Origin of the sequence: Bartonella sp. AA2SXKL (assembly GCF_042197205.1) — a bacterium.
Lineage (GTDB): Bacteria > Pseudomonadota > Alphaproteobacteria > Rhizobiales > Rhizobiaceae > Bartonella.
In genome coordinates this window covers 230685-282865 of record NZ_JBHIRN010000003.1, presented here as the reverse complement: position 1 = coordinate 282865, position 52181 = coordinate 230685, and the positions used below count along the sequence as shown (strand labels likewise).

General features: G+C 37.0%; 42 protein-coding genes, 3 tRNA genes and 2 pseudogenes. 6 read left to right on the top strand and 41 right to left on the bottom strand.

Annotated elements, in window-relative coordinates:
• The 3 genes and pseudogenes from ACFINS_RS03825 to ACFINS_RS03815 all read right to left on the bottom strand — a co-directional run.
• A pseudogene (locus ACFINS_RS03825) lies at positions 1-76 on the bottom strand (elongation factor Tu); the annotation flags it as partial.
• Positions 77-257: 181 nt separating this feature from the next.
• Positions 258-331: transfer RNA gene (locus tag ACFINS_RS03820), tRNA-Gly, on the bottom strand.
• 31 nt (positions 332-362) lie between these two features.
• Positions 363-446, bottom strand: a tRNA-Tyr gene (locus ACFINS_RS03815).
• 205 nt (positions 447-651) lie between these two features.
• On the opposite strand from ACFINS_RS03815, the gene ACFINS_RS03810 reads away from it, so the two are divergent.
• Positions 652-1482: a TrmH family RNA methyltransferase gene (locus ACFINS_RS03810; protein WP_375649657.1), complete on the top strand. Its 831-nt coding sequence runs from the start codon at positions 652-654 to the stop codon at positions 1480-1482.
• Here ACFINS_RS03810 and ACFINS_RS03805 read toward each other — a convergent pair.
• From ACFINS_RS03805 to ACFINS_RS03780, 6 genes are all read right to left on the bottom strand, one after another.
• Positions 1479-2210: a rhomboid family intramembrane serine protease gene (locus ACFINS_RS03805; RefSeq protein ID WP_375649652.1), complete on the bottom strand. Its 732-nt coding sequence runs from the start codon at positions 2208-2210 to the stop codon at positions 1479-1481. The genes ACFINS_RS03810 and ACFINS_RS03805 overlap by 4 nt on opposite strands.
• Before the next feature lie 875 nt (positions 2211-3085).
• Positions 3086-3511: a DUF2155 domain-containing protein gene (locus ACFINS_RS03800; RefSeq protein ID WP_375611302.1), complete on the bottom strand. Its 426-nt coding sequence runs from the start codon at positions 3509-3511 to the stop codon at positions 3086-3088.
• Between the two features lie 89 nt (positions 3512-3600).
• On the bottom strand, positions 3601-3999 hold the full coding sequence (locus tag ACFINS_RS03795) for an NADH:ubiquinone oxidoreductase subunit NDUFA12 (protein WP_375705912.1): 399 nt from the start codon (positions 3997-3999) through the stop codon (positions 3601-3603).
• A gap of 181 nt (positions 4000-4180) precedes the next feature.
• Positions 4181-5680, bottom strand: a complete 1500-nt coding sequence (gene gatB, locus ACFINS_RS03790) for an Asp-tRNA(Asn)/Glu-tRNA(Gln) amidotransferase subunit GatB (protein ID WP_375620773.1) — start codon at positions 5678-5680, stop codon at positions 4181-4183.
• A 130-nt stretch (positions 5681-5810) separates the two neighbouring features.
• Positions 5811-7238 carry a trigger factor gene (tig, locus tag ACFINS_RS03785; protein ID WP_375705911.1) on the bottom strand — a complete coding sequence of 476 codons (1428 nt, stop codon included), beginning with the start codon at positions 7236-7238 and terminating at the stop codon, positions 5811-5813.
• A 135-nt stretch (positions 7239-7373) separates the two neighbouring features.
• Positions 7374-7456 (bottom strand) — tRNA-Leu (locus ACFINS_RS03780).
• 134 nt (positions 7457-7590) lie between these two features.
• Here ACFINS_RS03780 and trmFO point away from each other — a divergent pair.
• Complete coding sequence (trmFO, locus tag ACFINS_RS03775; RefSeq protein ID WP_375649634.1) at positions 7591-9003, top strand: methylenetetrahydrofolate--tRNA-(uracil(54)-C(5))-methyltransferase (FADH(2)-oxidizing) TrmFO; 1413 nt, start codon at positions 7591-7593, stop codon at positions 9001-9003.
• A gap of 1056 nt (positions 9004-10059) precedes the next feature.
• Here trmFO and ACFINS_RS03770 read toward each other — a convergent pair.
• The 8 genes and pseudogenes from ACFINS_RS03770 to ACFINS_RS03735 form a co-directional block, all read right to left on the bottom strand.
• The gene (locus ACFINS_RS03770) at positions 10060-10338 is read right to left on the bottom strand and encodes an HU family DNA-binding protein (RefSeq protein ID WP_375611283.1); all 279 of its coding nucleotides are present in this window, start codon (positions 10336-10338) and stop codon (positions 10060-10062) included.
• 229 nt (positions 10339-10567) lie between these two features.
• Entirely contained in the window at positions 10568-12994 is a 2427-nt protein-coding gene (lon, locus tag ACFINS_RS03765; protein WP_375611282.1) for an endopeptidase La, read from the bottom strand.
• Between the two features lie 183 nt (positions 12995-13177).
• Positions 13178-14452, bottom strand: a complete 1275-nt coding sequence (clpX, locus tag ACFINS_RS03760) for an ATP-dependent Clp protease ATP-binding subunit ClpX (protein ID WP_273723371.1) — start codon at positions 14450-14452, stop codon at positions 13178-13180.
• A 182-nt stretch (positions 14453-14634) separates the two neighbouring features.
• A complete protein-coding gene (gene clpP / locus ACFINS_RS03755) occupies positions 14635-15267 on the bottom strand; it encodes an ATP-dependent Clp endopeptidase proteolytic subunit ClpP (RefSeq protein ID WP_375611281.1) in 633 nt (210 codons plus the stop codon).
• A gap of 147 nt (positions 15268-15414) precedes the next feature.
• Positions 15415-16223, bottom strand: a pseudogene (locus ACFINS_RS03750) (hypothetical protein).
• Between the two features lie 10 nt (positions 16224-16233).
• The gene (trkA, locus tag ACFINS_RS03745; RefSeq protein WP_375611279.1) at positions 16234-17610 is read right to left on the bottom strand and encodes a Trk system potassium transporter TrkA; all 1377 of its coding nucleotides are present in this window, start codon (positions 17608-17610) and stop codon (positions 16234-16236) included.
• Between the two features lie 4 nt (positions 17611-17614).
• Entirely contained in the window at positions 17615-18973 is a 1359-nt protein-coding gene (locus tag ACFINS_RS03740; protein ID WP_375611278.1) for a sigma-54-dependent transcriptional regulator, read from the bottom strand.
• Between the two features lies 1 nt (position 18974).
• Positions 18975-21242: an ATP-binding protein gene (locus ACFINS_RS03735; protein ID WP_375611277.1), complete on the bottom strand. Its 2268-nt coding sequence runs from the start codon at positions 21240-21242 to the stop codon at positions 18975-18977.
• Between the two features lie 172 nt (positions 21243-21414).
• Between ACFINS_RS03735 and rirA the strand changes: the two genes are divergently transcribed.
• From rirA to ACFINS_RS03720, 3 genes are read left to right on the top strand one after another with little or no spacing between them, the layout of a single operon-like run.
• The gene (gene rirA / locus ACFINS_RS03730; protein WP_375611276.1) at positions 21415-21858 is read left to right on the top strand and encodes an iron-responsive transcriptional regulator RirA; all 444 of its coding nucleotides are present in this window, start codon (positions 21415-21417) and stop codon (positions 21856-21858) included.
• Between the two features lie 24 nt (positions 21859-21882).
• Positions 21883-23073 carry a bifunctional 2-C-methyl-D-erythritol 4-phosphate cytidylyltransferase/2-C-methyl-D-erythritol 2,4-cyclodiphosphate synthase gene (locus ACFINS_RS03725; protein ID WP_375613044.1) on the top strand — a complete coding sequence of 397 codons (1191 nt, stop codon included), beginning with the start codon at positions 21883-21885 and terminating at the stop codon, positions 23071-23073.
• Positions 23070-23558 (top strand): CinA family protein, encoded by a 489-nt coding sequence (locus ACFINS_RS03720; RefSeq protein ID WP_375628982.1) that lies wholly within the window; start codon positions 23070-23072, stop codon positions 23556-23558. The genes ACFINS_RS03725 and ACFINS_RS03720 overlap by 4 nt, the downstream gene beginning before the upstream one ends.
• A gap of 599 nt (positions 23559-24157) precedes the next feature.
• Here ACFINS_RS03720 and ACFINS_RS03715 read toward each other — a convergent pair.
• From ACFINS_RS03715 to tpiA, 15 genes are all read right to left on the bottom strand, one after another.
• Positions 24158-24619, bottom strand: coding sequence for a type II toxin-antitoxin system RatA family toxin (locus ACFINS_RS03715; RefSeq protein WP_273791149.1), 462 nt, complete (start codon positions 24617-24619; stop codon positions 24158-24160).
• 2 nt (positions 24620-24621) lie between these two features.
• Positions 24622-25584, bottom strand: coding sequence for a lipoyl synthase (gene lipA, locus ACFINS_RS03710; RefSeq protein ID WP_375611273.1), 963 nt, complete (start codon positions 25582-25584; stop codon positions 24622-24624).
• A gap of 67 nt (positions 25585-25651) precedes the next feature.
• Positions 25652-27112: a dihydrolipoyl dehydrogenase gene (gene lpdA, locus ACFINS_RS03705; RefSeq protein WP_375630197.1), complete on the bottom strand. Its 1461-nt coding sequence runs from the start codon at positions 27110-27112 to the stop codon at positions 25652-25654.
• 220 nt (positions 27113-27332) lie between these two features.
• On the bottom strand, positions 27333-28676 hold the full coding sequence (locus ACFINS_RS03700; RefSeq protein ID WP_375705910.1) for a pyruvate dehydrogenase complex dihydrolipoamide acetyltransferase: 1344 nt from the start codon (positions 28674-28676) through the stop codon (positions 27333-27335).
• A gap of 14 nt (positions 28677-28690) precedes the next feature.
• The gene (locus ACFINS_RS03695; protein ID WP_375705909.1) at positions 28691-30058 is read right to left on the bottom strand and encodes a pyruvate dehydrogenase complex E1 component subunit beta; all 1368 of its coding nucleotides are present in this window, start codon (positions 30056-30058) and stop codon (positions 28691-28693) included.
• A 16-nt stretch (positions 30059-30074) separates the two neighbouring features.
• Positions 30075-31115, bottom strand: a complete 1041-nt coding sequence (pdhA, locus tag ACFINS_RS03690) for a pyruvate dehydrogenase (acetyl-transferring) E1 component subunit alpha (protein WP_375612901.1) — start codon at positions 31113-31115, stop codon at positions 30075-30077.
• A gap of 135 nt (positions 31116-31250) precedes the next feature.
• Complete coding sequence (locus tag ACFINS_RS03685) at positions 31251-31562, bottom strand: septum formation initiator family protein (protein WP_012754998.1); 312 nt, start codon at positions 31560-31562, stop codon at positions 31251-31253.
• A gap of 182 nt (positions 31563-31744) precedes the next feature.
• Positions 31745-32176 (bottom strand): hypothetical protein, encoded by a 432-nt coding sequence (locus ACFINS_RS03680; RefSeq protein WP_375622161.1) that lies wholly within the window; start codon positions 32174-32176, stop codon positions 31745-31747.
• Between the two features lie 369 nt (positions 32177-32545).
• The gene (locus ACFINS_RS03675) at positions 32546-32956 is read right to left on the bottom strand and encodes a TM2 domain-containing protein (RefSeq protein ID WP_375620764.1); all 411 of its coding nucleotides are present in this window, start codon (positions 32954-32956) and stop codon (positions 32546-32548) included.
• 368 nt (positions 32957-33324) lie between these two features.
• Complete coding sequence (locus ACFINS_RS03670; RefSeq protein ID WP_375638115.1) at positions 33325-33732, bottom strand: TM2 domain-containing protein; 408 nt, start codon at positions 33730-33732, stop codon at positions 33325-33327.
• A gap of 111 nt (positions 33733-33843) precedes the next feature.
• Positions 33844-35115: a phosphopyruvate hydratase gene (gene eno, locus ACFINS_RS03665; RefSeq protein ID WP_375705908.1), complete on the bottom strand. Its 1272-nt coding sequence runs from the start codon at positions 35113-35115 to the stop codon at positions 33844-33846.
• 71 nt (positions 35116-35186) lie between these two features.
• The gene (kdsA, locus tag ACFINS_RS03660; RefSeq protein WP_375668185.1) at positions 35187-36023 is read right to left on the bottom strand and encodes a 3-deoxy-8-phosphooctulonate synthase; all 837 of its coding nucleotides are present in this window, start codon (positions 36021-36023) and stop codon (positions 35187-35189) included.
• Between the two features lie 36 nt (positions 36024-36059).
• Positions 36060-37688 carry a CTP synthase gene (locus ACFINS_RS03655; protein ID WP_375611264.1) on the bottom strand — a complete coding sequence of 543 codons (1629 nt, stop codon included), beginning with the start codon at positions 37686-37688 and terminating at the stop codon, positions 36060-36062.
• 129 nt (positions 37689-37817) lie between these two features.
• Positions 37818-38270: a preprotein translocase subunit SecG gene (gene secG, locus ACFINS_RS03650; RefSeq protein WP_375638112.1), complete on the bottom strand. Its 453-nt coding sequence runs from the start codon at positions 38268-38270 to the stop codon at positions 37818-37820.
• 82 nt (positions 38271-38352) lie between these two features.
• Positions 38353-39117, bottom strand: coding sequence for a triose-phosphate isomerase (gene tpiA, locus ACFINS_RS03645; RefSeq protein ID WP_375611262.1), 765 nt, complete (start codon positions 39115-39117; stop codon positions 38353-38355).
• 154 nt (positions 39118-39271) lie between these two features.
• Here tpiA and ACFINS_RS03640 point away from each other — a divergent pair, with 154 nt between their 5' ends.
• A complete protein-coding gene (locus ACFINS_RS03640; RefSeq protein ID WP_375705907.1) occupies positions 39272-41161 on the top strand; it encodes a peptidyl-prolyl cis-trans isomerase in 1890 nt (629 codons plus the stop codon).
• 911 nt (positions 41162-42072) lie between these two features.
• On the opposite strand, the gene ACFINS_RS03635 is transcribed toward ACFINS_RS03640, so the two are convergent.
• The 9 genes from ACFINS_RS03635 to tatA form a co-directional block, all read right to left on the bottom strand.
• Positions 42073-42933 carry a phytoene/squalene synthase family protein gene (locus ACFINS_RS03635; protein WP_375611260.1) on the bottom strand — a complete coding sequence of 287 codons (861 nt, stop codon included), beginning with the start codon at positions 42931-42933 and terminating at the stop codon, positions 42073-42075.
• A gap of 878 nt (positions 42934-43811) precedes the next feature.
• On the bottom strand, positions 43812-44198 hold the full coding sequence (locus ACFINS_RS03630; protein ID WP_375611259.1) for an Mth938-like domain-containing protein: 387 nt from the start codon (positions 44196-44198) through the stop codon (positions 43812-43814).
• Between the two features lie 462 nt (positions 44199-44660).
• Positions 44661-45113 (bottom strand): preprotein translocase subunit YajC, encoded by a 453-nt coding sequence (yajC, locus tag ACFINS_RS03625; protein ID WP_375705906.1) that lies wholly within the window; start codon positions 45111-45113, stop codon positions 44661-44663.
• Between the two features lie 685 nt (positions 45114-45798).
• A complete protein-coding gene (locus ACFINS_RS03620) occupies positions 45799-46980 on the bottom strand; it encodes a peptidoglycan DD-metalloendopeptidase family protein (protein WP_375611257.1) in 1182 nt (393 codons plus the stop codon).
• A 155-nt stretch (positions 46981-47135) separates the two neighbouring features.
• Complete coding sequence (locus ACFINS_RS03615; protein ID WP_273791164.1) at positions 47136-47795, bottom strand: protein-L-isoaspartate(D-aspartate) O-methyltransferase; 660 nt, start codon at positions 47793-47795, stop codon at positions 47136-47138.
• A gap of 133 nt (positions 47796-47928) precedes the next feature.
• Entirely contained in the window at positions 47929-49206 is a 1278-nt protein-coding gene (gene serS / locus ACFINS_RS03610) for a serine--tRNA ligase (RefSeq protein WP_375649592.1), read from the bottom strand.
• A 61-nt stretch (positions 49207-49267) separates the two neighbouring features.
• The gene (tatC, locus tag ACFINS_RS03605; RefSeq protein WP_375611255.1) at positions 49268-50050 is read right to left on the bottom strand and encodes a twin-arginine translocase subunit TatC; all 783 of its coding nucleotides are present in this window, start codon (positions 50048-50050) and stop codon (positions 49268-49270) included.
• Positions 50047-50487, bottom strand: a complete 441-nt coding sequence (locus ACFINS_RS03600; protein WP_375611254.1) for a twin-arginine translocase subunit TatB — start codon at positions 50485-50487, stop codon at positions 50047-50049. The genes tatC and ACFINS_RS03600 overlap by 4 nt, the downstream gene beginning before the upstream one ends.
• 55 nt (positions 50488-50542) lie before the next feature.
• Positions 50543-50845 carry a twin-arginine translocase TatA/TatE family subunit gene (gene tatA / locus ACFINS_RS03595; protein WP_375611300.1) on the bottom strand — a complete coding sequence of 101 codons (303 nt, stop codon included), beginning with the start codon at positions 50843-50845 and terminating at the stop codon, positions 50543-50545.
• Positions 50846-52181 lie beyond the last annotated feature (1336 nt).

Genomic DNA, 52181 nt, shown 5'->3' with positions numbered 1-52181 from the left:
TCTTCCCATGATCAACGTGACCAATCGTACCAATATTAACATGCGGTTTTGTTCGTTCAAACTTGCTCTTCGCCATTGCTATTAATCTCTTGTTTTATTCCCTATTTTTATTAGCACCTAGGGACAGTTCTGCAAAATTTAAGTCTGACCAGACTGTAAACAGCCCAATCACCACAACTCTTAGACGGAAAACCCCACCAAATCTATAAATGGAATATCCTCCATCATACCTATTTGCCCAATCATCAACAACCATTTGGAGCGGGTAGCGGGAATCGAACCCGCATATTCAGCTTGGAAGGCTGCTGCTCTACCATTGAGCTATACCCGCATGACCCACGTACTAACTCTCCTTCGATGAATGGTGGAGGGGGTTGGATTCGAACCAACGTAGCATACGCAACGGATTTACAGTCCGCCCCCTTTAACCACTCGGGCACCCCTCCATTACACCGATAAAGTCGCGTAATGAGACATCACGACAACCACCTTGAATACCCATTCAATTCAATCTGATTGCGAAGTGGTTATGACGATTACTATTGTATCTGTCAACAGAATAAATACAATTCTGTACAAATTTCCTGCTCATAATTTTAAATCATAGATTTTTTCTCTCTATTTTTCTTATTAATACGTTATAAAGAAGCTATGAAAGAAAAAACATCACAAAATTCTCATTATGCTCGTTTGCGTCGCCGATATCGCGATATAAAAGGCTCTCCTTCTCGATCTTTTACACACCCAAAGAAGAAAGCTGCTTCTTTACAGCAAGAGATCATCCATCTTTATGGCATTCATTCTGTTCAGGCTGCTTTAGAAAACCCAAAAAGAATTTTAAAATGTCTTTACGTTACACAAAATGCCTTAAAACGATTAAATATATCCGAATCAGATTATCCTTGCTCTGTTACATTATGCACCCCCAAATATCTTGATTCGCTTGTTGGAAGTGAGGCTGTTCATCAAGGTATTGTTTTGGAAACTCTCCCCCTCAAACCATGCAAACTGTCGGAACTAACCAATACTGATCTGGTCATTGTCATGGATCAAATTACCGATCCACATAATGTTGGCGCTATTATGCGCTCTGCAGTTGCATTGAAAGCTAAAGCACTTATTACAACTTGCCGTCACTCTCCCCACGAAAGCGGTGTTCTTGCGAAAGCGGCATCTGGAGCTCTGGAAATGATTCATTATATTACCGTACGAAACCTTGCTGAAGCTCTTCAAGAACTTCATCAAACAGGTTTTACAAGCTTTGGTCTCGATTCAGAAGGTGACCAACCTCTAGAAACAGCATTAACAGGGAATAAAATTGCTCTTGTTTTAGGAGCAGAAGGTAAAGGTTTACGTAAAAAAACACGCGAAACCGTTTGCGCTTTAACACGCCTTGACATGCCTGGAAATATTAAATCATTAAATGTTTCAAATGCAGCAACAATAGCTCTTTATGTGGCACATCAATATCTTAGATTCTAGTTTTTAATTTTTTGTGAAACATCAAAAAAACCAACCAACAAAAAACCCGCAAAAAACCCGCCAATATGAGCTTCCCATGCTATTGAGATGCCATTTTCTTCAAACAAAATAGAAGAAATACCTATGATCAAATCAGTCGTCAGCCATACACTCATATAAACAAGAACCCCCTTAGAACACAGAGCTTTTTTGACAGATAATAAAGGTCCTAAAAGTTTTTCGTTCTGCGCATTGACAGCTAGATTACCACTAGGAAAACCGTAACGTGCAATAGCACCCATCATTCCAGATACGGCACCTGACGCCCCAATAAGTGATATGGTACTTTCTTGATGAAATGTAAAATAAGTCAAAACAGAAATAACTGCCGTTAACACCCAAAAAATTAAAAAACGTAAAACACCAAAATGCCTTGCTAAAGGAGAACCGAAAACCAAAAGCCAAACCATATTAAGAGCAACATGTTTAAAACTACTATGCATAAATGAATAACTCACCATGGTATAACAAAATGCTACAGGATCCCTCTTAAACAATGCTGGTATAAATGAAAAAAGCTCAAGACTTTCAACATAAACATGATGAGAAAAAAAATACTGAGAAATGCAATAAAGACAAAAACAAAATGCTATCAAAACAACTATAATAAATGGAACATTCAATAAGGGTTCTTTAGGTTGTTTTGGCAATCGGGAAACATCATTATGGTGGTGACTAGAAACTTTCATTGTATAAAATCTCGTATTTTTTAGAAAATGGGTTATTCTTTTATACAAAATAAATATACCATTCCCAGTGATGCAGAATCTTTTCAACGCCTCTTCGAAGCCCCTTTTTAAATTTTCAATAGCTCTATATGAAAACACGTGTATTTTATACAAAAGATTTTAAAAAGCATGGATATCAAGAATATGATTTACAAACTTAGTGGTATCCTACTTACTTAAATGTGAAGTTACCATGCAATATACAAGAACTTACGAATAGACGAACTCACTTATGAGGTGGTGTATAATAAAAATATATAAACATTATTTTCTTACTAGAAATATATTGATTATTGCATTTTTTAACCAAGCTATACTTCGATTGATAAACTTTAAAGAATCTTAAATCTCAATTTTCCATTAATATGGCCTGCATTGCTTCTATGCTTTGAACGAAAAACGATATCTCTATGAGAAAAATACCAATACAGTGTTCTCTAGATATAATAATTAGTGTTTCATGATGAATTACTTACTTGATAATCTGTTTCCCACATACATGCAAAAGCGTCAGTTCATCTCTTTAACAAATATAAACAAGCCTTTCATTTCAACCTTTAACAGATATAATTCAAGAACTGTCTCTTATGAAACACTTAAAAAATATGTTGATTCTAATGATGCATCTTTGAATTTAAACAGTTCATGACGGAATTTTTTATTCCTTTTTTAGACAGTGTTATTGACACATCCGCCACTTGTAACGCGCAAGAGAATAGTTTGGATTATTCAATATAAAAAAAATTAAATGAGGTAATCATAGGAATTTGCTATTAAGTTGTAAAATGATAAAGGACCATTATAAATCAATGTATTATAAATAGATAACACACTAATTATTGAAGAGGAAGATCTTGAGCATTCTGCTTGCAATCCTTTAACCACACATCATAAATAGGATGCTCAACAGCGTTCAAACCAGGACTATCTGCAAACATCCATCCTGTAAAAATACGCCGTATTTTTTTATCTAATGTTACTTCATTGACTTCAACAAAACCAGTTGTACGCGTGGGTTCATCTTTAGAGCTCGTATAACACGCACGTGGTGTTACCTGTAATGCGCCGTACTGATAAATTTTACCAAGAGTAACTTCAAAACGTGTGGTCCGTCCCGTGATTTTGTCAAGACCTGCAAAAACAGCAATTCCATTGCTAATACGCTCAGCCCGCACCCCATTATTTAAGGATAAAAACACTAAAATTTCCATAAAAAAAATATAAAAAAAATGCCTCGCCCCTAACAATAAAAAAAATCTCATCATATCAAAATCAATCGCACCTTAAAAAATAATTCTTTTCATAACATAGAGTCAAATAAGACAAAAATACACACGCACATTAAAACATGTTATTTTTTAGGTGACCACGCATCATAATCTTCATGCACACAAGAACGCTCTCCATTGGAGGTTATAGCTCCCTTTGGTCGATAGCCCTCACTTGTTCCTGTCATATTTGCAACATGAGGCTTTTCCCATTCATAAGGATGATAATCCTCTTGTGTTGGTGGACACTCACAGCGATGATGAATCCAGCCATGCCAACCTGGTGGAATAGTAGAGGCCTCAGAATAGTCTTTATAGATAACCCAACGGTGCGGATAACCATCCTTATGAAGTCCTCCTTCATAATATATATTTCCAAATTGATCTTCCCCTATCTGCTTACCTTTGCGCCATGTGAAAAAACGCGTACCAATGGTATTGCCATTCCACCATGTGAAGATTTGCTTAAAAAAACGAGCCATCTGCTATTCCATTCATTTAGTGCGTTCATGAAATTAATCGTTGGAATAAAATTATTAACGATTGAAATTATCGAAAAAGTTACTAGTAAATTCAACTACAATTCCAATTGATAGGTTAACGTGCTATCCTTTAATTTCAAGAAGATATCATATGTATGGCTTCTTCTCCACCCCATAAAATTTAATCTATGCCAAGTTTCATCTTAACCAATTCATTAACAGCTTGGGGATTTGCCTTACCACCTGTTACTTTCATTACCTGTCCAACAAACCAACCAGCTAAAGCAGGTTTGTGCTTTGCTTGCGCAACTTTATCAGAATTATTGGCAACGATCTCATCAACAGCTCTTTCAATAGCCTTTGTATCCGTTACCTGCTTCATATTTCGTTCTTCTACAATTTGGCGTGCATCTCCCCCCTCATTCCAAATAATCTCAAAAAGATCTTTGGCAATTTTTCCAGAAATAACTCCTTCTTTTATAAGATCAATAATGCTTCCCAATTGATTTGGCGATACTGGTGACTCTTCAATCTCACGATTATCTTTATTTAAAGCCCCTAAAAGGTCGTTAATCACCCAATTGGCAACTATTTTTCCATCACGCCCACGCGCTACCTCTTCAAAATAATCAGCAATAGCCTTTTCTGTCACAAGAATGGAAGCATCATACACTGTCAATCCCATTTCCTTAACAAAACGTGCTTTTATAGCGTCAGGCAACTCTGGTAAGTCTGCTGCCAAAGCATCCACAAATGCTTGATCAAATTCTAACGGTAAAAGATCAGGATCAGGAAAATAACGATAGTCATGCGCTTCTTCCTTTGAGCGCATAGAGCGCGTTTCACCTTTAGCGGCATCAAAAAGCCGAGTCTCTTGATCTATGACGCCTCCATCTTCTAAAATTGCGATCTGACGACGCGCTTCATATTCAATTGCTTGACCAATAAAGCGAATAGAATTAACGTTTTTAATTTCACAGCGCGTTCCAAAACCTTCACCAGGACGACGAACAGATACATTGACATCTGCACGCATAGAACCTTCATCCATATTGCCATCGCAAGTGCCCAAATAACGAACAATCGTACGCAATTTTGTCATATAGGCTTTAGCTTCATCTGATGAGCGCATATCAGGCTTGGAAACAATTTCCATAAGAGCAACACCAGAACGATTAAGATCTACAAAAGACATCGTTGGATGTTGATCGTGCATCGATTTTCCAGCATCCTGTTCAAGGTGCAACCTCTCAATTCCCACTTCAATATCCTCAAATTGGCCATTTGAATCTGGACCAACAGATATAATAATCTTTCCCTCTCCTACAATGGGATAGCGAAATTGAGAAATCTGATACCCCTGCGGTAAATCTGGATAAAAATAGTTTTTGCGATCAAAAACAGATTTTAAATTAATATGCGCCTTTAATCCTAAACCCGTTCGAACCGCTTGACGAACACATTCTTGATTAAGAACAGGCAACATACCTGGCATGGCTGCATCAATAAGTGATACATGATTGTTCGGCTCTGCACCAAATTTGGTTGATGCTCCTGAAAAAAGTTTCGAATTTGATATGATTTGCGCATGAACTTCCATGCCAATGATGACTTCCCAATCACCTGTAACTCCAGAAATAAAACGCTTAGAATCAGGAGTACGCGTATCAATGATGCTCATTGCCAATCCACTACCAATATTTTAAAATTCACTCATGGCTTATCTAAAACCATTCTCTCAGTGCAATCCTAGGATATAAATCTTACAACACAAGCCCGATTTTATCGGGCTTGTGTTGTTTGCATAAATATTAAGTTTTTTTAGGAGCCTTTTTCTTAGCTGGTTTTTTCTCTGTAGACGTTTCTTTCACTTCAGACTTTTTCTTTGCCGGCTTTTCTTCAGGGATATCTGATTCGTCATATTCTTTCATCAACTCTTCAACCGTCACTTCTTTGTCTGTGACTTTTATCTGTGCTAATAAATGATCAATGACCTTTTCTTCAAAAATCGGAGCACGTAGATTTTCAACAGCTTCCGGAGTCTTACGGAAAAAATCCATAATCTCTTTCTCTTGTCCTGGATATTGGCGAACCTGATCAAAAACTGCTGCTTTTAGCTCATCCTCACTAACTTTAACACCAACCTTCATTCCAATTTCAGAAAGCACCAAACCAAGACGAACACGACGCTGCGCAAGGACACGATATTCCTCACGTGCCTTTTCTTCTGTAATACCTTCATCTTCAAAACTGCGCCCAGCCTTTTTCAAATCATCATTAACCTGAGCCCATATATTGTTAAACTCAACCTCTAAAAGTTCTTCAGGAATCTCAAAATTATAATCAGCATCTAAAGCATCAAGAATTTGACGCTTAACTTTTTGACGTGTCACTGAACCATATTGGCTTTCAATCTGCCCACGAACGACCTCACGTAAGCGATCTAGAGACTCTAAACCAACTTTTTGCGCTGCTTCATCATCAATTTTTAATTCATCTGGTTTAAAGACAGCTTTGACAGTAATGTCAAACTCTGCTTCCCGTCCCGCCAAATGTGCCGCACTGTAATTATCAGAAAATTTAACAAAAATCGTTTTTACATCCCCAGCTTTCACACCAACCAATTGCTCTTCAAAACCAGGAATAAATTGTTTTGACCCAAGAATCAGTTGTGCATCACTATCTGCCCCACCTTCAAATGGAACGCCTTCAAGCTTACCTTGATAATCTATGGTAATGCGATCACCTTCTTCAGAATTCCCCTCTTTTAGAGAATAATTACGCGTAGAAGAAAGGACGCGATTGACTTGATCATCAATATCCTGTTCAGGAATAATTGCAATTTCACGGATAACCTTAATATGTTCAAAATCTTTAATGTCAATTTTTGGTAAAACTTCATACTTTAAACTAAAAGTAAAATCAGCTTTGCCATCTAGAATTTTTTCATCTTCATCTATATCAATTTTTGGCTGCATCGCTGCACGTTCATTGCGGTCCGCTAAAATAGAACGAGGTGCATCACTGAGTATCTCATTGAGAATCTCCGCCATAAAGGATTTACCATACATTTTTCGCAAATGCCCACTAGGCACTTTACCGGGACGAAAACCATTAAGCTTGATTTTTCCCTTGGTATCATCCAATCGTTCATTCAACTTTTCTTCTAAATCTTTCGCTGGAACCACGATCTTAATTTCGCGCTTCAGTCCTTCATTAAGCGTCTCGGTAACCTGCATTAAACACCTTCATTTTTCTAAGGAGAGGGATCAACCCACTCTAATAATCATTACATTCTAACACTTCGAGTGTTACATTTACCATGAAGCGGAATTTCAGACACGTAGAAATCCGTAGCACTTAAGGGATTGCTTTGGTGCGGATGGAGGGACTCGAACCCCCACGGTCTCCCGCCAGAACCTAAATCTGGTGCGTCTACCAATTTCGCCACATCCGCTCAAACTTACAAGCTAATAACCTTATACAAGCGGCGTTTCTATACCATTAATTACAGAAAAAAAGCAAACAAATATATTAAAAAAAACAAAATCTATGCTTTTCATACATAACTGCTTACGCTAAAAGTCAATTATGTTAAAGACATTTGATATCCCAATTCATATCATCGGTGGCGGTCTTGCGGGGTGTGAAGCAAGCTGGCAAATCGCTCAGTCAGGAATTTCTGTTGTTTTGCATGAAATGCGACCCGAAAAAAAATCAGATGCCCATAAAACCGATAAATTGGCAGAACTGGTTTGTTCAAATTCGTTTCGTTGCGATGATTCATTAACAAATGCCGTAGGACTTTTACATGCTGAAATGCGATTAGCAAAATCGTTAATTATGAAAGCTGCTGATGCCAACAAAGTTCCCGCAGGTAGTGCTCTTGCTGTTGACCGTGATGGATTTTCAAAAACCGTTACGACAGCACTTGAAAACCACCCTCTTATAACAATCAAACGTGAAGAAGTTCAAGAAATTCCTAAAGCTTGGAAACATGTTGTCATTGCAACAGGCCCCCTTACATCGCCTGCACTTGCTCAAAAATTACAAGCAATAACCGGTATAAAAGCTCTTTCTTTTTTTGATGCAATTGCACCTATTATCCATACCGACAGTATTGATATCAACATTTGTTGGTATCAGTCTCGCTATGATAAAATTGGTCCTGAGGGAACAGGAAAAGATTATCTTAATTGTCCCCTCAACAAAGAACAATATGAAACATTCGTTGAAGCGTTAAAAAATGCTGAAAAAACAGAGTTTCGTGACTTTGAAAAAACGCCCTATTTTGATGGATGCCTCCCCATTGAAATTATGGCTGAGCGCGGAATTGAAACGTTAAGACATGGTCCTATGAAACCTATGGGCTTAACTAATGCCCATAACCCTACAGTTAAACCCTATGCTGTCGTTCAATTACGCCAAGATAATAAACTTGGAACGCTTTATAATATGGTCGGCTTTCAGACAAAATTGAAATATGGTGAACAAATTCGCATTTTTAGAATGATTCCCGGTCTTGAAAAAGCAGAGTTTGCGCGTCTTGGTGGTCTTCACCGCAATACCTACCTCAACTCGCCAATTATTCTTGATCAAACCCTTCGTTTAAAACAAAAAAAACAACTACGCTTTGCAGGGCAAATTACCGGATGTGAAGGTTATGTAGAATCAGCGGCAATAGGGCTTCTTGCTGGACGTTTTGCTGCTGCCGAATATCATCATATTTCCCCTTACCTACCCCCACAAACTACAGCATTCGGAGCCCTTTTGAATCATATTACAGGGGGACACATCATAGATGAAAAAGCAGAAACACAATCTTTTCAGCCAATGAATATCAATTTCGGACTCTTTCCGCCTATTGCTTCTATTAAACATTCAGGAAAACGCTTACCAAGTAAAGAAAAAAAATTAGTAAAAAAACAAGCCATAACAGCGAGAGCTCTCAATGATTGTACTCAGTGGTTAGCAAATAAAGAATCAAAGAGCTCCTGTTTATAAAAAACACACGATTCGCCTCTCTCCTACTGAATAGATCTTTATAACTCTCGTGAAAAAATCATTCTAAAGCCTTTTAAAGACTGTCTCCCCCAATCAATAAATACTACCCTACGTTTCATCATTTATTCAATTATGTAGATGCTGTAAAATAACTTTTGGCTATAAAAAAACTTTACCGCTATCAATAATTTAATATGATTTAATGACTAAAAACAAAATAATTATATAAACATATTATGAATAATCAAAATAAATAAATGGAGATACACAAGTAATACTGTACTATCTTTATTAATAGTTTTTATATTACGTAATGTATATTATTTTATAAGAGTAATTTTTCTGTTTTTTAACTTCCTCCCTCAAAATTTGTGATGTTCTCTCATTTTAACTCTTGTATGATGAAGGAAAAATACTCGCTTGCATATCACAAGTGAAATAAAGATATGGAAAAAATATTTGTAGGATAGAGCTGGAGCTATCTCTCCCCTCTCAAATGCCAAGAAAAATCCCAATATTAAAAACCAAATCTGAATATCAAAAGATTTTTTTATTTCAGGATCTTATAATAAATCAATAAAATTATCCTCTTGGTGCGTCACAAGAAAGGTTGGCGTATAAGAGTAAAAGAATAAAACTATCCCTTATGCACTCGTCTCAGATATCTGGGGCTAGTCGCAACATTATAGGAACTGAGAAAATAGATAGCAAGGTGGCACCAACATGCACTTTTATTAAGCGTAAATGGTGATATATAATAACTTTTATGGACTTTACAGAGTTTTCCGCTTCATATTATTTACGGATCTTGTTTTGAAATAAATACCGTAACACTTCAGCGTAATAAAAGTTAATATTACATTTTATAAGCCATACCCGCGCTCAATTAATACAGTACAATATTTCATTGAAAAGACTAAAAACAATATATTTCAGCAATACATGAAAATAAAAAATATCGCAAGGATCTCAAAGTTTTATGTGAAAAACAAGCATAACACATGTGTTAAAAAAACCCGTTTATAAATAAATCGGGTTTTTTTAATGTAGCTTAAATTATTTTTTATTAACTGCTTCTTTAAGGCTTTTTCCTGCAGAAAATTTGGGTACAGAACGTGCTGGAATATCGATTTCAGCACCAGTTGAAGGATTACGCCCCTTTGTTGCAGCACGATGAGAAACTTCAAAAGTGCCAAAACCTGGAAGACGAACATCTCCCCCTGAAGCCAAAGCTTCTGTTACAGAAGCCATAAAAGCATCAACAACAGCACCAGCTTGCGCTTTCGAAACACCTGCCTTTTCAGCAACGGAGCTAACGAATTCACTTTTATTCATAAAATATTTCCTTTCCCTATATTACCTGAACATGACTTAATCATGTTATTGGTCAGTTTATTGAAAAGTACAGCAAACAGAAGTCTTATTTTTATCCAAAACATTGTTTTTTTAGCAATAATCACAGTTATTCACGGAATTTTTCACTTTTTCCAACAAAAAACAGAATAATAACCTCAACAACATCTTCTACCACCTAAAAAATGCCGTTATAAATGAGATAAGTGAATCAGTGCGCAATCTGTATTCCTTCACTATCACTGCTCTCTGACCGGATTGGCACAGCCCCTGTAGAGGGTTCTTTCCATTCAATAGTGTCTGGAAAACGAACCAAAGCGTGTTTCAAAACTTCACTCACATGATTTACCGGAATAATTTCCATATTATTTTTGACATCATCAGGAATATCAACCAAATCTTTTGCATTTTCTTCAGGAATAAGTACTTTTTTTATCCCTCCTCGAAGAGCTGCTAAGAGTTTTTCTTTTAATCCACCAATGGGTAAAACGCGTCCACGTAAAGTAATTTCACCAGTCATTGCAATATCTTTATGCACAGCTACTCCTGTAAGGACCGAAACAATTGCTGTCACCATTGCAATCCCAGCCGATGGGCCATCTTTTGGTGTCGCACCCTCTGGAACATGAACATGGATATCGCGTTTTTCAAAAAGTGGAGGTTCAATACCAAAATCAACAGCACGAGAACGTACATAAGATGCTGCCGCTGAAATGGACTCTTTCATAATATCACGTAAATTTCCAGTTACAGTCATCTTCCCTTTGCCGGGCATCATAACTCCTTCAATAGTCAATAACTCTCCACCGACTTCTGTCCACGCAAGACCTGTTACAACACCAACTTGATTTTCTCCTTCAATCTGATTGTAATGATAACGTTTAATACCCAAGAAATCATGAATATTACTTTCTGTAACTTTTACAGATTTTTGATGTGTTTTGAGAATTTTTGTAACGGATTTGCGGGAAATTTTCATGAGTTCACGTTCAAGGTTACGAACGCCTGCCTCACGTGTATAAAACTGAATAATTGACCTTAGTGCGCCATCAGAAATACTGAGTTCTTTTTTAGATAAACAGTGATCTTTTAGTGCCTTTGGTAAAAGATGCTGTTTAACAATTTCCATTTTCTCACATTCAGTATAACCAGCGATACGAATAATTTCCATACGATCCATTAACGGACCTGGAATATTAAGCGTATTGGCAGTTGTGATAAACATGACATCAGAAAGATCATATTCAACTTCCAAATAGTGATCAATGAATGTACCATTTTGTTCAGGATCAAGAACTTCTAATAAAGCGGATGAAGGATCACCACGAAAATCTTGGCCCATTTTATCAATTTCATCAAGCAAGAAAAGCGGATTAGATTTTTTTGCTTTTTTCATAGACTGGATAATTTTTCCAGGCATCGATCCAATATATGTTCGGCGATGTCCACGAATTTCTGCTTCATCTCGGACACCTCCCAATGAGATACGAACATACTCACGTCCCGTTGCCTTTGCAATAGAGCGCGCTAATGATGTTTTCCCTACACCTGGAGGACCTAATAAACAAATAATGGGACCTTTTATCTTTGACGCGCGACTTTGTACGGCCAAATATTCAATAATTCGCTCCTTAACTTTTTCAAGACCAAAATGTTCATTATTCATGACCTTTTCAGCAAAATCTAAATTGTTTTTAATCTTAGATTTTTTACCCCAAGGCATTGCTAATAACCAATCAAGATAGTTACGTACAACTGTCGCTTCTGCAGACATAGGAGACATATTCCGTAATTTTCTCAATTCTGCTCCAGCTTTTTCCTGTGCTTCCTTGGATAGTTTTGTATTCTTGATACGTTCTTCTAATTCAGAGAGTTCATCTCGGCTATCATCACCTGCTCCTAACTCTTTTTGAATAGCCTTCATCTGCTCATTGAGATAATATTCTCGTTGGTTTTTTTCCATTTGCCGTTTAACATGCGAACGAATACGTTTTTCAACCTGCAAAACAGAAATTTCTCCTTCCATGAAGGACAAAACACGTTCAAGACGGGCCCGCACAGGTAAGAGCTCTAATATTTCCTGTTTTTCTGCCAGTTTAATCATCAAATGAGAAGCAATCGTATCGGCAAGCTTAGAAGGATTATCAAGCTGGCCAATCGCATTCACAACTTCAGGAGAGATTTTTTTATTAAGCTTTACATAGTTTTCAAAATAAGTAATCACTGACCTTGAAAGAGCTTCAATCTCAACATCACTCTCTCTAGGTTCTTCTGTAACAGTTGCAAAAGCCTGATGATAACCTTCACTTAAAGAAAATTGACTAATTTTTGCACGTGCAGTTCCTTCAACCAAAACCTTTACAGTACCATCAGGAAGCTTTAAAAGTTGAAGAATATTAGCAAATGTACCAATATGATAAACATCCTCTGATTTTGGATCGTCATCAGAAGCATTTTTTTGTGTCACCAATAGTATTTGCTTATCAACCGCCATCGTTTCTTCAAGAGCACGAATTGATTTTTCGCGGCCCACAAAAAGTGGAACAATCATATGGGGGAAGACAACAATATCACGAAGAGGTAAAACAGCATAAACCCCATCTCTTACTTCATCTGTCTTTTCATCAATATATTGCATAACTCTCCTTTCTGGAGCCTATGAGCTATCTACAACAATTAGCCCACCTTTAGAAAATCTCAGCTCTTCACTGTACATGAAGTGGTAATTACTCATACATAAATCAAGCATTATAATGATATTATTAGAAACACCTATCAAATACCGTTCACTACCACCTTTTATATTGTGCATCGCACAATGTCATGCTGATACATTTTCTTTATCTTCTGCACGTTCTGAGTAAATATAAAGAGGACGCGCTTTACCATCAACGACATCACTCGAAATAACCACTTTTTGAACGCCTTCAAGAGCCGGTAGCTCAAACATCGTCTCAAGAAGGATCTTCTCCATAATAGAACGTAAACCACGAGCACCAGTTTTACGTTCAATTGCTTTCTTTGCAATAACACGTAAAGCATCTTCATGAAATGCTAACTCAACATTCTCCATTTCAAAAAGACGCTGATATTGCTTTACTAACGCATTTTTAGGTTGGGATAAAATTTGCATGAGGGCGTTAACATCTAAATCCTCTAAGGTAGCGACTATAGGAAGCCGCCCAATAAATTCTGGTATTAAACCAAATTTAATAAGATCTTCAGGCTCTAAATCACGAAAAATTTCACCGACACAACGCTCATCCGGAGCCTTAACAGTCGCAGAAAAACCAATAGAAGTTTTTTCACCACGCCCTGAAATAATCCGTTCTAAACCTGCAAAAGCTCCCCCACAAATGAATAAGATGTTTGTGGTGTCAACCTGAAGAAACTCTTGTTGCGGATGCTTACGTCCACCTTGAGGAGGAACAGAAGCAATCGTTCCTTCCATAATTTTTAATAATGCTTGCTGAACTCCTTCCCCCGAAACATCTCTTGTAATAGAAGGATTGTCTGCTTTACGAGAAATCTTATCAACCTCATCAATATAAACAATACCACGCTGCGCACGTTCAACATTATAATCTGCTGCTTGAAGAAGCTTCAAAATAATATTTTCAACATCTTCTCCCACATAACCCGCTTCAGTCAAAGTGGTCGCATCCGCCATCGTAAAAGGCACATCAATAATACGTGCTAATGTTTGTGCAAGATAAGTTTTACCACAACCCGTTGGACCAACAAGAAGAATATTTGATTTAGCCAACTCAATATCATTGCTTTTAGACTGATGCGCCAACCGTTTATAATGATTATGAACAGCAACAGAAAGAACACGCTTTGCATGCTGCTGACCAATAACATAGTCATCAAGAACTGTTATAATTTCCTGTGGCGTAGGAACACCATCACGCACCTTAACCCCAGAAGACTTATTTTCTTCCCGAATAATATCCATGCAAAGCTCTACACATTCATCACAGATAAATACAGTAGGCCCCGCAATGAGCTTACGCACCTCATGCTGACTCTTGCCGCAGAACGAGCAATAGAGAGTATTTTTTGATTCGTTCCCGCTATTGCTAATTTTGCTCATTTTTCTTTCCTTTCACCACAATATATGAACACTTTGCCTTTTCAAAGGAAGCCTTTCATCATGAAAACTAAAAGACATATAGAAAACCATGCATGTCTCAATACTTTTAGGTGTTTCTCTTATTTTGCGATATTTTTTATAAAACTCTTGATTTAAAGTAGCTGTTTTTTCTATAAAAATTCTTAATCTTTTTCTTCTTTTTCAGTTTCTGCACGGTATTGTATAACATCATCAACTAAGCCAAACGCTTTGGCTTCTTCTGCTGTCATAAAATGATCGCGATCGAGAGTTCTCTCTATAACCTCATAATCTTGACTCGTATGTTGAACATAAATTTCATTTAAACGCCGTTTCATCTTTATAATATCTTGCGCATGTCGCTCAATATCTGAAGCTTGACCTTGAAAACCACCAGATGGTTGATGCACCATAATACGTGCGTTTGGCAATGTAAAACGATGACCTTTTGCTCCAGCCGTTAATAATAAAGACCCCATAGATGCCGCTTGCCCCATGCAAAGCGTAGAAACAGGAGGGCGAATAAACTGCATAGTATCATAAATAGCCATACCAGATGTTACGACACCACCTGGAGAATTAATATAAAGACTAATTTCTTTTTTAGGATTTTCCGCTTCCAAAAAAAGCAATTGTGCACAAACAAGCATTGCCATACCATCTTCAACAGGTCCATTAATAAAAATAATCCGTTCCTTTAAAAGACGGGAAAAAATATCATAGGCCCGTTCACCACGATTTGTTTGTTCAATAACCATAGGAACAAGGCTTAATGCTGTTTTCATTGGATCACTCATATTTTTACTTTCCGTTCATATAACAACCGCTCTTTACACATTCAATGTTTTTGTCCATATGTTAACATTACTCTCTTGTGCAAGCTACAATCAAGAGATTGTATAAGATAGATTAAAATCTCAATAGTTAAAATAGCAATAATAACTCTACCTAAACAAATGATGAACATCCGGAATGCGAGATACCGCCCAATGGTAAAAACTTCCTTCCTGAGGTCTTTTCGTGGTCTTTGTCTTTCTGTGAATATGAAAGCCTATCAAGCGTGAATCTGTAAGCGGCTTTACGCCAAAAGCTGGTTCAAAAATACGTTCAGTTTTTCGCCCAGTCCAATAATAAAAAGTTTCCTTTTCCTTTGCTTCATGAAAAAACCATATCGTTTTGCTAATCGTGAAATACCATCATTGCCAAATATTGTAACGCCAAGATTTCCCAGTAAAATCGGCATTTTTTTCCTCTTTAACCAGAACGGTCTCCAAACACGACGCTTAAACCCAAGCCAATGAGGAATAATTTCTGCACCTGCCCAATAATCCTCAAATATTTTTATAATAGGGTTATTGGGCGGAAAATAAAGTGCAGAAACGCCTACTCTTGTATTATTTTCTCTTGCCAACCAAACCTTATCCGCATCTGGATGAAATTGTTTAACAAGGTAAACATCTGTATCTAACCAAACACCTTGTTGATATTTCATCAGCATAACACGAAAAAAATCCGAGAACTGAACAATTGTACACCCTAGTTTATCATCAGAAAAATCGGGATCAAGGCGATAAATTGCTGAGCGTGGTAAAATTGATTCGGCTTCATACAGCTCAACACCAGCAGGGAGATTATCTATTTTTTTATCATAACTAAAAAGCTTAACGCGCTGTCCAGTTTTAACCATTGAAGACAAACAAAGCCTATCTACCAATCTTAATTGTCCACTATACCAAAAAGTACAAATATCCATAGATAATACATCAAAAATATTCTAAACTTACGCGAAAGAGTTGTTCAACATCACGAACCCTATCAGCAAGAGCAAAAATCACTATTCTATCACCAGACAAAATACGCGTATCTGCCGAAAGCTGTATTATTGTCTTATTGCGATAAATTGCACCAATTCTCAAACCATCTGATAAATTGAGCTCTGATAATGACTTACCAACCAATGAAGATGTTTGCATCACTTCAGCTTCAATAATTTCTGCTCGGCCATTAAAAACTGAATGAACAGAACGAATACGCCCACGGCGCATTTGTTGCAAAATTCTCGATATTGTAACACTATGGGGATTAAGATATGCATCCACACCAACAGCACGACTAAATTCTTGATAGGCAACATTATTAATCAATACCATATTGGCTTTGCAGCCCAATCTTTTAGCAATAATAGCGCTTAAGAGATTAACCTGATCTTGATTGGTCAATGTAATCATTAAATCGGACTGATCAATTCCCGCATCTTGAAGAATCACTGGATCTAACACGTTACCGTATAAAACTGTTGTTTTTTCAAGCTGATCAGCAATTGTGAGGGCTCTTTCTCTATGCGCTTCTATAATCTTCAATTTTAATTTATGAAAACGCTTTTCAATAGCCTGTGCAACATAAAGGCCAATGTGACCACCCCCTGCAATAATCATGCGGTGGGCATCTTGTTCTTTATGACCAAAAAGCCCAACAGCACGACGCATCTGTTCACGAGAAACAACAAGATAGGTTATATCACCAACGCGTAGTTGCGTTTCTGAATGTGCAACCAATAATTCCGCGCCACGTTTAATAGCAGTAACCGTCGTATGAAGATCTGGAAAAAGCTCTGTTAATTGACGCAAAGGTGTATTAATAACGGGACAATCTTCCATGCATTCCAAAGCTAGTGCCACAATATCATCATTACAAAAATAAAGAACATCTATTGCACCAGGTAAAGCAATACGGCGCAAAACCATTTCCCCAACTTCAACTTCTGGCGAAATAACCACATCAATGGGAATATTCTCTCTGGAAAAAAGCGTCTTATAACGTGGTTCTAAATAAGATTGTGAGCGAATACGAGCAATTTTTGTGGGCACATTAAATAATGAATGTGCTACTTGGCAAGCTACCATATTAACTTCATCAAACAAAGTGACAGCAATCAACATATCAGCTTTGTCTGCATCTGCAGCCAAAAGAACTTCAGGCCGTGAACCGTGACCAACAAAACCTCTCACATCCAATGTATCGCGAATCTTTTCAATTAATCTCGTTTCAATATCAATAACAGTAACATCGTGATTTTCAGCAGCAAGACGCTCTGCTATCCCATAACCAACCTGTCCTGCTCCACAAATAATAATACGCATCGCTTTAAGAAACTCCAAGCGCTTTAAGTTTACGGTGCAAAGCTGAACGCTCCATGCCTATAAATTCAGCAGTACGTGATATATTTCCACCCAAACGCCCAATCTGCGCCACTAAATATCTCTTTTCAAATAATTCTCGAGCTTCACGTAACGGCAAATCCATTATACTTTCATCTGAATCCATTTGAAGACGTGGCAAAGAATCACTTACTTCACTGGGAAGAAAGTCCGCTGTTATAGGACCATCACCATCCCGCACAAGAATAAGAAGACGCTCAATATTATTACGTAATTGCCGCACATTACCCGGCCAAGCGTGCGTTTGCAAAATAGCAATCACATCATCACTGATTGCACGCGGTTTAATCCCAACCTGCTGTGATATTGTTTTTACAAAATGATGTACAAGTTCTGGAATATCTTCACGACGCGCTGAAAGGGGCGGAACAACAATAGGAACAACGGAAAGACGGTGAAAAAGATCCTCCCTAAAGCGCCCATCAGAAATGAGGTTTTCAAGATTTTGCGCTGTCGAAGAAATGATACGGACATCCACCTTAACACGTTTTGTGCCGCCAATTCTCTCAAATGTTTGCCCCGTTAAAACCCGAAGAATCTTCCCTTGAGTCTCACGCGGCATATCAGCAATTTCATCAAGATATAAGATACCGCCATGAGCTTCCTCTAAGGCACCAATTTTACGCTCTCTTCCCTCCATTTCGCTGCCAAACAGCTCTATTTCCATTCTTTCCGGAGTAATCGTTGCAGCATTTATTGTAACAAATGGCCCATTCGAACGCGTTGAGAGCGCATGAATAGCTCGTGCAACAGTCTCTTTTCCTGCCCCTGAAGGACCTGTTATCATGATGCGACTATTGGTTGGTGCTACTTTTTCTATGATTTGACGCAAATTTTTTATAACTGTCGATTTTCCGAGCAACTCTAATGTCTCGTTCGAACGCTTTCGCAATTCTAAAAGCTCACGTTTTAAATTTGAATTTTCAAGTGTTCTCTCTGCAACCAATACAAGTCTATCAGCTTTAAAAGGTTTTTCAATGAAATCATATGCCCCTCGCTTTATAGCGGAAACAGCCGTCTCAATATTACCATGACCAGAGATCATAACGACCGGAAGAGCCGGATATTGTGTTTTAATTTCATCAAGCAGTGCTAAACCATCGAGACGACTACCCTGTAGCCAAATATCCAAAAAAATGAGCTTTGGAATACGCTCACTAATTTGAGCCAATGCTTCATCAGAGTTACAAGCAACACGCGTTTCATAACCTTCATCATCTAAAATACCGGCAACAAGCTCACGAATATCTGCTTCATCATCAACAATCAAGATATCTGATACCATACTATTCCCCTATCTTATGATTTATGGCTTGTATAATATTACCCTGCTTACCCCCATCCGCTGGAAATATCAAACGGATCATCGCACCACGACCTTCATAAAAACTCTCCGGTGCATCATGAAGCTCCATGAAACCACCGTGATCTTCAATAACTTTGCGCACAATAGCTAACCCCAGCCCTGTTCCTTTTTCCCGCGTTGTTATATAGGGTTCTAATAACTTTTGTCTTTGCTCTTTAGGAAGTCCTTTCCCGTTATCAACAACATCCACAACCACCCATTCTTCCTGACGATAAGAACGGATAAGAATATGACCGTGAATATTTTCCTCTCGCATAACTGAATCTATGGATTCGCTCGCGTTTTTGATAACATTGCAAAAAGCCTGTACAATGAGACGGTTATCAAATGCACCCATAAGTGGTAGAGTTCCTAAATCTTGCTCAAAATGAATATCATGTCGCGTCACCTCTATCAAGAAACATGCTTCGCGCAACAATTCTCGTATATCTAAAATATGCATTTTGGGTTTGGGCATACGTGCAAAAGAGGAAAACTCATCAACCATACGCCCAATATCTCCAACCTGCCGAATAATTGTGTCAATACACCGCTCAAAGACCTCTCTATCTTGTGTAATAGCTTTGTTATAACGTTTACGAATGCGTTCAGCGGATAACTGAATAGGTGTAAGAGGATTTTTAATTTCGTGTGCAATACGCCGCGCAATATCCGCCCACGCCGCTGTACGTTGCGCTGCAACAAGGTCTGTAATATCATCAATTGTTAGAACCCAAGATTGCCCTTGTCCATCATCCTCCTCCATCGTAACTTGGACATTACAGACACGCTCTTTTCCTGCAACGTTTAAAGTGACCTGCTCACGATGGTTTTTACGATCCAATGAACGCACAAACTGAAAAACCTGCCAAATTTCAGCGCTTAAAGATAAAAGACTTTTTCCAACAACGCGCTCTGAGCGAATATCAAACATCGCTTCAATAGACCGATTGATAATGGTGATATCACCATTATCATCTATACCTGCTACTCCCGCTGTTACACCCGATAACACAGCTTCAGAAAAACGCCGTCTTTCATCAATTTGATCACGCACTGCAATCAATTCATTACGCCGACTTTTCAATTCACTGACCATGTAATTAAAAGTTTTGGATAATTGCCCAATATCTCCATCTTTTGCTCGTACTGGCACGAAAATTTCCATATTTCCAGAAGCAACATCATCGGCAGCACTAATGAGAAGACGAATAGGACGTACTAAGCGATCAGCAACAGCAATAGCAGCCCAAATGGCTGATAAGAATAAACTAAAAAAAAGACACAAATAAAGCATACCAAATGCAATCTGTGTCAGCAGGCGATTCTCATTTAAATCACGATAACGATCTGTATTAACTTCTGTCAAACGCAAAGCAGATAAAACACCTTTATCAACGTCACGCACCAAATATAAAAATGTGTTTGGAATATTGGTAAATTTTAAAATAATACCAAAATAATCATGAACGCCTGGTTGAAAAGAAAAAGGTCTCGCACTGGTTGCTCGTTCAATAAGATGAGAAGGAGGAATTGGCAGTTTATCTTCATCACCAAGAGCACTCGATACAAAAATAGCTCCACTAGAACTTAACAAAAATGCACCACGCAAATTGCGTCCTAGAGCATGACGCGTCAATTGCATCCTATATTCAGCTGGATTACGTTCTAAGAGTTTTTTGTTATCAAGTGCAAATGCCATCGCGTAGGATAAATTTTTTAAATTTTGGAGCATTTCATCTGCATAAGCATTTGCTAAATCAATAGAAGAGCCCACAATTTGCCGCGTTGTTGTATCAAACCATCGATCAAGTCCCAAATTTAGTGCTGGACCCGATACAAGAGCTACAGCAACAGCTGGCATTGTCGCAACAAGTGCAAACAATGAAATAAGGCGCACATGAAGACGCGATCCTGCACGCCTTGAACGCCAAGCACGAATGATCGGTATCATCTCATAAAAAACGATGACAATAAGCCCTAAAACCCAAAAACTATTAATTCCTATAAGAATAAGGGTTACTGTTCTACTGGGAACAACAGGAGTTAATCCAATAAGAATAATAAATGAAACAGAGGCCGTAAGTAAAGCCAATACAATAATTGTAATCCCTAAAAAAATATATACCTTACTTAAACGATACAACTCATCGTTATAAGTATTTTTATCTATGTCTTGAAGATTCGTCACAGATGTTATATTCGTCATGAGCTTACATACCCTTATCCCATTATTCTCATATAACCTTTTGTAGCAAAAATTGACAATACTAATACTACATTTAAAATAGGCAAATATAGTCAACGAGAAAAAACTTCTACATTTTGCAAAATATCTTTAAAATAGACTGTGTTCGACGATACTTTACGAAGGAAATGAGATGCGATTAACAAAACAAACAAATTATGCTCTTCGAATGCTTATGTATTGTGCAGATAATCAGGGAACTCTCAGTCGTGTTCCAGAAATTGCTAAAGCATATGCCGTTTCAGAGCTTTTTTTATTTAAAATCCTTCAGCTGCTTGTTCAAGCAGGTTTTATACAAACAGTGCGTGGACGCAATGGTGGAGTTAGATTGGCTAAACCCGCAGCAGAAATTTCAGTCGCGGATGTTGTGAAAGTAACAGAAGACAACTTTTCCCTCGCAGAATGTTTCGATACTGCAGAACCAACTTGCCCCTTGTTTGATTTTTGTGGTTTAAATACCGCACTTCAAAAAGCATTAAATGCTTTTTTTGAGGTGTTATCCGTGATATCCCTTGCTGATCTACAACAACCATCCTTTCAAAATCATTTTAAAATTAATGACAAAAAAGCAAACTAAGATTATAATACAAGGAGATTAAGTATTTCTATTGCAGCAATAATATTAGCCGCTGGACGGGGTGAAAGAGCAGGATCTCCCCATAAAATTCCAAAACAATATCGGCTTCTAGGACAAAAGCCAATTATTTATCATACCGTGCATTGTTTTTTGCAGCATCCAGCTATCACAACAATTATTCTTGTTATTCATCCAGAAGATCGTCAAATCTGTGAACAAGCTATTGACGATTTTAAAGAGCGCCTTATTATCGTTGAAGGAGGCAATACACGTCAAATCTCTACCTTATATGGACTTCAGGCACTCAAAAAATTTGCCCCCCAATATGTGCATATTCATGATGGTGCACGCCCTTTTATCGAAAACAAGCTTCTTAATAACATTCACAACACTATCACGCCTCAAGAAGGTGTTCTTCCTGTTCTGCCCATCTCTGATACCCTTAAACGTATAAATAATCAGCATGTTTTAGAAACAATTCCCCGTACCCATCTTTATAGTGCACAAACTCCACAGTGTTTTCCCTTTGAACATATCTTAGCGGCCCATAAACAAGCAAAACAAGCTTGCAAACAAGAATTCACTGACGATTCTGCAATTGCCGAATGGTTTGGAATTCCTATGCGTACCGTTCCTGGAGATCCTAACAACATAAAAATTACATGGCATGAAGATTTTAATACTGCACATTTATATCTCCAAAAGAAAATGCAAATATTTCCTGATATTCGTACCGGCAATGGTTATGATGTTCACTCTTTTGAGGATGGTGATTTTCTTATATTATGTGGTATAAAAATCCCTTTTCATAAAAAATTAAATGGACACTCCGATGCGGATGTTGCTCTTCATGCATTAACAGATGCCCTTCTTGCAACTCAAGGTGCTGGAGATATCGGTACACATTTTCCTCCCTCTGATCCTCAATGGAAAAATGTATCATCAGAAATTTTTCTCCGTCATGCTCTTGATATTATAAAACAAGCAGGTGGTCGTATCGCCAATGTTGATATCACAATTATCGCTGAAAATCCTAAAATTAGTCCATATCGTCATGCCATGACAGAAAATCTTATAACAATACTTGCAATAACACCTGATCGTATCTCTATCAAAGCAACAACAAATGAAAGGCTTGGATTTATTGGTCGTGGTGAGGGAATTGCTGCTCTTGCAACAGTGAGCGTCCTTTATTCAGGAGAAATTCCCCAATGACATATCTTTGTGAAAAACAAGCACATGAAGTTCTTAATACCTTTCGCCAAAAAGGTTTGCTGTTAACAACTGTAGAGTCTTGTACAGGGGGACTCATTGCTGCATGCCTCACAAATATAGCAGGATCGTCAGATGTTCTCGATTGTGGATTTGTTGTTTATTCAAATGAATCTAAAACACGCCTTGTTGGCGTTTGTGCTGAACTTATAAAAACCTATGGTGCCGTTTCAAAAGAAGTTGCTCTTGCAATGGCTGAGGGTGGATTAAAACATTCACAAGCTGACATTGCAGTTTCTGTAACAGGAATTGCTGGTCCAGGAGGTGCAAGTCTTGATAAACCTGTAGGACTTGTGCATTGCGCAGTAGCTTATAAAAACCACTCCCCCCTGCACAAAGAAATGCACTTTGCTCATCTTAATCGCAATGCTATCCGCCATGCAACTGTTGAAAATGCTTTTAAAATGATTCTGGAATTGCTTCACTGAATTCCCCATACTAATTTCAAAATTCTTTATTCCCCATCGAGTCTATAATCGTCAACATCTTGAAAAAATTTTATTGTATCACAACTTGAAAATGAACGATCTGACTAGCCTAAAATTATCTCACTTTAGTCCTGTGTAGGTTGAATTAATCAAATTTATTCACTTACACGCCACAAGAGAAAAAACTGTATAAATAAAATGATTAATGAAAGGGAAACTTGTACCTCTCTCTCAAGTGCTAAGAGCTGGTACAACATCTTGAGAGATGGCAAATAAATGATACAGGAGAACTTCTTCATAAGTGTACAGATGTAGATTTTATATACTTTTACGAGAATCTATACTATTTATTATGAGCACTATTATGAAATGGGTATGACGCAAGCATGTTCTATTTGGGCGTTTTGTTTAACGAGTGTGCATCCATTAAAAAAGAGAGAAACAAAAGCATGAAACTGTGCATCATCTTCATCATTTAAAATGATATTCCCTCAATATACTTTTGAAAGCTGAATTAAAAACAAATAGTAAAGATGGAAACCGGTTTTCACCTTCACGCTGTTTAAGCAATAGGTATTGTTAAAAAATAACAGAATAGACTATGTTACCGTAGAGCCATAAATCTGATGCGCACGCTTCTCAAAAGCCTCGGTAAATTTACGAAACGCAATATCAAACATTGAGCCCATCACTAATCCAAGCGTTTTACTTTTAAATTCATAATCAATAAAAAACTCTACATTACATGCATTGGTATTTTCAATATCATGAAAGGCCCAACGATTTTCAAGATATTTGAATGGACCATCAATATATTTAACTTCTATAAGACTTTTTTCCGGCTGAAGAAATACTTGAGTCGTAAAAGTTTCACGAATAATCTTATAGCCAACGGTCATATCCGCAAGAAGCAATATTTTTTTTCCATATTCTTTTCGAGAACGTATTATTAAAGACTCACACATTGGTAAAAATTCAGGATAACGCTCAATATCTGAAACCAGATCAAACATTTCACTGGCACTATGGGTGATCTGCCGATGTATTGTAAAAATCGGCATAATTATCTCTGTAAGGAAAATTTTTCATCACGCGCTTTTTGCAAAATGGCAAAATCATCTCCAGCATGATGAGATGAACGCGTTAGAGGATTGGAGGCCATATGTAAAAATCCTTTTACTTTACCAATCTTGGCAAAAGACTCAAATTCTTCAGGAGGCACAAAACGAACAACTGGATGATGTTTTCGTGTAGGCTGCAAATATTGTCCAATTGTCATAAAGTCAACATCAGCAGCGCGCAAATCATCCATCAATTGCAAAACTTCATTTCGCTCCTCCCCAAGGCCAACCATAATTCCCGATTTTGTAAAAATTGTTGGATCAAGTTCTTTAACACGTTGTAATAAACGAATTGAATGAAAATAACGTGCCCCTGGACGGACCTTCAAATATTTAGAAGGAACTGTTTCTAAGTTATGATTAAAAACATCAGGCTTAGCAGCAACAACAACTTCTAAAGCGCCATCCTTATGACGAAAATCAGGTGTAAGAACTTCAATTGTTGTTTTAGGAGTTTTTTGACGAATCGCATAAATAACTTTTGCAAAATGCTCAGCACCACCATCAGCAAGATCATCACGATCAACAGATGTAATGACAACATGTTTTAATTCCATCCGTGCAACAGCATCAGCGACACGTTCTGGCTCATTATCATCAACGGCAAGTGGAATACCTGTTGCAACGTTACAAAAAGCACAAGCACGCGTACATATTTCACCTAAAATCATAAAGCTAGCATGCCTCTGGCTCCAACATTCGCCAATATTAGGACAACCAGCTTCTTCACATACAGTCACTAGCTTATGCGTACGTACAATACCATGTGTTTCCTTATAAATTGGTGATGTTGGCGCTTTTACACGAATCCAATCTGGCTTTTTTTGAACGCTTGTATCAGGACGATGTGCCTTTTCAGGATGACGCAATCGTCTATTTGCAACTCTATCAACAACCGTAACCATTTAAGCCTTTGCCTTATAAATACGAAGTAACAATCAAAAATATAAAATTTTTCATACAATCCAGTCATCAAGCGTTTAAAACTTGACCATAAGCATCTAATACACTTTCTTTCATCATTTCCGATAAGGTCGGATGTGGAAAGACAGTATGCATTAATTCTTCTTCTGTTGTTTCAAGATTCATAGCAATAACAAAACCCTGTATCAATTCTGTTACCTCAGCCCCTACCATATGGGCCCCGAGAAGCTGTCCTGTTTTTTTATCAAAAATCGTTTTTACTAACCCCTGATCTTCACCCAAAGCAATCGCCTTACCATTCGCAGCAAAAGAATAACGACCAATACGTATATCATAACCTGCTTCTTTTGCTGCCGCTTCTGAAAGCCCTACAGAGGCAACCTGTGGTGTACAATATGTACACCCTGGAATTTTTCTTTTATCAAGTGGATGAGCGCTTTTCAAACCTGCAAGATGCTCAATACATATCACACCTTCTTCTTCTGCTTTATGGGCCAACATAGGAGGGCCTGCTACATCACCAATAGCATAAATACCTCCCACCCCCGTCCAACTCCATTCATCAGTTACAATGCAGCCGCGATCAGTTTTTATTCCCAAAGCTTCTAAACCAAGATTCTCAATATTACCTTGCACCCCAACAGCAGAAATCAACCGGTCAACAGTCATTGACTCTATTTTACCTTGAACATCAATATGTACACTTACAGAATCGGAAGATTTTTCAACCTTTGTTACTTTTGCTTGACGAAGAATACGTAAACCTTTTTTCTCTAACTGTTTACGAGCAAACGTTGAAATTTCAATATCTTCAGCAGGCATGATATGGGGCATCATTTCAACAACAGTTACTGTCGCCCCCATATCATGATAAAAAGAAGCAAATTCAATGCCAATAGCTCCAGACCCTATAACCAAAAGCGATTTTGGCATTGCTGGCGGTATCATAGCTTCAAAATAAGTCCAAATGAGTTTTCCATCTGGCTCAATACCAGGAAGGACACGAGGACGTGCGCCCGTTGCAATAATGATATGCTTTGCTTGATAAGTTCCCTCCCCTAACGTCCCTTTAGGGACTGGATTTTGCGGTTGCATAATCGGTTTGGAGGATGAAGAAACCATAATTTCCGCAGGAAGGCTTCCCTTTGCTTCTTTAGTAAGCTTTGCTTCACCCCAGATAATATCAATTTTGTTTTTTTTCATTAAAAAACCAACACCAGCATTTAAACGTGCTGAAACACCCCGTGAACGTGCCACAACATCTTTGATGTTTGCCTCAATTGAACCATTAATTTTTAATCCATAATTTGTCGCATGTTCAGCAAAATGTTTCATTTCCGCTGAACGTAGAAGGGCCTTTGTTGGAATACATCCCCAATTTAAACAGATCCCTCCCAAATGTTCACGTTCAACAATCGCAGTCTTAAAGCCACATTGTGCTGCACGAATTGCGGTTACATATCCGCCTGGACCTGATCCAATCACAATTACATCATAAAGATTTGCCACAGTAATTCCTCCATGGATATATAAAAAACGGATATGCATTTTTTGAACTTAAGACTGTAAAACAACATGAGAGAATTATCTTATGTCTTTGCTTTAAGCTTCACGTAAATGCTTTACCCAAACCAGAAATAGCAATAACATTGCTCTTTAAACTCTTTAAATTTGTTTCTATTCTCTTAACACGCTTTCTCACAATTTACGTGAAGAACTGTTAAACAGTTCAAACCAACATTGCTAATGGATTTTCAATCATCTTCTTAAAAGTCCGCGCGAGCTCTGCTGCTAAAGCACCATCGACAGCACGATGATCCGCAGAAAGCGTAACTGACATAACTGTCGCAACAACTAATGCACCATTTTTAACAACGGCGCGTTGCTCCCCTGCACCAATCGCAAAAATCGTCGCATGCGGTGGATTAAGAATAGCCGAAAAACTTTTTATACCATACATCCCCATATTTGATACAGCTGTTGTTCCACCCTGATATTCTTCCATTTTTAATTTGCCCTCGCGCGCACGCTTTGCAAAATCCTTCATCTCTTTGGAAATAAGTGATAACGGCTTTTTCTCTGCATAGCGAATAATCGGTGTAATTAATCCATTGGGAATAGAAACAGCAACCCCAACATCACAATGTTTATGATGAAGCATCCCGCCTTCAAGCCAAGAAACATTCGCATCAGGAACCGCTTTCAAAGAAAGTGCGACAGCTTTGATAACCATATCATTAACAGAAAGCTTATAAGTAGGCTGAGTTTCTTCCTGCCCCTTAACCATTGGAGCAGCAGCATTTAGTTGTGTACGCAGTGCTAATAGCGCATCAAGTTCACAATCTACCGTTACATAGAAATGTGGGACTCTCTGTTTTGATTCCACCAAACGTGTCGCGATTGTTTTACGCATATTATTATGGGGAGCGAAGCTATATTCATCCTCTTTGAAGAGTTTCAATATCTGTTTGTCCGAAGCACCTGTAGCTATTAGCTCCCCTATCGATGATGAATAAGACACTTTAGACATATCGCTGCTCACAGCTTTTTCTACATCGCGCTTAATAATGCGCCCATGCGGACCACTTCCAGAAATAAGGGATAAATCAAGACCTGCCTGAGATGCTAATCGCCGCGCTAAGGGAGAGGCAAAAAGACGAGCTTCCTTTTTATCTTGCTGTATTAATTGCCCAGTTGATGATTCATGAGACATTTTTATTCCCTTTGAGTCCGTCTGTTTCAGAGAATCTGTCTGTTTGATGCCCTCTGGTTTTTGTCTTGTAGAAGAAGAGATTTCTTCTGCAACTTTTGCAGCTTCAGCTAAATCTTCACCTTCTTCTGCTAAAACAACAATTAAAGCATTTACTTTAACGCCTTGTGTTCCAGCAGGAACAACAATTTTAGCAACCCTACCTTCATCAACGGCTTCGACTTCCATTGTCGCTTTATCCGTCTCAATTTCAGCAATAACATCACCAGAGGAAACCTTATCTCCCTCCTTAATATTCCATTTTGTTAAATTTCCCTCTTCCATCGTAGGGGAAAGCGCTGGCATTGTAATTTTAATGGGCATTATGCTTTCCTCCGTTATGCTCTGTATGTCACAGCCTTAACGGCCTCAATAATTTCAGCAGTATTAGGCAAAGCCAACTTCTCAAGATTAGCGGCATAAGGCATCGGAACATCTTTGCCAGAAATCGTAGCAATTGGCGCATCAAGATAGTCAAAAGCCCGCTGCATAACACGCGTTGCTATTTCAGTTCCCACAGATGACTGAGGAAATCCCTCTTCAATTGTTACCAAACGACCTGTTTTTTTAACTGACGAAAGAATTGTTGGAAGATCCATCGGGCGAATGGTTCGTAAATCAATCAATTCAACATCAATACCAAGTTTTTCAATTTCTGGTAACGCTTGAACAGCATAATGCATCCCAATTCCACATGCAACAATCGTCACATCTTGTCCAGACTTATGAATACGTGCCTTACCAATAGGCAAAAGAAAATCATCCAGTTGAGGAACATCAAATTGATGCCCATACAAAATCTCATTTTCAAGGAAAATAACAGGATTATCATCACGAATAGCAGATTTCAGCAAACCTTTCGCATCTGCAGCACTATAAGGCATGACAACTTTCAGACCTGGTACATGACTATACCATGCAGCATAACATTGAGAATGTTGAGCACCAACACGGGCAGCCGCGCCATTGGGACCTCGGAAAACCATAGGAGCGGTCATTTGTCCACCAGACATATAACGTGTTTTGGCTGCTGAGTTAATAATTTGATCCATCGCCTGCATCGCAAAATTAAATGTCATAAACTCGACAATAGGACGTAACCCACCAAAAGCAGCCCCGACAGCCAGCCCAGCAAAACCGTGCTCTGTAATGGGGGTATCAATAACTCGGCGTTCTCCGAATTCTTCCAACAAACCTTGACTAACCTTATAGGCACCTTGATATTGCGCGACCTCTTCCCCCATGAGAAAAACTTTTTCATCACGCCGCATTTCCTCAGCCAAAGCCTGATTAAGTGCTTCACGAACTGTCATTGTAACCATTTGTGTTCCCGCTGGAATATCAAAATTAAGAGATGTATCAAAAGTAGGAGCAGCCTGCGGAACTGACAAAGGCAGAGAAAGAGCAGATTCCTTAGTTTTTTGTGCTGTATCAGTAGGTTGCGAAATATCCTCAGCACGCTCACCTTCTTCTAACAAAATTGCAATAACAGTGTTAACCCTTACGCCTTCTGAACCTTCAGGCACAAAAATTTTACCAAGAGTACCTTCATCAACGGACTCTACTTCCATTGTAGCCTTATCCGTTTCAATTTCAGCAATAACATCGCCAGAGCTAACCTTATCACCTTCTTTCTTGAGCCATTTAGACAGTTTACCTTCTTCCATAGTTGGTGAAAGCGCCGGCATCAAAATATCAATAGACATACTTGCTTCCCTCGCATCAAACTAAAATATCAGTATAGAGCTCAGAAGCATCTGGCTCTTGATCACTTTGTGCAAAATCTACCGCATCAGCAACAATTGCACGTACCTCTTTCTCAATAGATTTTAAATCGTCTTCGTTCGCCCAATTTTTTTTAAGAATCCGACTTTTTACTTGATCAATCGGATCGTGCTCCTCTTTTATTTTTTGGACTTCTTCCTTTGAACGATATTTTGCTGGATCAGACATGGAATGACCACGATAGCGATAGGTCTGCATATCAAGAATGATCGGTCCTTTACCTGAGCGTGCCCAAGAAATTGCTTTATCAGCAGCTCCTTTTACTGATCGAACATCCATACCGTCAACAACAATACCTGGAATTTCAAAAGAAAGACCACGTCGGGAAAAATCAGTTTCTGCAGATGCACGTGAAACTGACGTTCCCATAGCATACTGATTGTTTTCAATAATATAAACAACGGGAAGCTTCCAAAGTGAAGCCATATTAAAACTCTCGTAAACCTGCCCCTGATTTGCAGCACCATCACCAAAATAAACCAATGTCACATTATCTTTACCAAGGTACTGATTCGAAAATGCCAAACCTGAACCAATGGGAACCTGCGCACCAACAATACCATGTCCCCCATAAAAGTTCTTTTCTTTAGAGAACATATGCATCGAGCCACCTTTCCCTTTGGAAAAGCCACCTTGGCGCCCCGTTAATTCTGCCATGACACCACGCGGACTCATCCCAACCGCTAACATATGTCCATGATCACGGTAAGACGTAATAACCTGATCACCTTCTTTTGCCGCTTTCAATGTTCCTATAACAACGGCTTCCTGACCAATATAAAGGTGACAAAATCCCCCAATAAGCCCCATACCATAAAGTTGTCCTGCTTTTTCTTCAAAACGGCGAATTAAAAGCATTTCACGATAAGCATCAATTTCTTCTTCTTTTGTAAAATCTGCTATTGGTGCTTTCTTTGTGGTGCTTGATAATGCAGTGCGCGCCGCCGACGCAGAATTTTTTTTAAGTCGTTCTGCCATATTAAACTCCCTTTTATGATTATTTAGGAATAACCTTTACGAACAAAAGTTACAAGCCTTATCAATCGGCTTAAACAATATCATTGCTGATTGTTGTTTAAATTAAGCGATTTTTCATTTACCTTTGGTATCATTTCAAGGTATTAAGATTGTCAATTCATTTGGCTTAGAAAAGTTCAAATTCTTTCGGACATACTCATCCAACATATCTTTTTCTATATGCCCATTGCGTAAAAGAGAAATACGCTTTTCCATGAATATCCGCTCAGCTTCTATTTTATGAAGCTCCTTTTCTAATTCGCTAATATGCTGATTAACTTCACTGCGTGAATACAATCCATACTCACCATGATAAATGTGATAACTGAAATAGCTTAAGACTCCCACCGTCATAAGAGGTAGTACAAAGCGTACTTTGATTGATCGACGTTTCTGCTTTGTCCACATAAAATAGCACAGTCTTTACAGCACAAATTTTTTGATATTTTGCCCAACTATGCATGATTTTGATTAATACCTCATTACCAAATCTACACCAAAATAATTTGTTATTTCAATTTACCCCCCCCTTAATACGATCAAAGTAAGTTGAATGCCCCACTTTTTCTATTACAAATATTGGATATCCTCTAATTTGTAGATTTTTTCCCCAAATTTCCTGTTAAAATAAGGATAAAATCAATCAATACCCAAGGTATAATTATAAAAATAATCCCTATAAGCCCTATCCCCATAAATAGTAGACCTATTGTACTTAGTATAGTTATAAGAAGCATTACAATGCCTGTTATAATTTTACCAACCATAAAACGATGAATCCCCAATGCACCAAAACACATGCAAACGATCGCTAACAACATTTTTGATTGTTGTGGCTGCCCTGCTGACAAGATAGGAAAAACAGACTTAATGGTATCCCCTTCACAGACAAAATCAACCATATCACCAACCTTTGGTGGCTTTTTTCCTGACCAATTCCTACTCAAGAACTGATAACGCTTACCATCACCACCTGAAACGAAATAATTTCCTTGATCCTGACTAATAATTTTACCTTTCATCTTCACCACCTATAAAATTGTTATGCATAAAGAAGCTTTTCTTCTAATATGATAATATGTTGGATAAACCTCACGGCATGAATACGATCTGTACTCACCGTGATATACGACATTTTAAAAAGCTTAAAATCCCCCAACAACTTAAAATTCCCGCATTTATAAGTGGCAATACAAAGCACGCTGTTCGATTTGTACTTTTGCTTTTTATATGAAATAGTACATTCTTTTTCAATATTTTTATTTAAATATTCATAATTTTATTTAATATTTAACATTAAAGACATAGAATAAAATAACTTACATTATTAAATTAATATATTGATAAATATAAATAAAATTATTTGTTTATATTAAAATTTTGTCGAGTTGCTATAACTTGGTAATTTTATTGCCATCTGCATCTCTAAAATATCCAGATAAAATAACTATAAAATCAATAAATGACCACAGTATATTGATAAGAATTCCTATACCTGTTACATTTATGAGAAGCATTACGATACCCGTTCCAATTTTACCAGCCATAAAGCGGTGAATACCCAACCATCCCAAAAAAAAACAAATAACTGCCAGACCTAATCTTGATTGCTCTGATTCTTTTTGACTTAAGAGAGGGAGAACAGATTTAACAACATTATCTTCATATACAAAATCAACAATATCCCCTATACTCGGCGGTTTTTTTCCTAACCAATTCCAATCCTCAAATTGATAACGCTTATCATCACCTCCCGAAACGAGATAAACTCCTTGATCTTGACCAATAATTTTACCCTTCATCCTTGCCCACCTATAAAGCTGCTCCTTATGTGTTATTCATAAAGAAACTATTTCTTTTTATAATATGCTGATTAACCTCACGGCGTAAATAAAATTTGTAGCAGCCGTGATAAACATGAAATTAAAATAGTTTTGCCCCCCAATGATCTAACGCTTTCTGCTGCTATAAGCAGCAATACAAAACAACCTTAGTTGATTTACCCACATAAAATAGCACAGTCTTTTTCAATACTTTTATTCAACTGTGCATATTTCTCTTAATATCTCACATTAAAGAAATAGAGTACAATAATCTTGCATTATTGCAACTTAATATATTGATCGAAATAAAAAGTAAACTTTATTATTTTCTTTTTATTGTAAATTTTTCACAAATCTGTAATCTGATTCCCATCTTTATCCGTAAATTTTCCAGCAATAATGAGTATAAAATCAACAATCGCCCAAATACCGGTAATCATCAATCCAAACAATGATAAAGATAAAACGAGCATTAAAGTACCCGTCCGAACTCTCCCAACCATAAAGCGATGAACACCAAAGATACCTGCAACCCAACAAAGCAGTGCGAACATTATCTTTGTGTTCTCTGTACCTGGTCTCAACAATGGGAAAACAGAACTGACAACACCTCCTTCACAGACAAAATCAACAGCATTACCAATCCTTGGTGGATTCTTTCCCAACCAATCCCAAGTCGCAAACTGATAACGTTTACCATCATCACCCGAAACGAGATAATTTCCTTGATCTTGACTAATAATTATACCTCTCATCTTAATCCCTATAAATTTAAACACTTAAAAATTATTGCGTATATGCCTTTGATAAGAAATATCAATTTCATAATCTAAATGATCTTATACTTTCATATTTTGTGCTCACAACTATACACGATATAAATCACCAGCATAATGCGCTTGGGCTCCTAGCATTTCTTCAATACGAATAAGTTGATTGTATTTTGCTAATCTATCCGAACGTGCAAGAGAACCTGTTTTAATTTGTCCACAATTCGTTGCAACAGCAAGATCTGCAATGAAAGAATCCTCTGTCTCGCCTGAACGATGAGATATAATGGCACGATAACCTGCTTTATGTGCTACTTCTACAGCATCAAGTGTTTCACTCAATGTACCAATTTGATTAACTTTTATGAGAATAGAATTGCCTACCCCCATTTTGATACCATCACGCAAACGTGCTGAATTCGTTACAAACAAATCATCGCCAACAAGCTGACATTTTTCTCCAATTGTGTCAGTAAGTAGCTTCCAACCTTCCCAATCATCCTCTGCCATTCCATCTTCAATTGTAATAATAGGATAATTTTTCACAAGCTGCGCTAAATAATCTACCTGCTCTTGGGTGTCTCGGCATTTCCCCTCACCTTTATAAAAATACGAACCATTTTTATAAAATTCGGTTGAAGCACAGTCTAAACCAATGGCAATTTGTTCACCTGGTTTATAACCACATATCATGATAGATTCTATAATAAAATCAATTGCTTGATCAGCACTTTTAAATTGAGGAGCAAAACCACCTTCATCACCAACATTGGTATTATAACCCGCATCTTTTAAACGCTTTTTTAATGCATGGAAAATCTCAGCGCCATAACGGATAGCTTCTTTTACAGTAGGAGCTCCTATAGGGATAATCATAAACTCTTGAAAATCAATCAAATTATCAGCATGAACACCACCATTAATAATATTCATCATGGGGGTTGGAAGAATATGCGCTTGTGTACCACCAATATAACGATACAAAGGTAAATTTAATGAATCCGCAGCTGCTTTTGCAACAGCTAATGAAACACCAAGAAGTGCATTGGCACCAAGACGGGCTTTGTTTGGCGTTCCATCCAAAGCAATCATTGCTTGATCAATAGCAATTTGATTTGTTGCATCCCGCCCACCAAGTTCTTCAAGAATTTCGCCATTAACTGCAGCAACCGCTTTTTCAACACCTTTCCCTTGATAGCGCAAACCACCATCACGAAGCTCTATAGCCTCGTGTGCTCCTGTTGAAGCTCCCGAAGGAACCAGAGCGCGACCAAACGCACCATTTTCCAAATGAACATCAACTTCTACCGTTGGATTACCACGGCTATCAAGAACTTCACGTCCAATGATATCGACAATTATAGTCATATGTGTTTCCTTATCCAATAAAAGTCTCGATTCATTTATAATGCCCTATTAATGAAATATTTTTTCTCTTCTCAACTCAACTTTTTTGACAGATAATCAAATTCCATTAAAGTCTCAAGCAATCTTTGTAAATCATCAACTTTAACCATATTGGGTCCATCAGAAGGTGCATTATCTGGATCTTGATGTGTTTCTAAAAAAATACCAGCTACCCCAACAGAGACAGCTGCACGCGCTAAAATTTCAACAAATTGACGCTGCCCACCAGATGAAGTCCCCTGCCCCCCAGGTTCTTGAACAGAATGCGTTGCATCAAAAATAACAGGAGCACCAAATGAACGTAAAATAGGCAACGAACGCATATCAGAAATAAGTCGGTTGTAACCAAATGACGTGCCTCGCTCACAAAGCATAACATTCGGATTACCACTGTAAACAACCTTTTTTAAAACATTCTCCATGTCCCACGGCGCTAAAAACTGACCTTTTTTAATGTTAATAACACATTCTGTTTTGGCGGCTGCTACCAAAAGATCTGTTTGACGACATAAAAAAGCCGGTATTTGTAAAATATCAACTGTAGAAGAAACAATTGTACATTGCTCTTCTGTATGCACATCAGTTAATATGGGACAATTAAACTCTTTTTTTAAATCAGAAAAAATGGACATTGCTTTTTCAAGACCAATACCACGTGCCGCCCCCAAAGAGGTTCTGTTGGCTTTATCGTAACTTGATTTATAAACAAACCCGATACCAAGCTGATCGGTAATTGTTTTAATACGACCAGCCATTTCAAAAGCATGATCACGACTTTCCATCTGACACGGCCCTGCAATTAATGAAAGAGGCATTTCATTTGAAAAAATCATATTTCCAACTTTCACACGGGCATTTGGTTTAGTCATTTTATCCCTCAAAAGCAAAGTAACCCAATTTATGCATTAAACTAATCGACTTTGTTCTACAGCAGCTTCAATAAAAGAAGAAAAAAGCGGATGTGGATCAAAAGGACGGGATTTTAATTCTGGATGATATTGAACACCAATAAACCATGGATGATCTACATATTCTATCGTTTCTGGTAAAATACCATCAGGAGACATCCCAGAAAAAATCAAACCACACTGTTCTAACTTATCCTTATAATCAATATTGACCTCATAACGATGACGATGTCGCTCGACAATCTTGGTCACCCCATAAATTTGAGCAATATGACTCTCTTCTTTTAATTCAGCAGCAAAAGCACCAAGGCGCATTGAACCGCCGAGATCACCATTTCTTGTACGTTTTTCAAGAACGTCTCCTTTAAGCCATTCTGTCATTAAACCTACAATTGGATTGTCTGTTTCGCAAAACTCACTTGATGAAGCATTCTCAATCTGTGCAATATTGCGCGCAGCTTCTATACAAGCTAATTGCATCCCAAAACAAATCCCTAAAAATGGAACTTTACGCTCTCGCGCAAATTGAATTGCTCGAATCTTCCCTTCTGCCCCTCGTGCCCCAAAAGCACCTGGAACCAAAATTCCATGGGCTTTTTGTAAAGCTGAAACAGAATCTTCTTTTTCAAAAAGCTCCGAATCAATCCACTCAATATTAACCTTCACTCTATTCGCTAAACCACCATGCGCAATCGCTTCAATAAGAGATTTATAAGCATCCTTTAAGCCCGTATATTTTCCCACAACAGCAATCGTAACTTCTCCTTCAGGATGGTGAATACGATGCGTAATATCTTCCCAACGATCCATTTTGGGGGAAGGTGCCGAATCGATTCCAAAAGCGCAAAGAACTTCAGAGTCCAAACCCTCCTTATGGTATGCCATAGGAACATCATAAATTGTTGGCATATCTAATGCCTGAATGACTGCATTGGAGCGAACATTGCAAAAAAGTGATAATTTGCACCGTTCTGTTTCTGGAATAGATCGATCTGCACGTACAAGCAAAATATCAGGAGAAATACCAACTGCTTGCAATTCTTTGACAGAATGTTGTGTTGGTTTCGTTTTTAATTCACCTGCTGAAGGAATATAAGGCATTAATGTGAGATGGACATAAACGACATTTTGTCTCGGTAGCTCATTGCGAAGCTGACGAATCGCTTCTAGAAAAGGCATTGCTTCAATATCACCAACCGTTCCACCTATCTCACACAAAACAAAATCAAATTCTTCATTTCCCATCGTAATGAATCTCTTAATTTCATCTGTAACATGAGGGATAACTTGGACTGTTGCCCCCAAATAATCACCACGCCGCTCTCGTTCAATGATATTGCGATAAATACGCCCTGTTGTAATATTATCTTGGCTATTTGCAGAACGCCCAGTAAAACGCTCATAATGACCAAGATCAAGATCCGTTTCTGCACCATCATCGGTCACAAATACTTCACCATGTTGATAAGGTGACATCGTACCTGGATCAACATTTAAATAAGGATCAAGTTTGCGAAGACGTACGCGATAGCCACGAGCCTGTAATAACGCTGCTAACGCCGCCGCTGCGATGCCTTTTCCAAGGGAAGAAACCACACCACCAGTAATAAAAACATAACGTGCCATGGGCTTATGGTGATAAGCAATTTATAATGATTTTTCCAGCAAAAAATGCAAAAAGAAACAATTTTCCTTCTAAAATAAAAAAGGCGAAAAAAATCACCTTTTTTAAAAAGTCTATGTTTTCTTAAAAAACTATTTTGTACTGTTATCGGGAACTGTATTTTCAAGAACCTGAGGAACTGGACTTTCTACTTCAGGATTTGTGGACTGTTTCTGTTCCTGCGAAGAATTCGAAGTGCCTCCTAGCTGTTCAAGAATAGAAGGGGAAGACTCACCATCTGATGATGGGACTGATCCTGAGTCTTTATTGGTAGAATTCTGCTCTGAATTAACCGGTATACGCTTTAAAATATCAGAACTAGAATTTGATATATTACTCACCACGGTAAGTCCAATAGATACAACAAAAAAACAACAGGCTAAAATAGCAGTCAAACGTGTTAAAGGGTTTCGAGATCCACGAGTTTTCATCAACCCTGAGCTATTACTCACACCTAACCCACCACCTTCTGAAGGTTGAATTAATATAATACCAACCAAAGTAATCACAATCAAAAAATGAATAACTATAAGTACTGTTTGCATAAACCCTGCTCTTTAAATAACTCTTTAATAGCTATTTACACATAAATAACGCACAATCCAAGGGGAAACTCAAATTTCTCTGCTATAGTTTACGACAAACATCGCAAATAGTTAAAAAATCAATCGCTTTTAAGCTTGCTCCACCTATCAAAGCACCATTAACATGAGCAATGCTTAAAAGCTCAAATGCATTGGATGGTTTTACGGATCCACCATAAAGCAAACGTATCTTATTGCCTTCATCACCAAAACGAGAGCGCACCCTATCACGAATGAAATGATGTACTTTTGCAATATCTTCTGGAGTCGCTGTATTGCCGGTGCCTATCGCCCAAACTGGTTCATAAGCGATAATGGTATTCTCTGCTGTTGCATCATTTGGGAGAGATTCTTCAAGCTGCTGCGTGAGAATATCCAGTACTTTATTATTATTACGCTCCTCCAATGTTTCACCAATACATACAAGAGCCACAAGACCTGCTCGCCACGCAGCTTGCACTTTGGCACAGACAATCGCATCATTTTCCTGGTACACTGTACGACGTTCTGAATGCCCAATAATAACATGACTTGCTCCCGCTTCTTTAAGCATAAAAGCTGAAATATCTCCAGTATAAGGACCATGATCATCAAAGTGACAATTTTGTCCTCCCAAAAGGAGATTTTCACCATTCAGCGTATTAGAAGCACGCGATAAAAGCGTTGCTGGAACACAAATAAGCGCCTCAAAAAGATGACCTAGATCAGAGCTAACGCCTGTAGCAATAGCACGCAACTCTCCAAGCGATTCACTCGTTCCATTCATTTTCCAATTTCCAGCAAGAAAAGGCCGAATATTTGGAGACATATTTTCACCTCAAGAGCTTTTACAATATATTGTTTATCTGTAGTTACCAAATTATAAAATGAAAGCAAGTCTTTAAAGCTTGCATCTTTCATCTCTTTATTGCAAATTCCATTACAGCTTTGATAATAACTCACATTAAAAATGGACTTGAACAATGCTTGACATCATAAGAAATGCTACAAATTCTTGGATTTTTAGAATTTTCCTTGCTATTTTACTCTTATGCTTCATTCTTTTATGGGGGGTACCGCAGTTACACAAAAAAAGTGAAAGAGATCTTATTACTTCTGGAAAGTCCACAGTAACTGTCGATGATTATCGTCTTGCACTCGCCGATCAAAGCGCACGTTTAGCATATGCTGCTCATCTTGGACGAATGTTTACAACAAATGAAATGCAGCAATACCAAATTCCTGCTTTTGTATTTAATCAATTACAACAAAATGTACTGCTTGATGAACAAGCACGTAAAATGAAAATAAGTCTTTCAAAAGATACAATAGCTCATACGATTGGTTCTGATAAAATGTTCCAAGTAAATGGCACTTTTGATAAAAACTTGTTTTATAACTATCTTCAGCATTTACGTATTAGTGAAAGTGCTTTTCTTAATTATTACACCAAACAAGAAAAGCGTAATCAGCTTATTGCTGCTTTACTTTCTGATATGAAGGCACCAAATCTCTTTTATAAAGCACTTGCTCTTTATCAAGGAGAAATGCGTATTGCTGATTATCTCGTTATTGATCTAAAAGAAAAGAAAACAATTGCTGATCCTGATTACGAAACATTACAAAAATGGTTTGAAACACATCAAAGTCAATTTCGTGCTCCAGAATACCGTACTGTCTCTTTGCTATCTATGGAACTTAATGATTTTGTAAAACCTAAAGATATCTCAACAGATGAGGCAAAAGCCTATTATACACAAAATGCTTCACGTTTTGTAACGCCTGAAAAGCGTACATTCGAAGAACTGCGATTCCCCTCACGCGAAGAAGCCGATAATGCAGCAAAAAAAATAGCTGACGGATTGAGTTTTGATGAACTGGTAAAAGCTGAAAAAAAGACTCTTAATGACATAAAAAAAGGTCCTCTCGCAGAAAACGAACTTCCTAATCATCTGACATCTGAAATTTTTGAACTTCAACAAGGCCAAGTCAGTCCTGTGATAAATGACTTACAGGGACCTGTTCTCATTCGCGTTACGCATATTGAACCTTCAAGCTCTCTTCCTTTTGAAAGTGTAGAAGAAAATATTCGCCAAATACTTGCCAAAAATCGTGCTACTGATGATATCCGTAACAATTATGCTGCCATTGAAAATGCTCGTTTTGAGGGTGCTTCTCTCAAAGAGTTAGCTGACCAATACAAGTTATCTTTGCGCACAATTACTATTGATAAAACGGGAAAAACGCTTGAAGGTGCAATACTCACGGATTTACCTCAAAAAGATATTTTACTGAATGCCATCTATCAATCAAACGAAGGAGTCGATCTTGATCCTCTCTCTTTTAAAAATGGTGGATATCTCTGGTACAAGGTCGATAAAATTATTCCTTCCCGTGATAAGACACTTGAAGAGGCTAAGCTAGATGTTCTTTCTCAATGGAAAAATGAGGAAATCCAACGTCTTCTTGATGAAAAAGCCCAAAATGCTCTCAAACAGCTCACGGAAGGAAAAAGTCTTGTTGCTCTTGCTCATACCCTTGGTGTTACAAAACAAACAACACCCGCCCTCCGGCGTCAAGACTCATCTGAAATCCTTGGCGTTGAAGGGATTAAAGCATTATTTGCTGCTCCCAAAGGTCATTATGGCATCATAAAAGGTCCGGTTGCAACAAACCGCATCATTTATCAAATAAAGACTGTAACCATGCCTAAAGATATCACGTCTCATAATCTTTCAACTGAGGTCCACGCCAATATAGATATGATGATAAGAGAAGATCTCAAGCTAGAAATGCTACAAGTTGCCAATAAAGAACATCCTTTGGAAATTAATAGCACAAATTATAATCAGATCTTTAACGCTCTCCAATAAAAAGATTGTGCATAATTTTAAGAACTTATTGATAAAGTTTTCATCAGCTCTTCGTCTATAGTTGAAGAGGTAAGACGGATTTCTTGTCTGCATATCTTAGGATCAGCGTTTGTATAATGATTCATTTTCTCGCAAAACAGTGCATGTATGGATTTGCGAGAAAATAGTCAATGGAATGTAGAATCGTTTTTGCAATGCATTAAAAAACATTATCCATCCAAAGGTCGTAAAGGTTGCCGCCCATTAAGCTATAAACATCATCCCTATCGTCATTCATTCATAGCTCATTATATTGCTACTCTTAATATTCATTCATAGGGAGCGTATTGCTTCTTCCTTAAATGATTTCATTTACACATCCAACTTATAATAGATAAAAAAACTATTTTTAAAATTCATTATAAAAATGGAGAAATCTTTTTCTATTCAAGACTCTCATTCAATATAAGAAAAAACGTATTATCATTATAAATCAATATATTCATCAATCATAACAGTCATCAATTATGATGTTATAATTTCTCAAAAATAAGAGTTTTTTATAGACTTATAGACTGCTAAGATAACTTCTCTCATAAAATAGAAATTTCATTTCATTTGCAAATGAGATACAATCAATACATTCAGAGTACTTAAAAGTTCTTCTTCAAACAAACCAATGTATTAAGATTTATCTCATGTTTTTCTTTCTCTGCATCTCACCCATCCAATACTCTGAATAAAACATATTACTGATGAAGAAATACAGCGTATTTTCAAGATCATAAAATTTCTTATTCTTTTGCGTTCATAACAACCAAAACATCAACATTTTTTATAACAAAAAATGGTTTGGAATCACAATAGCTCCTTTTATCTTCATATGAAAAAATCAGTCTACATGTTACGCATTCCAACGTAGTAATATTTTTTTACAATATCTTTGGAAAATTGCCGCTTATTGCTGCCCTTGTTATCAACCAATAGCGATACATCAATGGCAAAGTTGCACTCTCTTGAAAAATTGCTGCCCCCAGCTGTATAGCTTTTTGAAGAGAAGCTGGTACAATGACCAATGGAAGAAAAGCTGGCTTAAGAACTCTAGGTAAAGTACAAGAATACTCGTAAAATTGGGTATAATGATCGCGCGATAATGCTACCATAGCTTCAACAATACAACCCTTTTGTTGATCGCTGAGACGATGAGATTCCAAATCTTCCCTATTCACTCCTACAGCCTTTAATATATCAGTGGGTAAATAATATTGATATCGTGATTGCATGAATGATAAAAGACGCAATACACCGCTTAATCCTTGAGAAATCCCTCCATGTTCATAGATATCTGTAAACTCTTGTGCAGTTTCAGGATCTAATATCTGACAAGAAAGCTGTAAAATTATGCCTGCTGTCTCACCACAATAATGCTCTAGATCATGAAGTGTTTCTATTGGATTGTGATAAAGATCTAAAATTTGCGCATCACAATAACGTAAAAAAGCTGTCTTAGGTAAATTAAAAAGAGTGATTGCTTTTAATAAATCATTCAAAATCGGATTGTTTCCACTCGTTTGCATTTCACCATGAGCAATAGCATCATACCACCAACGTAACCGTATTTCTCCTATGAGTGGGTCATGTACACTTTCGCGGATACGAGAAACTTCAGCATTAAATACATAAAGAGCAGCCAATGCTTGGCGCTTTTTTTTAGGTGCAAATAAAACCGATATATAGCGATCACGATCTATGGTACGTAAAATATCAAGACAATAAGGAAGAGAGCCTATCATTCTATGAACCTATTAACGTCCCTTTTTTAGCAATTAAATTAATACCCTCTTTTTATTCATATTAAAAAATGAAGGATAAGCAAATACAGTTCAGCAAATAAGATTTTTAAATGTGTCTCTTAACTGTATTATGAATTAAAATTTCTTTTCTAATCCCTTTTCGTTTTAGAAAGAAAAAAATTAAATAAATAATTTTTCTGATAAAACTTATCTTATCGGACTTCAAGTTTTCATTTGCAATAAAAAAGCTAAAAACCAATCGTAACATGCATAGTAAAACTTGAACAACAAACAATGCAAGACACTTTTTCAGTGGATAGATGACAATGTTATTTTATAAAAAATGCACTGATCACAAAAACTTCATCAAATCATTGACCTCCTCCCCATCCTAAAAGACAAAGGCTCTTACCAACACCAATTTGTAAAAAATCCAATTGCTCTCGGTACGTTTCTGTTACTATAAACGCATTGATTTATAATGATAATTTTGTGTTTTGTATGTTAAATTAGAATCCCAAATATCGTAGATATACTTTCATTTCAAACCAATTCCATGTTACATCAATAAAAACTATTCCCTTGCACGTCACAAGCGGAACTGGCTTGTAGGTAAAAACTGTATAAGAAAGAATTAAAATGCCTCTTATGAACCGTCTTAAGTGCCAAGAGCTGATCACTCATGTGATTCATTAGGAACTATGAGTAAACTTTGTCCTGAATACTTGCTGCTGTATTTAAAAAACACTTAATGTGTTAAGTTATGTATATTCTATACCCTTATATCACCGCCTTAAACGACAGTATTTTACAGCGCAGAAAATAATCACACAAGTCTTTCATGCTAGACCAGAGCCTTTGTTTTATTAAACAATACTCTATTCTACCGCAAATAATAACGCCGCAACAGCGCGATCTTCAGCCAATAAAACATTAAATGTACGCACCGCCGCTCCCGTACTCATTGTATCTGATGAAATACGTTTTTCCCATAAAAGCACCCGTAACTCTTCAGGTAATCGTAATAATTCAATTCCAGTACCTATTAATAAAACTTCGATTTCAGAAGCTTCTTCTAAAATACGAGATATATCCCTTTGAGTGGGAACAGGCCCTGCCATCTCAATGCCATAAATACCTGATGGTACACAAATAATAGAACCTCTATGAGACATATCAGCAAAACGAAACCCACCATTTCCATAAGCATCAATAGGTGCGCGACTTGGAAAATGTGCTTCACGAATTTGAATTGCATCGAACATGAATATGCACCTTTTATTTTTGAATAATCCAATTGTCTTTGCTTCTTCTCATCATAAAAATTAAAATAAGGCTGATATAAACATTGATATGTTAAACATAGCCTAGTATTGAAGTAAAAATTTTTATATAATGCCCTAATCTTCTCATACAACAAATATATGAAAATTTGGGAATAAACCGCGGTAAAATGCTATACCTGCTTAAATAAATCTATCTTTTAAAAAGTTTCCTCAGCTTATTTACTCACAAATTGCTTTTTATAAAAACAATGATCTTGTTTAAAAAACAGAAAAAAATTGCGTAATATTCTATAAATAAAACAACTATTTTAATAATCTAAAGAAAACAAAAACTCCATTTTCTGTAGCCACTATAAAAGCCTCTTTTTCAATGAAATTGTCTTGATCTTGCCAAGCTTTTTATAAAAATGCTTAAAAAATGTAATAAACTGCCATTACACCTTAAGATGCATTTTCCTTTGATACAGCTTTTTTCTCTTCAGAGATACTCATATCTTCTTTCGTTGTCGTTTTAGATTTAGACTTTTGTGGTCTTTTTGCTTTAGCATTAAGTTTTGATTTTTTTTCTGCAATCGGCTCACCTTTAACGCGCACATCAGCTAATGTTGAGCGAATAACACGAATATTCATACTCTCACCAATTTCAACCTCTAATTCACCACTCTCGTCGTGAACCTTCGTAACCTTGCCGATAATACCACCACCCGTTATAACTGTATCACCACGACGTACTGCATTAAGCATTTCTTGGCGTTTTTTCATTTGGGCACGCTGTGGACGAATGATAAAAAAATACATAATTGCAAAAATTAAAATGAATGGGACAGCGCTAGCAAATGAAATTCCACCGGAAACATCGCCTGCAACTTGAGCATAAGCGTTCGTAATAAACATTTTTATCTCCTATAGTTAAACCTCAGGTATTTCCCACTCTATTAAAATGAAATTCCGATACAGAAAAAATTCCTAAAGAATTTATCATAAAAAGCAATAACTACATAATCTAATCACAGCTTTACAAAAATACAATAAATCCTTAAGAGGCAGAATACCAAAATACAATGAGAAAAATCTTAAAAAATAGATTCACTTTCCCCTATTGTATATCCTACAATACAAATCTTTTCACTAACTCAATAAATTATACAAGATAATTTTTCTAATGAACAAACTTAATTTATATAGATAATTTATCGTTTTTGATATCAAATGACAGATCTAAATACAATAAAACGCTCTCATTTCAAACCTTCTGAATTAATCAAAACGATTTTCTTGCACGTCACACATATTAAATGAGCCTGTAGATAAAAACTTTTTAAGAAAGGCGTGAAAATATCTTTTTCATGCTTCTCTCAAATGCAAGAGCAATTGAAACACTCAAAGCTGACAAATAGTATGATACTATTGTCTTACACTTTCATAAATACAAAAATGGTAATATTTACCGACCCCAACGAACTACTTTCCTAAAACCAATGATTTTTTGCTGCAATGTCATTGATTTAAGAAAATCAATTATTTTTCATGAATTTTCTATAAACTGTAAGACTATTCAAATGTAAACGTCATCAATAAATTAGTTTTCTAAATATTTAAGGGGATCAACAGGTAATGAATTCTTACGCATCTCAAAATAGACACGTGGCGTTTTAACATTTCCTGAAACACCAGATTTAGCAATCTCATCACCGCGCCTTATCCTTTGTCCTTTGTTAACAACAAGCTTACTATTACATCCATAAATAGTGATAATATCATTTTCATGTCGAATCATCACAACATTACCAAGCTCTTTTAGTCCATCTCCCGCGTAAATAACCACACCATTTTCTGCCGCCTTTACCGAAGACCCTTCAGGCACTGCAATATCTATTCCTCGATTCATTACTGTTCCCTTTTTTTGACCGAACTGGCTTAATAAACGCCCTCGTACTGGCCAACGCATCTTAGAAATTCCTGTGGCTTGCGGAGTCGTCATATTATCTGTATTCGTAACAGTACTTGACAAACCAGTCTCATGTTTCAATTGCGTCATCTGTTTAGAAAAATTTTTCTCAGAACTTGATTTGTTCATCTTTGCAGAGGGTGGCGTTGTTACAGGAGCTTTATATATAGGAGAGGACTTCTTGTTTTTTATAGAGGACATCACTTGAGATTGGGATGCAGATTCTGTTGTTGACACTGCCCAATCGTTATTATTGTGTGCATTTGAAGCTGCTAATGTACGCCTGCTTGGAACAACAAGGACCTGACCGATATAAATGGAATTGCTGTTTATACCATTTGCTAATTTTAATGCCTCAACACTAACCCCTACTTGTCGTGCAATACTGAGCAGTGTATCTCCACTCTGGACAATATAAGAATTCCGCCGAAAAATAGGAGATTTATCCATTTGTGAACGAGAAAGTGTTCCAAGATTACGTGGAGGGGAGCCCATAACGCGACCATCAGAAGAAGTTATCCTATCTTGATGTGGAAAATTATAGGGGGAATTATCATCTCCCCACGAATCATCGCTTGATTCCACAGGTGGCAATTCAGTGCTTTGTATCATACCACTACCGTATGATAGCATTCGCGGGTCTGTATACATAGTGCTTGATATATTTGATTGAGATGATACCGTACGATGAGAGAACGTATTGGAAAAACGCTGTGTACCAGAACTACAACCAGCAACAATAGTTACCACCGCTAACAAAGTTATTCTCTGAAAATTATGCTGGAAAATATTATCCAAAGCTTTTAGACACATCGTTTTGCTCACTCATCAATAATCAACTCACTCCATTAAAGCTTTTTTAAATTACCGAAGAGTTAAAATGAGATGTTTTATTCATAAATATCTTTATATAAGATCAAAATGAATTTAACGTAGACAATTCGCAGAAACTTCTTAGCTTTTAAAAATTAAAGTATCTCCGCAATGCCTTTAATAAAAGGTTGGTAACGCACTTGGAACAGTTCTAAACACTCAAATCGACTACCAATTTTTGTATAGCGCGTCACCGTTTGTACCCCTTCGTCAGGTCCTATCGCCTGAATGAGAATTCCATTTTCAGCTAAAAGTTCTAAAAATTCCTTTGGTTCATCAAAACGTGATGGCCAAATAAGAATGCGATCAAATGATCCTAAGCCTGTCACGCTATGACTTCCATCAATCTGCCGTATAACAATATTTTCAATTCCTAAAGTTTGAAATTTTTGGCGTGCTAAATCAACAAGCGTTTTATAACGATCAATCGTTGTCACACGGTCACTCAGACATGCCATAAGAGCAGTACAAAAACCAGATCCTGTACCAATTTCTAAGACACGATGCCTTTTTTTCAACGATAATGCCGAAAGAATTAAGAGTTGTTCTTCCAAACGTTCCATATATTCACCACACTCAAGGGGAATAACTTTATTATCATAAGCACTATTGAACCAAGGAGCAGCAACAAACTGTTGACGCGGAATTTTCTCTAATGCCGAAAAAAATCGCACGTCATCAATGCCTTTGCTACGCATTTTCAGTACAAGAGCGGCTAACTCCTCACGAAATTGTAAAATACCCTTTTGCCCCATAGTATCATTCAATCTCCAATGGAGGTGCACTTTTATCATACTGACAAACTGCTTCTTTTAAAATGGCAAAAACTTGCGTCTGTGTATCATCACCTCTTGGCAATAAACGCATATTGTCTCTCCTTTCGTAAAATTAAGCAGTAATACAGCGCATGCCTCCCATATAAGGTTGTAAAACATCTGGAATAATAATTGATCCATCAGCCTGTTGATAATTTTCAAGTACGGCAATAAGACAACGTCCAACAGCCGTACCAGAACCATTAAGGCTATGAACAAAATGCAATTTTTTATCGCCTTCTTTACGATAGCGCGCATTCATACGGCGACCTTGAAAATCTCCACAAACTGAACAGCTAGAAATTTCACGATAACATTCTTGACCAGGAAGCCAAACCTCGATGTCATAGGTTTTACGCGCTGCAAACCCCATATCACCCGTAGAAAGAACCACTGTGCGAAAAGGCAAACCAAGCCGCTTTAATATATCTTCTGCACATTCCGTCATACGTTCCAATTCAATTAAAGACTGCTCTTCACTGGTAATCGAGACCATTTCAACTTTCCAAAATTGATGCTGACGCAACATACCGCGCGTATCACGACCGGCTGCTCCCGCCTCTGAACGAAAACAGGGAGATAAAGAAGAAAATCGCAGTGGTAAATCTGATATTTCAAGAATTTCATCGTTGACCAAATTGGTTAATGGCACTTCTGCTGTGGAAATAAGCCATCGACCATCTGTTGTACGAAAAAGGTCTTCAGCAAATTTCGGTAATTGTGCTGCTCCGTAAACAATCTCATCACGAACAAGAAGAGGTATTGAGACTTCTGTGTAACCATTCTCATTGACATGCACATCAAGCATAAACTGGCCTAATGCTCGTTCTAGCCGTGCTAACGCCCCTGAAAGTACTGTAAAACGTGTTCCAGACAAACGACTAGCTCGTTCAAAATTCATCTGTTTGAGATCTTGACCAAGATCAAAATGTTCCTTTGGTGTAAAATTAAATGTTGGAGGTGTACCAAAATGTCGAATGACGACATTATCACTTTCATCTTTACCTTCTGGAACATCATCTAATGGAATATTGGGAAGTGCTGAAAGAATTTTCTCAAGACTCTCCGTCAGCTGTTTTTCTTCCACTGTTGCAGAGGAAAGAAAAGCTTTAATCTCTTCAACTTCAGCTTTAAGACGTTCAGCCATTTGCTGATCCGATACCGCTAAAGCCTGTCCTATTTCCTTTGAAACAGCATTGCGACGTTCCTGCGCCAATTGCACCTTAGCAATATGCGACCGACGTGCAAGATCAAGTTGTATTAACCTTTCAGCTTGTGGCTCAAGACCTCTACTTACGAGTGCTTTATCTAATTTCTCAGGATTGTCACGAATCCACTTAATATCAAGCATAAAAAGTCCTCATTTATATTGTTTTTATTCATTCCTTATCGCATAAGATTATACACTTTTCTTAAGCGGATTTTCTTCTCTTTTCTATACTGTAAGCAATTAAAATTGAAATCTCGTAAAGTGCTATTGTTGGTAAAGCCACTGCAAACATCGTAAAAAAATCCGACGGCGTTATGATTGCCGCAATGATAAAAGAGAGCAAAATAGCCCATTTTCGTTTAGACACCAAATCATGAGACGTTAAAAATCCAATTTTTGTTAAAAGACTGATGACAAGAGGTAATTGAAAAATCAAACCAAAAATTAGGATAAATGATGTCATAAAGCCCAAATAATCAGAAATACGCACTATAAACTCTATTTTTAAATGAACATCTGGAAGAAATTGTTGAGAAAGGCTAAACCATAGTATTATTGGCGCTAATAGACCATAAACAAACGCTCCCCCAATACAAAATAAAATAGGCCCCCCAATGAGAAATGGTAAAAAAGCCATCCGCTCATTTTTATAAAGCCCTGGTGCAATAAAACTATAAAACTGAAAAGCCGTATAGGGAAAAGATAAAATAATTCCCCCAAAAGCAGAAAGCTTCATCTTCGTTAAAAAAGTTTCCCATACTTGCGTTGATTGCAAACGAATACCCTCAGGGTTACCCCCTGCTATTTTCATTGCCCACTGATATGGCCATAGTAAAAAATTTAAGATATAATCTTTAACAAGAAAACACATCATAAAAGCGATCATAAATGCAACCAAGGCAGAAATAATTCGCTGACGAAGTTCAATTAAATGTTCTAAAAGTGGAGCCATATTAGCATCAACTTCATTTTTTTTTACATTCATGACATATCTTCTTTTTCTTTATCTTTAGGAGAAACAAAAATGTTTTCAGAATGATGAGAAGCTATAGAAACTGTCATATCTTTCTTGATTACCTTTTGATCACATTCCAAAATTTCTTTATCTTTTTTTGATTTATGATGTGTTTCCTTAACATCCCAATTATCGTGGATATCCTCTAATATATTTTGAGTGGGATCAAAAGTTTCTGCCAACTTCTTGCTTGAATCGCTAATATCCGAACATACTTTTTGCAAATCATCGCGCTCGATTTGTTTTATTACATCATCAAACTGATGACGAAGTTCATTTGCTGTTGAATACACATACGCTCTTATCTTTGCTACTGTCTTTAATATTTTAGGTAAATCTTTTGGTCCAACGACAATGATGAGAACAAGTAAGATTACGATAAACTCTGGTCCGTCAATCCCAAACATCTCTTAATTCGACTTTCTCATCAAAAAATATTGCACAATGATGATTGCGTTTTTGTTACTGTTTTTTAGCAACAGATGTTTTGCTTTTTTTAGAAACAGAAGAAACCTTTCTGCGTGCTGTTGCATGTTTTACCGATAACGGCTGAGATTGTTGAGATTCTACATCAATCATTTGGGAAGTAGGAGCCATTTCAACTTTATCCTCAATGCCGTCATCTTCTTCTTTCATATTTTTTTTGAAGGCTTTAATTCCTTTAGCAACATCGCCCATTAATTCAGAAATTTTACCGCGACCGAAAAGCACAAAGATAATCAATAAAATTATAATTAAATGCGTTGGTGAAAAAATATTACCCATTATTCTCTCTAACTTTATGCTTTTAAATTTGATTTCATTTATCCATGCTTCCCCTGAAGAATGTATCAAATATAATATCTTACTTATATATTTTCTTCTTAACTTAAAAGCAATTACACGCTTTTATTGCAAAAAGAACTTTTTATCCTCTCATCCTTTTTTAGCGTATTATAACACAAACCATTCAAAAATGATAAACCACTTCATACAAAGTTCAAAACACTTAAAAACTTTTCTAAAATAACTTCATCTGATCTCTTAGGTTACTCATCTTCCTGTAAATACTATAGCCAATGTCTTTCCTTTTAAACAATGTTGTACGTATCATTACAAACATTTCCGCCAAATTATCCTTTACTGATAAAAATCATAACATGCTGTAAAACATTTTACGTATTCAATTAAAAAAATCAGAAAGAAAAATCTCTAAAAAACTTTCTTAACACATCATCAGTCTCTTCAAAAACGATCATCTTACGCACAACATTTACTCTTTGCGTTGGGGTGGAAATTTTATCATCCATTATTCCATATACAATACGAAATATGAGCCATCATCGTATTCAATTAAATATCTGGCGTGTAAATAAAAACTATTAGCGGAAAGAGTAAAAATGCACTTTATGAACCAACTCAAGTGCCAAGAGGTATGGCAATACTGCTAAAAAATAAAAAAGGTACCAGCTTGTGCCTTTATTCAGTAAAATACCTCCATATAACCAGCTCTCTAAGCCACTGTATGCTCTAACTATTACAAGTCTCCGGATTCTGGGCATGCGTTCTCATAATATCATGTGTTTAACCTATCTCAGTATTGAAAACAGAATGGGCATGAATAGAAAATTACATTCAATCAAAAGCATGGTATCGAAGCATAATCCATATAAAAAGAATTTCTTATCCTAGCCTTTTTTATAAGATTACCTCATAAAGCCGCTCGATAATACAGTGTTAGAGATAGATAAACCTATTTACTTTAGTTTAAAATTCCTCATTTTGATTGAGATAGCTTGCAGAGCACATATCAATTTTCAAAAGTTTTATTTTAGCATCATACACAATAACCTAGCTATTTAGCGTGTATAATGTAAAGCTTTGGCTCCGCTTAAAGCAATGAAATTCATTCACACTTTTACAAAAATCTATCACTATAACACCAGCACTTTATTGCTCTATCCATAATTTTACGCTTGCTAAAAAACTTATAAATGTAACAATGTTTTTATCAAGCATTTGAAATTCTTTAATCTTTAAACAAGCAAATTGATGAATGAATTTGAAAGATACCCTTCAATTTTCAACAAACTTCACTAATATTCTCGTTAATTGAGTGTTT

What these genes read in the sequence shown, in the direction of transcription:
- ACFINS_RS03810 (WP_375649657.1), top strand. Translation starts at nt 652, where the DNA reads ATGAAAGAAAAAACATCACAAAATTCTCATTATGCTCGTTTGCGTCGC.
- ACFINS_RS03805 (WP_375649652.1), bottom strand. Translation starts at nt 2,210, where the DNA reads ATGAAAGTTTCTAGTCACCACCATAATGATGTTTCCCGATTGCCAAAA.
- ACFINS_RS03800 (WP_375611302.1), bottom strand. Translation starts at nt 3,511, where the DNA reads ATGAGATTTTTTTTATTGTTAGGGGCGAGGCATTTTTTTTATATTTTT.
- ACFINS_RS03795 (WP_375705912.1), bottom strand. Translation starts at nt 3,999, where the DNA reads ATGGCTCGTTTTTTTAAGCAAATCTTCACATGGTGGAATGGCAATACC.
- gatB (WP_375620773.1), bottom strand. Translation starts at nt 5,680, where the DNA reads ATGAGCATCATTGATACGCGTACTCCTGATTCTAAGCGTTTTATTTCT.
- tig (WP_375705911.1), bottom strand. Translation starts at nt 7,238, where the DNA reads ATGCAGGTTACCGAGACGCTTAATGAAGGACTGAAGCGCGAAATTAAG.
- trmFO (WP_375649634.1), top strand. Translation starts at nt 7,591, where the DNA reads ATGTTAAAGACATTTGATATCCCAATTCATATCATCGGTGGCGGTCTT.
- ACFINS_RS03770 (WP_375611283.1), bottom strand. Translation starts at nt 10,338, where the DNA reads ATGAATAAAAGTGAATTCGTTAGCTCCGTTGCTGAAAAGGCAGGTGTT.
- lon (WP_375611282.1), bottom strand. Translation starts at nt 12,994, where the DNA reads ATGCAATATATTGATGAAAAGACAGATGAAGTAAGAGATGGGGTTTAT.
- clpX (WP_273723371.1), bottom strand. Translation starts at nt 14,452, where the DNA reads ATGAGCAAAATTAGCAATAGCGGGAACGAATCAAAAAATACTCTCTAT.
- clpP (WP_375611281.1), bottom strand. Translation starts at nt 15,267, where the DNA reads ATGAGTGATCCAATGAAAACAGCATTAAGCCTTGTTCCTATGGTTATT.
- trkA (WP_375611279.1), bottom strand. Translation starts at nt 17,610, where the DNA reads ATGCGTATTATTATTTGTGGAGCAGGACAGGTTGGTTATGGGATAGCA.
- ACFINS_RS03740 (WP_375611278.1), bottom strand. Translation starts at nt 18,973, where the DNA reads ATGGTATCAGATATCTTGATTGTTGATGATGAAGCAGATATTCGTGAG.
- ACFINS_RS03735 (WP_375611277.1), bottom strand. Translation starts at nt 21,242, where the DNA reads ATGACGAATATAACATCTGTGACGAATCTTCAAGACATAGATAAAAAT.
- rirA (WP_375611276.1), top strand. Translation starts at nt 21,415, where the DNA reads ATGCGATTAACAAAACAAACAAATTATGCTCTTCGAATGCTTATGTAT.
- ACFINS_RS03720 (WP_375628982.1), top strand. Translation starts at nt 23,070, where the DNA reads ATGACATATCTTTGTGAAAAACAAGCACATGAAGTTCTTAATACCTTT.
- ACFINS_RS03715 (WP_273791149.1), bottom strand. Translation starts at nt 24,619, where the DNA reads ATGCCGATTTTTACAATACATCGGCAGATCACCCATAGTGCCAGTGAA.
- lipA (WP_375611273.1), bottom strand. Translation starts at nt 25,584, where the DNA reads ATGGTTACGGTTGTTGATAGAGTTGCAAATAGACGATTGCGTCATCCT.
- ACFINS_RS03700 (WP_375705910.1), bottom strand. Translation starts at nt 28,676, where the DNA reads ATGCCCATTAAAATTACAATGCCAGCGCTTTCCCCTACGATGGAAGAG.
- ACFINS_RS03695 (WP_375705909.1), bottom strand. Translation starts at nt 30,058, where the DNA reads ATGTCTATTGATATTTTGATGCCGGCGCTTTCACCAACTATGGAAGAA.
- pdhA (WP_375612901.1), bottom strand. Translation starts at nt 31,115, where the DNA reads ATGGCAGAACGACTTAAAAAAAATTCTGCGTCGGCGGCGCGCACTGCA.
- ACFINS_RS03685 (WP_012754998.1), bottom strand. Translation starts at nt 31,562, where the DNA reads ATGTGGACAAAGCAGAAACGTCGATCAATCAAAGTACGCTTTGTACTA.
- ACFINS_RS03680 (WP_375622161.1), bottom strand. Translation starts at nt 32,176, where the DNA reads ATGAAAGGTAAAATTATTAGTCAGGATCAAGGAAATTATTTCGTTTCA.
- ACFINS_RS03675 (WP_375620764.1), bottom strand. Translation starts at nt 32,956, where the DNA reads ATGAAGGGTAAAATTATTGGTCAAGATCAAGGAGTTTATCTCGTTTCG.
- ACFINS_RS03670 (WP_375638115.1), bottom strand. Translation starts at nt 33,732, where the DNA reads ATGAGAGGTATAATTATTAGTCAAGATCAAGGAAATTATCTCGTTTCG.
- eno (WP_375705908.1), bottom strand. Translation starts at nt 35,115, where the DNA reads ATGACTATAATTGTCGATATCATTGGACGTGAAGTTCTTGATAGCCGT.
- kdsA (WP_375668185.1), bottom strand. Translation starts at nt 36,023, where the DNA reads ATGACTAAACCAAATGCCCGTGTGAAAGTTGGAAATATGATTTTTTCA.
- ACFINS_RS03655 (WP_375611264.1), bottom strand. Translation starts at nt 37,688, where the DNA reads ATGGCACGTTATGTTTTTATTACTGGTGGTGTGGTTTCTTCCCTTGGA.
- secG (WP_375638112.1), bottom strand. Translation starts at nt 38,270, where the DNA reads ATGCAAACAGTACTTATAGTTATTCATTTTTTGATTGTGATTACTTTG.
- tpiA (WP_375611262.1), bottom strand. Translation starts at nt 39,117, where the DNA reads ATGTCTCCAAATATTCGGCCTTTTCTTGCTGGAAATTGGAAAATGAAT.
- ACFINS_RS03640 (WP_375705907.1), top strand. Translation starts at nt 39,272, where the DNA reads ATGCTTGACATCATAAGAAATGCTACAAATTCTTGGATTTTTAGAATT.
- ACFINS_RS03635 (WP_375611260.1), bottom strand. Translation starts at nt 42,933, where the DNA reads ATGATAGGCTCTCTTCCTTATTGTCTTGATATTTTACGTACCATAGAT.
- ACFINS_RS03630 (WP_375611259.1), bottom strand. Translation starts at nt 44,198, where the DNA reads ATGTTCGATGCAATTCAAATTCGTGAAGCACATTTTCCAAGTCGCGCA.
- yajC (WP_375705906.1), bottom strand. Translation starts at nt 45,113, where the DNA reads ATGTTTATTACGAACGCTTATGCTCAAGTTGCAGGCGATGTTTCCGGT.
- ACFINS_RS03620 (WP_375611257.1), bottom strand. Translation starts at nt 46,980, where the DNA reads ATGTGTCTAAAAGCTTTGGATAATATTTTCCAGCATAATTTTCAGAGA.
- ACFINS_RS03615 (WP_273791164.1), bottom strand. Translation starts at nt 47,795, where the DNA reads ATGGGGCAAAAGGGTATTTTACAATTTCGTGAGGAGTTAGCCGCTCTT.
- serS (WP_375649592.1), bottom strand. Translation starts at nt 49,206, where the DNA reads ATGCTTGATATTAAGTGGATTCGTGACAATCCTGAGAAATTAGATAAA.
- tatC (WP_375611255.1), bottom strand. Translation starts at nt 50,050, where the DNA reads ATGAATGTAAAAAAAAATGAAGTTGATGCTAATATGGCTCCACTTTTA.
- ACFINS_RS03600 (WP_375611254.1), bottom strand. Translation starts at nt 50,487, where the DNA reads ATGTTTGGGATTGACGGACCAGAGTTTATCGTAATCTTACTTGTTCTC.
- tatA (WP_375611300.1), bottom strand. Translation starts at nt 50,845, where the DNA reads ATGGGTAATATTTTTTCACCAACGCATTTAATTATAATTTTATTGATT.